48 protein-coding genes (2 of these 48 cut by a window edge) are annotated in these 57,671 nt (G+C 43.3%); 33 read left to right on the top strand and 15 right to left on the bottom strand.

All coding sequences use genetic code 11. From position 1 onward, the window contains the following. Together dnaK and dnaJ are read left to right on the top strand one after the other, a co-directional pair. Positions 1–260, top strand: the 3' end of a protein-coding gene (dnaK, locus tag PR799_RS16130) for a molecular chaperone DnaK (protein ID WP_272522758.1). The gene continues 1,654 nt to the left of window position 1, outside the view; only the last 260 of its 1,914 coding nucleotides appear in the window; its start codon lies off the left edge, out of view; its stop codon occupies positions 258–260. Between the two features lie 110 nt (positions 261–370). Continuing rightward, positions 371–1,519 (top strand): molecular chaperone DnaJ, encoded by a 1,149-nt coding sequence (gene dnaJ / locus PR799_RS16125; RefSeq protein ID WP_154628333.1) that lies wholly within the window; start codon positions 371–373, stop codon positions 1,517–1,519. Between the two features lie 61 nt (positions 1,520–1,580). On the opposite strand, the gene PR799_RS16120 is transcribed toward dnaJ, so the two are convergent. Both PR799_RS16120 and PR799_RS16115 read right to left on the bottom strand, forming a co-directional pair. Continuing rightward, a complete protein-coding gene (locus tag PR799_RS16120; protein WP_442959926.1) occupies positions 1,581–2,948 on the bottom strand; it encodes an amidohydrolase in 1,368 nt (455 codons plus the stop codon). 137 nt (positions 2,949–3,085) lie between these two features. Then, positions 3,086–3,934, bottom strand: a complete 849-nt coding sequence (locus tag PR799_RS16115; RefSeq protein WP_272522755.1) for an EamA family transporter — start codon at positions 3,932–3,934, stop codon at positions 3,086–3,088. Positions 3,935–4,327: 393 nt separating this feature from the next. Here PR799_RS16115 and nhaA point away from each other — a divergent pair, with 393 nt between their 5' ends. Together nhaA and nhaR are read left to right on the top strand one after the other, a co-directional pair. Beyond that, positions 4,328–5,515 (top strand): Na+/H+ antiporter NhaA, encoded by a 1,188-nt coding sequence (gene nhaA / locus PR799_RS16110; protein WP_154628330.1) that lies wholly within the window; start codon positions 4,328–4,330, stop codon positions 5,513–5,515. A 190-nt stretch (positions 5,516–5,705) separates the two neighbouring features. Further along, a complete protein-coding gene (gene nhaR / locus PR799_RS16105; protein ID WP_154628370.1) occupies positions 5,706–6,629 on the top strand; it encodes a transcriptional activator NhaR in 924 nt (307 codons plus the stop codon). Between the two features lie 77 nt (positions 6,630–6,706). On the opposite strand, the gene rpsT is transcribed toward nhaR, so the two are convergent. Beyond that, positions 6,707–6,967 carry a 30S ribosomal protein S20 gene (gene rpsT / locus PR799_RS16100; RefSeq protein WP_036950300.1) on the bottom strand — a complete coding sequence of 87 codons (261 nt, stop codon included), beginning with the start codon at positions 6,965–6,967 and terminating at the stop codon, positions 6,707–6,709. Positions 6,968–7,566: 599 nt separating this feature from the next. Between rpsT and ribF the strand changes: the two genes are divergently transcribed. The 9 genes from ribF (at position 7,567) to PR799_RS16055 (ending at position 20,444) form a co-directional block, all read left to right on the top strand. After that, positions 7,567–8,505: a bifunctional riboflavin kinase/FAD synthetase gene (gene ribF, locus PR799_RS16095; RefSeq protein ID WP_154602769.1), complete on the top strand. Its 939-nt coding sequence runs from the start codon at positions 7,567–7,569 to the stop codon at positions 8,503–8,505. Positions 8,506–8,533: 28 nt separating this feature from the next. Beyond that, positions 8,534–11,344 carry an isoleucine--tRNA ligase gene (ileS, locus tag PR799_RS16090; protein WP_272522753.1) on the top strand — a complete coding sequence of 937 codons (2,811 nt, stop codon included), beginning with the start codon at positions 8,534–8,536 and terminating at the stop codon, positions 11,342–11,344. After that, complete coding sequence (lspA, locus tag PR799_RS16085; RefSeq protein ID WP_036950306.1) at positions 11,344–11,847, top strand: signal peptidase II; 504 nt, start codon at positions 11,344–11,346, stop codon at positions 11,845–11,847. Before ileS ends, lspA begins: the two co-directional genes overlap by 1 nt. Positions 11,848–11,949: 102 nt before the next feature. Then, positions 11,950–12,420: an FKBP-type peptidyl-prolyl cis-trans isomerase gene (fkpB, locus tag PR799_RS16080; RefSeq protein WP_154628328.1), complete on the top strand. Its 471-nt coding sequence runs from the start codon at positions 11,950–11,952 to the stop codon at positions 12,418–12,420. Beyond that, the gene (gene ispH, locus PR799_RS16075) at positions 12,401–13,354 is read left to right on the top strand and encodes a 4-hydroxy-3-methylbut-2-enyl diphosphate reductase (RefSeq protein WP_132496157.1); all 954 of its coding nucleotides are present in this window, start codon (positions 12,401–12,403) and stop codon (positions 13,352–13,354) included. Before fkpB ends, ispH begins: the two co-directional genes overlap by 20 nt. Before the next feature lie 224 nt (positions 13,355–13,578). Next, positions 13,579–14,400, top strand: coding sequence for a 4-hydroxy-tetrahydrodipicolinate reductase (gene dapB / locus PR799_RS16070; RefSeq protein ID WP_272522750.1), 822 nt, complete (start codon positions 13,579–13,581; stop codon positions 14,398–14,400). Positions 14,401–14,848: 448 nt separating this feature from the next. Beyond that, on the top strand, positions 14,849–16,012 hold the full coding sequence (gene carA, locus PR799_RS16065; protein ID WP_272522749.1) for a glutamine-hydrolyzing carbamoyl-phosphate synthase small subunit: 1,164 nt from the start codon (positions 14,849–14,851) through the stop codon (positions 16,010–16,012). A gap of 14 nt (positions 16,013–16,026) precedes the next feature. Then, the gene (carB, locus tag PR799_RS16060; protein ID WP_272522748.1) at positions 16,027–19,248 is read left to right on the top strand and encodes a carbamoyl-phosphate synthase large subunit; all 3,222 of its coding nucleotides are present in this window, start codon (positions 16,027–16,029) and stop codon (positions 19,246–19,248) included. Between the two features lie 167 nt (positions 19,249–19,415). Next, positions 19,416–20,444, top strand: coding sequence for a MerR family transcriptional regulator (locus PR799_RS16055; RefSeq protein ID WP_272522746.1), 1,029 nt, complete (start codon positions 19,416–19,418; stop codon positions 20,442–20,444). An 83-nt stretch (positions 20,445–20,527) separates the two neighbouring features. On the opposite strand, the gene PR799_RS16050 is transcribed toward PR799_RS16055, so the two are convergent. From PR799_RS16050 to metC, 3 genes are all read right to left on the bottom strand, one after another. Beyond that, a complete protein-coding gene (locus PR799_RS16050; protein ID WP_272522744.1) occupies positions 20,528–21,427 on the bottom strand; it encodes a PhzF family phenazine biosynthesis protein in 900 nt (299 codons plus the stop codon). A gap of 138 nt (positions 21,428–21,565) precedes the next feature. Further along, positions 21,566–22,240, bottom strand: a complete 675-nt coding sequence (locus tag PR799_RS16045; RefSeq protein ID WP_036950325.1) for a DedA family protein — start codon at positions 22,238–22,240, stop codon at positions 21,566–21,568. A 138-nt stretch (positions 22,241–22,378) separates the two neighbouring features. Next, entirely contained in the window at positions 22,379–23,563 is a 1,185-nt protein-coding gene (gene metC / locus PR799_RS16040; protein ID WP_154628320.1) for a cystathionine beta-lyase, read from the bottom strand. Between the two features lie 363 nt (positions 23,564–23,926). Between metC and exbB the strand changes: the two genes are divergently transcribed. The 4 genes from exbB to yedF all read left to right on the top strand — a co-directional run bounded on the left by exbB (position 23,927) and on the right by yedF (position 28,112). Continuing rightward, positions 23,927–24,868, top strand: a complete 942-nt coding sequence (exbB, locus tag PR799_RS16035; RefSeq protein WP_272522743.1) for a tonB-system energizer ExbB — start codon at positions 23,927–23,929, stop codon at positions 24,866–24,868. Positions 24,869–24,873: 5 nt separating this feature from the next. Then, complete coding sequence (gene exbD / locus PR799_RS16030) at positions 24,874–25,305, top strand: TonB system transport protein ExbD (RefSeq protein WP_036950331.1); 432 nt, start codon at positions 24,874–24,876, stop codon at positions 25,303–25,305. 1,356 nt (positions 25,306–26,661) lie between these two features. After that, a complete protein-coding gene (gene yedE, locus PR799_RS16025; RefSeq protein ID WP_154628318.1) occupies positions 26,662–27,876 on the top strand; it encodes a selenium metabolism membrane protein YedE/FdhT in 1,215 nt (404 codons plus the stop codon). Further along, positions 27,873–28,112, top strand: a complete 240-nt coding sequence (gene yedF / locus PR799_RS16020; protein WP_006657165.1) for a sulfurtransferase-like selenium metabolism protein YedF — start codon at positions 27,873–27,875, stop codon at positions 28,110–28,112. The genes yedE and yedF overlap by 4 nt, the downstream gene beginning before the upstream one ends. Before the next feature lie 204 nt (positions 28,113–28,316). On the opposite strand, the gene PR799_RS16015 is transcribed toward yedF, so the two are convergent. Together PR799_RS16015 and rdgC are read right to left on the bottom strand one after the other, a co-directional pair. Then, positions 28,317–28,826: a GNAT family N-acetyltransferase gene (locus PR799_RS16015; RefSeq protein ID WP_272522740.1), complete on the bottom strand. Its 510-nt coding sequence runs from the start codon at positions 28,824–28,826 to the stop codon at positions 28,317–28,319. A 236-nt stretch (positions 28,827–29,062) separates the two neighbouring features. Further along, on the bottom strand, positions 29,063–29,968 hold the full coding sequence (gene rdgC / locus PR799_RS16010) for a recombination-associated protein RdgC (protein WP_132496167.1): 906 nt from the start codon (positions 29,966–29,968) through the stop codon (positions 29,063–29,065). 174 nt (positions 29,969–30,142) lie between these two features. On the opposite strand from rdgC, the gene mak reads away from it, so the two are divergent. After that, positions 30,143–31,048 (top strand): fructokinase, encoded by a 906-nt coding sequence (mak, locus tag PR799_RS16005; protein ID WP_272522739.1) that lies wholly within the window; start codon positions 30,143–30,145, stop codon positions 31,046–31,048. A 501-nt stretch (positions 31,049–31,549) separates the two neighbouring features. Further along, the gene (locus PR799_RS16000) at positions 31,550–33,499 is read left to right on the top strand and encodes a bifunctional 2',3'-cyclic-nucleotide 2'-phosphodiesterase/3'-nucleotidase (RefSeq protein WP_272522737.1); all 1,950 of its coding nucleotides are present in this window, start codon (positions 31,550–31,552) and stop codon (positions 33,497–33,499) included. Between the two features lie 262 nt (positions 33,500–33,761). Here PR799_RS16000 and PR799_RS15995 read toward each other — a convergent pair whose 3' ends face one another. The 4 genes from PR799_RS15995 to sbcD all read right to left on the bottom strand — a co-directional run bounded on the left by PR799_RS15995 (position 33,762) and on the right by sbcD (position 40,231). Continuing rightward, positions 33,762–34,061 carry a hypothetical protein gene (locus tag PR799_RS15995; RefSeq protein WP_272522735.1) on the bottom strand — a complete coding sequence of 100 codons (300 nt, stop codon included), beginning with the start codon at positions 34,059–34,061 and terminating at the stop codon, positions 33,762–33,764. A 453-nt stretch (positions 34,062–34,514) separates the two neighbouring features. Continuing rightward, positions 34,515–35,114: a nitroreductase family protein gene (locus PR799_RS15990; protein WP_036953792.1), complete on the bottom strand. Its 600-nt coding sequence runs from the start codon at positions 35,112–35,114 to the stop codon at positions 34,515–34,517. A gap of 216 nt (positions 35,115–35,330) precedes the next feature. Continuing rightward, entirely contained in the window at positions 35,331–39,014 is a 3,684-nt protein-coding gene (locus tag PR799_RS15985; RefSeq protein WP_272522733.1) for an SbcC/MukB-like Walker B domain-containing protein, read from the bottom strand. 2 nt (positions 39,015–39,016) lie between these two features. Beyond that, positions 39,017–40,231, bottom strand: coding sequence for an exonuclease subunit SbcD (gene sbcD / locus PR799_RS15980; protein WP_272522732.1), 1,215 nt, complete (start codon positions 40,229–40,231; stop codon positions 39,017–39,019). Positions 40,232–40,564: 333 nt separating this feature from the next. Between sbcD and phoB the strand changes: the two genes are divergently transcribed. The 3 genes from phoB (at position 40,565) to brnQ (ending at position 44,420) form a co-directional block, all read left to right on the top strand. Continuing rightward, a complete protein-coding gene (gene phoB, locus PR799_RS15975; RefSeq protein ID WP_036953802.1) occupies positions 40,565–41,254 on the top strand; it encodes a phosphate regulon transcriptional regulator PhoB in 690 nt (229 codons plus the stop codon). Between the two features lie 23 nt (positions 41,255–41,277). Next, positions 41,278–42,597: a phosphate regulon sensor histidine kinase PhoR gene (gene phoR, locus PR799_RS15970; protein WP_272522730.1), complete on the top strand. Its 1,320-nt coding sequence runs from the start codon at positions 41,278–41,280 to the stop codon at positions 42,595–42,597. A gap of 494 nt (positions 42,598–43,091) precedes the next feature. Continuing rightward, positions 43,092–44,420: a branched-chain amino acid transport system II carrier protein gene (brnQ, locus tag PR799_RS15965; protein ID WP_154628313.1), complete on the top strand. Its 1,329-nt coding sequence runs from the start codon at positions 43,092–43,094 to the stop codon at positions 44,418–44,420. A 74-nt stretch (positions 44,421–44,494) separates the two neighbouring features. Here brnQ and ggt read toward each other — a convergent pair whose 3' ends face one another. The 3 genes from ggt to PR799_RS15950 all read right to left on the bottom strand — a co-directional run bounded on the left by ggt (position 44,495) and on the right by PR799_RS15950 (position 47,895). Beyond that, complete coding sequence (gene ggt / locus PR799_RS15960) at positions 44,495–46,261, bottom strand: gamma-glutamyltransferase (protein ID WP_154628312.1); 1,767 nt, start codon at positions 46,259–46,261, stop codon at positions 44,495–44,497. A gap of 213 nt (positions 46,262–46,474) precedes the next feature. Then, a complete protein-coding gene (locus tag PR799_RS15955; RefSeq protein ID WP_036953813.1) occupies positions 46,475–47,077 on the bottom strand; it encodes a peroxiredoxin C in 603 nt (200 codons plus the stop codon). A gap of 206 nt (positions 47,078–47,283) precedes the next feature. Continuing rightward, complete coding sequence (locus PR799_RS15950; protein WP_154628310.1) at positions 47,284–47,895, bottom strand: acyl carrier protein phosphodiesterase; 612 nt, start codon at positions 47,893–47,895, stop codon at positions 47,284–47,286. Between the two features lie 193 nt (positions 47,896–48,088). Here PR799_RS15950 and queA point away from each other — a divergent pair, with 193 nt between their 5' ends. The 11 genes from queA to pgpA form a co-directional block, all read left to right on the top strand. After that, positions 48,089–49,171 (top strand): tRNA preQ1(34) S-adenosylmethionine ribosyltransferase-isomerase QueA, encoded by a 1,083-nt coding sequence (gene queA, locus PR799_RS15945; RefSeq protein WP_154602750.1) that lies wholly within the window; start codon positions 48,089–48,091, stop codon positions 49,169–49,171. A 75-nt stretch (positions 49,172–49,246) separates the two neighbouring features. After that, a complete protein-coding gene (gene tgt / locus PR799_RS15940; protein WP_132496177.1) occupies positions 49,247–50,374 on the top strand; it encodes a tRNA guanosine(34) transglycosylase Tgt in 1,128 nt (375 codons plus the stop codon). Between the two features lie 216 nt (positions 50,375–50,590). Next, complete coding sequence (gene yajC, locus PR799_RS15935) at positions 50,591–50,923, top strand: preprotein translocase subunit YajC (protein ID WP_006657183.1); 333 nt, start codon at positions 50,591–50,593, stop codon at positions 50,921–50,923. 27 nt (positions 50,924–50,950) lie between these two features. Further along, the gene (gene secD, locus PR799_RS15930) at positions 50,951–52,798 is read left to right on the top strand and encodes a protein translocase subunit SecD (RefSeq protein WP_071992161.1); all 1,848 of its coding nucleotides are present in this window, start codon (positions 50,951–50,953) and stop codon (positions 52,796–52,798) included. Positions 52,799–52,808: 10 nt separating this feature from the next. Then, positions 52,809–53,777, top strand: coding sequence for a protein translocase subunit SecF (gene secF / locus PR799_RS15925; protein ID WP_006662793.1), 969 nt, complete (start codon positions 52,809–52,811; stop codon positions 53,775–53,777). 115 nt (positions 53,778–53,892) lie between these two features. Further along, positions 53,893–54,342: a transcriptional regulator NrdR gene (nrdR, locus tag PR799_RS15920; protein ID WP_006662792.1), complete on the top strand. Its 450-nt coding sequence runs from the start codon at positions 53,893–53,895 to the stop codon at positions 54,340–54,342. A gap of 5 nt (positions 54,343–54,347) precedes the next feature. Next, positions 54,348–55,463 carry a bifunctional diaminohydroxyphosphoribosylaminopyrimidine deaminase/5-amino-6-(5-phosphoribosylamino)uracil reductase RibD gene (gene ribD, locus PR799_RS15915; protein ID WP_272522729.1) on the top strand — a complete coding sequence of 372 codons (1,116 nt, stop codon included), beginning with the start codon at positions 54,348–54,350 and terminating at the stop codon, positions 55,461–55,463. A gap of 102 nt (positions 55,464–55,565) precedes the next feature. Continuing rightward, positions 55,566–56,039 (top strand): 6,7-dimethyl-8-ribityllumazine synthase, encoded by a 474-nt coding sequence (gene ribH / locus PR799_RS15910; RefSeq protein ID WP_036953837.1) that lies wholly within the window; start codon positions 55,566–55,568, stop codon positions 56,037–56,039. Between the two features lie 69 nt (positions 56,040–56,108). Beyond that, the gene (nusB, locus tag PR799_RS15905) at positions 56,109–56,525 is read left to right on the top strand and encodes a transcription antitermination factor NusB (protein ID WP_036953841.1); all 417 of its coding nucleotides are present in this window, start codon (positions 56,109–56,111) and stop codon (positions 56,523–56,525) included. Between the two features lie 128 nt (positions 56,526–56,653). Continuing rightward, positions 56,654–57,625, top strand: a complete 972-nt coding sequence (gene thiL, locus PR799_RS15900; RefSeq protein WP_272522728.1) for a thiamine-phosphate kinase — start codon at positions 56,654–56,656, stop codon at positions 57,623–57,625. Between the two features lie 10 nt (positions 57,626–57,635). Then, positions 57,636–57,671: the beginning of a phosphatidylglycerophosphatase A gene (gene pgpA / locus PR799_RS15895; RefSeq protein ID WP_272522726.1), read on the top strand. Its footprint extends 474 nt past the window's final position; the window shows 36 of its 510 coding nt (coding positions 1–36); it begins with the start codon at positions 57,636–57,638; its stop codon lies off the right edge, out of view.

Raw genomic sequence — 57,671 nt, 5'->3', positions numbered from 1 at the left:
AAGCAGGCGATAAATTACCAGCTGAAGATAAAGCGAACATCGAGAAAGCAACTTCAGAATTAGAAGCGGCTTCTAAAGGTGAAGATAAAGCTGAAATTGAAGCGAAAATCCAAGCGCTGGTAACGGCATCGGCGAAACTTCTGGAAATTGCACAGCAACAAGCTCAAGCGGGCGCTGCGGGTGCAGGTGCAGAAGCGAAGAAAGATGACGATGTAGTTGACGCTGAATTCGAAGAAGTTAACGACAAAGACAAAAAATAAGGCCCTTAGCGGGCGCAGTGACTATCGCAATAATGTTAAATAGTGACTGATACCGGACACGGGCGTTGAGGGAACTCTGCGCCCGTGTCTGCATGTTAAGGGAAAAATAAATGGCGAAAAGAGATTTTTATGAGGTTCTAGGCCTCGAAAAAAATGCTTCAGATAAAGACATCAAGCGAGCGTACAAGCGCTTAGCAATGAAATACCATCCTGACCGTAATCAGGAAAACAAAGATGAATCTGAAGAGAAATTTAAAGAGATAAAAGAAGCTTACGAAATCCTGTCCGATGAGCAAAAACGTGCCGCTTACGACCAATATGGTCATGCTGCGTTTGAGCAAGGCGGTATGGGCGGCGGCGGTGGATTCGGCGGCTTTGGTGGCGGCGATTTCAACAGTGATATTTTTGGTGACATCTTCGGTGACATCTTTGGTGGCGGTCGTCGTCAACAGCGCCCAAGCCGTGGTTCTGATCTGCAATACAACATGGAACTGACTCTTGAAGAAGCAGTCCGTGGAGTGACCAAAGAGATCCGTATTCCAACGCTTGAAAGCTGTGACGTGTGCCACGGTAGCGGTGCAAAACCGGGTACTAGCGCAGATACGTGCCAAACCTGTCACGGTATGGGCCAAGTACACATGCGTCAAGGTTTCTTCTCGGTACAACAACCTTGCCCAACCTGTCATGGTCGCGGGAAAGTCATCAAAGACCCATGCAACAAATGTCATGGCCAAGGTCGCGTTGAGAAATACAAAACCTTATCCGTTAAGATCCCAGCAGGGGTTGATACGGGGGATCGCGTTCGTTTATCCGGTGAAGGTGAAGCCGGCGCGAATGGTGCACCAGCAGGGGATTTATTCGTTCAAATGCATGTTTTACCTCACGATATTTTTGAGCGTGATGGTAATAACTTACATTGCGAAGTGCCAATCAACTTTGCGGCAGCAGCGCTGGGTGGCGAAATTGAAGTCCCAACCCTGGATGGTCGTGTTAAACTGAAAATTCCTGCGGAAACCCAAACAGGCAAAACGTTCCGTATGAAAGGTAAGGGCGTGAAGTCAGTACGTGGTGGTATGCAAGGTGACTTAATGTGTCACATTGTTGTTGAAACCCCAGTCAAATTGAATGAGAAACAAAAAGAGTTACTCAGAGAGTTTGGTGAGTCGTTAGGCGGTACGGGTGGCGAGAAAAATAGCCCACGTTCAAAACGCTTCTTAGATGGCGTGAAAAAATTCTTTGATGATTTAACCAATAAATAATGGTTGATCGCTAAGTTAAGAATCATGGCTGATCCAGTGAAATACTGAATCAGCCATTTTTTTATTTCACTGTTTCACCGCTAGCAACCACGGTTTTACGAACTTGATCAGCAAATTGTAGGGCTTCTTTCACAATCGCATTCTCATCAACGGTGAGCACTTTGCGGTCTTCCATTAATAGATTTCCGTCCACAATGGTATGGCGCACATTGGAAGCATTCGCCCCATAAACCAGTGCGGCATAAGGGCTATACATCGGTACCATATTGGGTGATTTTGTATCGACAACGATGATATCCGCCAATTTCCCCGCTTCTAAAGAGCCTAACTTATCTTCCATGTGAATGGCTTTCGCGGAGCCTTTGGTCGCTAATTCAACCACGGTAATGGGCGGCATTGCAGCTCTATCTTTATTTTCGAGCTTATGAATTTTACCCACCAAATTTAGTTCGTTCATGGTCGTTAAGGTATTGCTGGACATCGGGCCATCGGTTCCTAAGCCTACACGAACTCCTTTTGCTAACATTGCAGTCACTGGAGCAACACCTTTAGCTGATTTGGTATTCGCACTGACATTATGAGCCACACCGACATCATACTGTTTGAGCAGGTCGATATCGGTTTCATCAACCATAATGGCATGAGCGGCAATCACTTTGTTATTCAGGGCGCCGATATCTGCCATATATTGAACCGGGCTTTTGCCGCCAGTACGTTTGGCAATTTCTTCCTGTTCTCGATCGGTTTCTGCTAAGTGGATCATCACTGGAACATTAAGTTCTTGAGAAAGCTTAGCGATTTTTTGTAGATGCTCAGTGGTGTTGGTATAAGGTGCGTGAGGAGCAAAAGCTGGCGTAATGCGAGGGTGGTCTTTGTATTGGTTGATAAAATTCACGGCATAAGCGATACCTTCATCTGCATTTTTAGCATCAGCAACAGGGAATTTGATCACAGATTCCCCAAGGATCGCACGCATACCAATTTTATCGACAGTTTTTGCAACCTCGTCTTCGAAATAGAACATATCCACGTAAGTCGTGACACCACCTTTGACCATCTCGACATTGGCTAAGTTAGCGCCTACTCGCACCATCTCACGGGAAACCATCTTGCTCTCTAATGGGAAGATATAGCGGTGCAAACGGTCGGGGACATCGTCAGCAAGGGAACGAAAAACGGTCATTGATGCGTGAGTATGGGTATTGATTAACCCAGGCATGACTATATCGCCATCAACATTTAGCTGTTTTTTTGCGGTATATTGCGTGGCAAGCTCAGGGCCACCGACTGCGATAATTTTATTTTTATCAATAACAACGGTTCCATTCTCAATAACTTGATTATTGGTATCCATCGTCAAAACGGTACCATCAACAATCATTAAATCCGCTGGAGTGGTGGCAAGTGCCGCGATAGGTGCTGCCATCATCGACATGGCAACGAGAGATCGGAGTAATGTCATTCTTACCTCATGACTCAATGAAAAATAGGGCTAAAAGTTATTGGTATCAAATATTATGGGTATCAAATATAAGATGTAAAACTCATATTCTAAGCACCACTATCTTAACTGGATAGTTTCGCCAGTAACACCCCAAGTAAGATGACAATACAGGCGAAGACTCGCATTCCATTAAATTTCTCTTTAAGAAATACAATGGAAAGAAACATAGCGAAAAGGACGCTAGTTTCGCGAATAGCAGCAACGAGTACGATTGGCGCTTGGCTCATTGCCCAGATTGCGATGCCGTAACTGATTAGCTGCATTAATCCACCAAGTAAACCTGAGCGCCAATATTGTCTAAATCCGTGCAGTAGCGAACGTTTGTATTTCATCACTCCGGGAATGGCGAGTACTGCGCCATTTAATAAAAACAGCCATAGGGTATAAACAACAGGATCTTGGCTGGCTCTCGCGCCATATCCATCCGAGAGGGTATAACAGGCGGTAAAGAAGGCGGTACACAGCGCAAAGATAAGGGCTTTACCTTTGATGTTCAAAGAGAATTTTCGACCTGCAAACGCGATGGCTACCACCCCTGAAATAATAAAAACAATCCCTACAAAACTCATAAATGGTAAGGATTCATTAAATAAAACAATACTTAATAACGCGGTGATTAACGGGGCTGAGCCGCGAGAAATAGGGTAAATCTGGCTGAGATCACCATGGTTGTATGCTTGGCTGAGAAAATAGATATAACCGATGTGAAATAGTACTGACAAAGCTAACCATGGGACGGCATCAGGAGACGGTAGCCCAAACCAAAAGAGGGCTGGAATAGTTAAAACCCCAGAAAAAACGGCAATCATCACCAAACCAAAGAAGCGGTCATTACCAAATTTCACCAGAGCATTCCAACTGGCATGGCAAAACGCGGCAAACAGCACAGAAAGCAGAACGTATAGGGACATAATATAGAGAGATAGTGATTGCCTAAGGGGGGTCGAGTATCACATAAAGCGCCTTTTTTATGAAGAGGCACGCAAGGAAGAGAGGGCAGGTACTTTTATTTTTGCGAAGGGCTTCGAAAATAAAAAAATAAACGATTTTTTGGACTATCGATAATGGTCATTTTTCATTAGTCTCTAAAAAAGTTGAATTTTTAAAGCGCTTTACTCAGTAAATTTATTGTTGGTTTTTAGAATAGTCACCTATAGTTAAATTAACGATTTATTATCATTCGTCGTGATCTCGATTGTTAAATACTCGGAAATTACGATCATTAATGGATAAATAAACGATTTTTTACGAATTAATGATTATCATAATATTAACATTCAAAAATATTTTTTGAGGTTATTCATATGACAGCAATTATTCGTAAATTTTTAAAGTTAGAAGCAGCAGGAGGGCTACTCCTAATTATTGCTGCCATTGTCGCTTTAATAATGGCTAATACGCCATTACAGGGAGCTTATCAGCAATTTTTAGATATTCCGGTAGCTATTAAAATCTCAACATTTGAATTAGATAAGCCTCTGATTCTATGGATTAATGATTTCTTAATGGCCGTGTTTTTCCTGGTTGTTGGTTTAGAGGTAAAGCGCGAGTTATTAGAAGGATCCCTGGCAGGACGTGATAAAGCGATATTTCCAGCAATTGCAGCTGTGGGGGGAATGATTGCACCAGCGTTAGTTTACTTAGCGTTTAATGGTGCTGATGATATTACTCGTCAAGGGTGGGCTATCCCTGCAGCAACAGATATTGCATTTGCGTTGGGTGTGATGGCGTTATTAGGTAAGCGTGTTCCTACGGAGCTCAAAGTGTTTTTATTGGCATTAGCTATCATTGATGATCTTGGTGTCATTGTGATTATTGCCTTTTTCTATACGAGCTCAGTTTCTGTCGTCGCATTGAGTTTAGCAGCACTGTGTGTGGCAATTCTCTGCCTAATGAACTGGCGACGAGTTGAAAACACCGCAGCTTACTTAGTGATTGGCTTAATCTTGTGGGTCTGTATTTTGAAATCAGGTGTTCATGCCACTCTAGCGGGAGTGATTGTTGGTTTCTTAATTCCATTAAGAGGGACTAATAATACAAAACCGTCGGAAGAGTTAGAGCATGTGCTGCACCCTTGGGTTGTTTATCTCATTTTGCCTATCTTTGCATTTGCAAATTCAGGCGTACAGCTCAATGGCGTCACTCTTGATGGCTTAATGAGCCCATTACCACTTGGCGTCGCAGCGGGTTTGATACTGGGCAAACCAGTCGGTATTTTCTTATTTAGTTGGATTTCGGTAAAAGTAGGGTTGGCTAAATTGCCAGCATCGATTAACTTGAAGCAAGTGTTTGCTGTTTCTGTGCTTTGTGGTATCGGTTTTACTATGTCTATTTTTATCACAGGCCTAGCGTTTGAAGGGCTTGATGAAGTGTATAGTACCTACTCGAGACTGGGTATTTTAATCGGTTCAACAACAGCAGCATTGTTAGGGTACTTTATGTTAAGGGTAGTGTTACCGAAACCAAAAGTTTCGCACAGCGATGCAAAATAAACATAATAGACGTAATTATTAGTAAGAATTTTCGAGTTAATCTTCTATGATATGCCCGCGGTATGAGTTGCATACTGCGGGTATTTTAACTTATAACTCCCGATTACGGGGTACGGGTAAAGCGTATGGTCAGTATGTACTGTGGTCATTAGGTACTGCGGTCATTATTGGCGATACAAAAGGAATCGATATGCGGGTTTCACATCTTAATTTTAACCACCTTTACTATTTCTGGCATGTTTGCAAAGAAGGCTCTGTTGTCGGTGCTGCTGAGGCTCTTTACCTGACTCCACAGACAATTACTGGGCAAATTAAAGCACTCGAAGAACGGTTAGGTGGAAAATTATTTAAACGCCAAGGTCGAGGGCTAGTGCCTTCTGAGCTGGGACAACTGATTTTTCGTTATGCTGACAAAATGTTTATGCTCAGCCAAGAAATGTTGGATATCGTCAACTACAGCCGAGAATCTAACCTGCTGTTTGATGTGGGTGTGGCTGACGCATTATCGAAACGTTTAGTCAGTCGTGTACTAGAAACGGCAGTTGTCGAACATGAGCAAATTCATTTACGTTGCTTTGAATCGACTCATGAGCTGTTATTAGAGCAATTGAGCCAGCACAAGCTGGATATGATTTTGTCGGATTGCCCTGTGGACTCTTCACAGCAAGAGGGCTTGTTCTCCGTTAAATTAGGCGAATGCAGCGTCAGTTTTTTCTGCCGTCATCCAGTACCGAAGAAACCATTTCCTGAATGTCTAGAAGAGCGCAGATTATTAATTCCAGGGCGTCGTTCGATGTTAGGCCGCCATTTATTAACATGGATCCGCAATAAAAACCTGCAAGTTGAAGTACTTGGTGAGTTTGATGATGCAGCATTAATGAAAGCATTCGGGATGTATCACAATGCAATTTTTGTGGCGCCATCTTTATATGCAAAAGACATTTTTGCTGATAATGAAGTGCAAGAAATTGGCCGCTTAGATAGCGTTAAAGAAGAGTATTACGTGATTTTTGCGGAAAGAATGATCCAGCACCCAGCAGTACAACGTGTCTGCAACAAAGATTTTTCTGAGTTATTTTCAGCGCCGTTCGATAATTTAGAACAGAAAGTTTAGAGCACGAAAGTGTAAGGCAAGAAATTAGCAGACAAAAAAACCGGCCTAAGCCGGTTTTTTATAATCAAGAAGCGAAATTACATTGCTTTGATTTGAGCAACTAAGTTAGCTTTATGACGTGCTGCTTTGTTTTTGTGGATCAGGCCTTTGCTAGCGTGGCGATCAACAAGAGGTTGCATGTCATTGAATGCTTTCTGAGCTGCTTCTTTATCGCCTGCAGCGATAGCAAGGTAAACTTTCTTAATAAAAGTACGTACCATAGAGCGACGGCTAGCGTTGTGCTGGCGACGTTTCTCTGATTGAACGGCACGTTTCTTAGCTGATTTGATATTAGCCAAGGTCCAACTCCCAAATGTATTCTATTGAGGACAATTTAAAGGTCAAGGAATATGCCCTTTCGCCCTTCATTTGTCAATGGATTTGTGCAAATAAACATCGTGTACTTCGATGTCAATGCGTTGTGAATGGTGCAAGATTCTATCAGCAAATATCAGAAGAATACAGATCTGCGCGTGAAAAAAAGCATAATTGATAGAAGATATTTTAAATCATTTTTCAGAAAAAATTTTTTTAGTGATATCAAACGTGCATCAAGATGAAATTGAATTATAAATAGAGTGTTTTTTATACACTTGGGTTTGTTATACAAAATGGATGATAAGAAAACTATAAAAATTAAATATTTTTAGAGATCTCCGCGCCAATTTGTTGTATTGATAATCTATTGGTTATCCAAACTTTTTTGATTTACCTATCGACAATGATCAGATTCAGCAGCGCAGTGTCGTGCAGAAAGATGCTTAGCAGTGTAAAATCATCTGATTAAATAGTGTAGTGATCAAAAAAATAGGGTTTAATGAAAGCTTTTACGAACTTAGGTTAACCTTATGCGTCGTACAAGGTATAATCCTGCAATTTCCTCGGTATTGAGCCAGTTATGGAGCTAATTCGCGGTATACAAAATATCCGGTCGTACCATCATGGTTGCGTACTGACTATTGGTAATTTTGATGGTGTTCATCGTGGGCACCAAGTATTACTTCAAAATTTGAAGCTCAAGGGTAAACAGTTAGGTTTACCAACTGTTGTGATGATCTTTGAACCACAACCCCTTGAATTTTTTACGGGTGATAAGGCTCCTGCGCGTTTGACACGCCTAAGAGATAAAGTGAAGTACCTTGCTGATAGCGGGGTCGATTATCTGTTATGTGTGGAATTTAACCAGCATTTTGCCTCATTAACACCCGATGCTTTTGTGTCTGACTTGTTAGTTGACAAACTCGGTGTGAAATATCTCGCCATCGGTGATGATTTCCGGTTCGGAAAAAATCGGATGGGTGATTTTTCTTTTTTACAGCAAGCCGGTCAAAAGTTTGGTTTTGAAGTCGCAGACACAGAAAGCTTTTGTGATTCTGGTGTGCGCGTCAGCAGCACTGCAATCCGTAAAGCGATACAAAACAATGATCTGACATTAGCTGAAAATTTATTAGGTCACACATACCGCATTAGTGGGCGTGTGGTTCACGGTAATCAGCTAGGTCGTACGATAGGTTTTCCGACAGCAAACCTACCGTTAAAACGTTTAGTCACACCCGTGACTGGCGTGTATGCTGTAGAAGTTCATGGTCTGGGCGATAAGCCTGTACCGGGCGTGGCAAACATTGGCACACGCCCAACGGTATCTGGAAAAGGTACCCAGTTAGAAGTCCATCTGATTGATGCACATATGGATTTATATGGGCGTCATATTGATGTTGTGTTACGTAAAAAATTACGTGACGAACAGCGGTTTGCTTCGTTGGACGCGCTGAAGGAGCAAATTGCTAATGATGTAGTTGCAGCCAGAGAGTATCTCGCAGCAATTGGAATCAGATAATTTAGCGGAAAATTGGAACTGAGAATCGATGAGTGACTATAAAAATACCCTGAATCTACCAGAAACAGGGTTCCCAATGCGTGGCGATCTCGCTAAACGCGAACCACAGATGTTAGAGCGCTGGTACAAAGAAGGTTTGTATCAGGCAATCCGTAAAGCAAAATCGGGCAAGAAAACCTTTATTCTGCACGATGGTCCTCCGTATGCTAACGGCAGTATTCATATTGGTCACTCAGTAAACAAAATTCTCAAAGATATTATTATTAAATCCAAAGGGCTGGCGGGCTTTGATTCCCCATACATCCCTGGTTGGGATTGCCATGGCTTACCTATTGAACACAAAGTTGAACAAATCGTAGGTAAACCAGGGGAAAAAGTTTCCGCCGCTGAATTTCGTGCAAAATGCCGTGAATATGCCAAAGAGCAAATTGAAGGGCAAAAAGCTGATTTTATCCGCTTAGGTGTGTTGGGGGAGTGGGACAAACCTTACCTGACCATGGATTTTAAAACCGAAGCGAACATCATCCGTGCGTTGGCGAAAACCGTTGCAAATGGCCATTTAGTGAAAGGGGCAAAACCCGTTCACTGGTGTACCGCATGCGGTTCTTCATTGGCTGAAGCGGAAGTCGAATATTATGACAAAACATCTCCATCTATCTACGTTCGCTTCCCTGCTGTAGATAGCAAAGCTGTTTGCGAAAAATTTGGTGTATCTAGTGATAAAACGCCATCTTTAGTGATCTGGACAACAACGCCTTGGACGTTACCAGCTAACCGTGCAATCTCTCTGAACCCAGAGTTCAAATACTCTCTGGTGGATGCGAATGGCGATTTAGTCATTCTGGCAACTGACTTAGTTGAAGAAGTCATGAAGACTGTCGGTATTGAGTCATGGACAGTATTAGGCGAGTGTGAAGGTAGCGCATTAGAGTTACTGCGTTTCGCGCATCCATTTATGGGCTTTGATGTTCCTGCAATTTTAGGCGACCACGTCACGCTAGATGCGGGTACAGGTGCGGTACATACAGCGCCAGGCCATGGTCCTGAAGACTACGTTGTTGGACAAAAATATGGTTTAGAAACGGCGAACCCAGTAGGGCCAGATGGCTGCTTTTTACCAAATACCTACCCAACATTAGACGGTTTATTTATTTTCAAAGCTAACGATGTGGTGCTGGAAATCCTGAATGAGAAAGGCTTACTGATGTATAAAAAAGCGATTTCTCACAGCTACCCATGCTGCTGGCGCCATAAAACCCCAGTTATTTTCCGTGCGACACCACAATGGTTTATCGGCATGGATAAAAACGGTCTGCGTGAACAATCTCTGAAAGAGATCGACATTGTTCAGTGGATCCCAGGTTGGGGTCGTGCACGTATCGAGTCAATGGTTGAAAACCGTCCTGACTGGTGTATTTCACGTCAACGTACTTGGGGTACTCCAATGTCGTTATTCGTGCACAAAGAGACTGAAGAACTGCATCCGCGTACTTTAGAGCTGATGGAAGAAGTCGCTAAGCGCGTTGAAGTTGATGGTATCCAAGCATGGTGGGATTTAGATCCTGCTGAATTGCTGGGCGCTGATGCTGAAACTTATCGTAAAGTACCAGACACATTAGACGTTTGGTTCGATTCAGGATCGACCCACTTTGCTGTGGTTGATGCCCGTCCTGAATTCCATGGCAACTCTGCGGATATGTATTTGGAAGGTTCTGACCAACACCGTGGTTGGTTCATGTCTTCTCTGATGCTGTCTACTGCGATGAAAGGTAAAGCACCTTACCGCCAAGTTCTGACCCACGGTTTTACCGTTGATGGTCAAGGTCGTAAGATGTCTAAATCTTTAGGTAATACAGTTAGTCCGCAAGATGTGATGAACAAACTGGGCGCTGATATCCTGCGCTTGTGGGTGGCATCAACTGACTATACGGGCGAAATCGCGGTATCTGATGAAATTTTAAAACGTGCAGCGGACTCTTATCGCCGTATTCGTAATACCGCGCGTTTCTTACTGGCAAACTTAAATGGTTTCAACCCAGAAACTGATATGGTGAAACCAGAAGATATGGTGGTGTTAGATCGCTGGGCGGTTGGTCGTGCATTAGAAGCACAGAAAGAGATTACGAAAGCGTACGATGAGTATGATTTCTTAGGTGTTATCCAACGCTTAATGCATTTCTGCTCTATCGAGATGGGCTCGTTCTATCTGGATATTATCAAAGACCGCCAGTACACCGCGAAAAGTGATAGCGTTGCTCGCCGTAGCTGCCAAACTGCACTGTTCCATATCGTGGAAGCATTGGTTCGTTGGATTGCACCGGTTCTGTCCTTCACGTCTGATGAAATTTGGAACGAATTACCTGGCAAACGCGCTCAGTTCGTTCTCACTGAAGAGTGGTATAACGGTTTGTTTGGTTTAGACGAATCAGAAGCGATGAATGATGGTTTTTGGTCTGAACTGTTAGCCGTACGTGGTGAAGTCAACAAAGTGCTGGAACAAGCGCGTACAGATAAGCACATTGGTGGTTCGTTAGAAGCCTCGGTAACGTTATATGCAGATAGCACATTAGCCGCTAAGTTAAATAGCTTAGGTGATGAACTGCGTTTTGCGCTGTTAACATCTCAAGCGAATGTGGCTGATATTGCAACGGCGCCTGCGGATGCACAAGACAGTGAACTGAAAGGCCTGAAAATTGCTTTCAGTAAAGCGGCTGGGGAAAAATGTCCTCGTTGCTGGCATTATGCAAGTGATATTGGTGCAGCGGCAGAACAACCTGAAATCTGTGGTCGCTGTGTGACTAACGTAGCCGGAAACGGTGAATTACGTAAGTTTGCTTAATGAAGACACCTATTTGTTCTACTGGTTTGCGTTGGCTGTGGCTGACGGTTGTGATTATCGTTGCAGATTTAGCAATTAAGCAATTGGTCTTAAAAGAGCTAACTCTGTACGACCCACACCCTTTAATTCCGTACTTTAACCTTATGTACGCTCAAAACTTTGGTGCGGCATTCAGTTTTCTGGCGGATAAAGGCGGCTGGCAGCGCTGGTTCTTTGCTGGAATAGCTATTGCCATCTCCATTACGTTAATGGTGATGATGTATCGTCAAAGTGTGAAAAAACGCCTGAGCAATATTGCTTATGCGTTAATTATTGGTGGTGCGATCGGTAATTTATTTGACCGTTTAGTGCATGGCTTTGTGGTTGACTACATTGATTTTTATGTTGGCAACTGGCACTGGCCGACCTTCAACTTGGCGGATATGGCCATTTGTATCGGTGCGGCGTTGGTGATTTTTGAAGGCTTTTTGCCGGATAAACCCAAACAGCAAGATGCTAAATAGAACAGATAGCGCGATAGGTTGATAAAACCCAATATTGCATATTAATCATCTCAGCCCGACGATAGTCGGGCTGAACTTTATGATAAAAAACAGGTTTAGATTATGTCTACTCAAATACAGGCGCAGAGTTCTGTTTTACTGCATTTCACTCTGAAATTAGAAGATGGCTCCACGGCGGATTCTTCTCACGCACAAGGAAAGCCTGCGTTGTTTGCTCTTGGAAATGATTCACTGTCGCCAGAATTAGAAGCCCAACTGATTGGGCTATCTGCAGGTGAAAAGAAAACATTTTCCTTAGCAGGGGATACGGTATTCGGGAAACATAATCCAGACTTAGTGCAATATTTTTCATTGCGTGATTTTATGGAAACGGGGATCCCTGAAATTGGTACCATCATGCTGTTTACGGGCATGAATGGGAGCGAAATGCCGGGCGTCGTGAAAGCTATCGAAGGGGAATCAATTACTGTTGATTTTAACCATCCTCTTGCTGAGCAACAAATCACCTTTGAAATTGAAGTTCTAGAAATAGACCCACAATTGGAGAGTCACCATGCAAATATTAATGGCTAATCCTCGTGGATTTTGTGCGGGTGTTGACCGTGCAATCAGTATTGTTGAACGTGCCTTAGAAATTTATGGCGCACCGATTTACGTTCGCCATGAAGTGGTACATAACCGCTATGTGGTTGATGATTTACGCCAGCGTGGCGCTATCTTCATTGAAGAAATCTCTGAAGTTCCTGATGGCTCTATTCTGATTTTCTCAGCGCATGGCGTTTCACAAGCCATTCGTCAAGAAGCCCGTTCCCGCGATTTAACCATGCTATTTGATGCGACCTGCCCATTAGTGACTAAAGTGCATATGGAAGTGGCTCGCGCCAGCCGTAAAGGTAAAGAAGCGATTTTAATCGGTCACGCCGGGCACCCTGAAGTGGAAGGGACAATGGGGCAATACAATAACCCTGAAGGGGGAATGTATCTTGTTGAAAGCCCAGAAGACGTTTGGAAGCTACAGGTAAAAGATGAAAACAACCTGAGTTTTATGACGCAAACGACGCTTTCGGTGGATGATACCTCTGATGTGATTGATGCGCTCACCCGTCGATTCCCAAATATTGTGGGGCCTCGTAAAGACGATATTTGCTATGCAACCACGAATCGCCAAGAAGCCGCGCGTGAGTTAGCAGAGAAAGCCGATATTGTGTTAGTCGTCGGTTCGAAAAATTCGTCCAACTCAAACCGTTTGGCGGAATTAGCGTCTCGAATGGGGAAAGCGGCATTTCTGATTGATGGTGCAGAAGATATTCAAACCGAGTGGTTAAAAGATAAGAAAATTATCGGATTGACAGCGGGGGCATCCGCGCCGGATATTTTAGTCCGCCAAGTGATTGATAGACTTAAAGAGCTGGGTGCAGACTCCGTGGTGGAGCTACAAGGACGAGAAGAGAATATCGTTTTTGAAGTGCCAAAAGAGTTGCGTGTGGACGTTAAAGAGATTAACTAATACATTGATTTTATTATTATAGTAGCGGCTGATGTAGCCGCTGCTATTTTCTGTTTTTCAGCATTCTATTCCATCCCAATACAATTTTTTCTGATAATCATCCCCCTCTCTACGGTTTTATTAATATCTCCAGATTAGTGCTGGCGTCCCGATTCAAGTTTCTTTAAGGTATAACCAAGATTTTATTTTGGTTTTCGCCTCAAAAATTTACGAAAGGATCAAAAATGGCAGATTCAACTGTACGCGTTGCGATTGTCGGTGCGGGTGGGCGCATGGGGCGCCAATTAATTCAAGCAGCACAAGAGCAAAACGGAATTCAACTTGGCGCAGCCATTGAGCGTGAAGGCTCTTCGCTTATTGGCACAGATGCGGGTGAACTGGCGGGAATTGGGCTAATTGGTGTGAAAGTCGTTAGCGATCTAAATTCCGTGGTTAATGATTTTGATGTACTGATTGATTTCACTCGCCCTGAAGGCACCTTACAGTACTTAGCATTCTGTCAATCTCACCAAAAAGGCATGGTCATCGGAACTACAGGGTTTGATGAACAAGGAAAACTGGCGATTGCAGAAGCTGCAAAATCTATCCCAATTGTCTTCGCTGCCAACTTTAGCGTTGGTGTAAATCTGGTGCTGAAATTACTGGAAAAAGCGGCGAAAGTGATGGGAGATTACACCGATATTGAAATTATTGAAGCGCATCATCGTCATAAAGTCGATGCCCCTTCTGGTACTGCACTGGCGATGGGGGAATCTATCGCGGATGCATTAGGAAAAGATTTGAAAGAGTGCGCGGTGTATGCACGTGAAGGTTATACCGGAGAGCGTGAACCGGGCACGATTGGTTTTGCTACGGTACGTGCTGGCGATATTGTTGGTGAGCACACTGCGATGTTTGCTGATATTGGCGAACGTGTAGAAATAAGTCACAAGGCTTCCAGTCGTATGACCTTTGCTAAAGGTGCGATAAGAGCCTCGTCTTGGGTTAATGGCAAGAAAGATGGCCTATACAATATGAAAGATGTCCTTAATCTTGATAATTTGTAGTTTTTTATAAAATAATTTCTTGTTTAAAATCAGATGGCTTCATTTGAAGTCTCTGGTTTATAATTGTTTGTTTGTTTAATCTAATTGTTGCTCTTGTTTTTCATTGTCTTTGTGCTGTTTTGTCTCTCTTTTACTCAAAAATTGCACTTTAGATCCTCCCTTGTCTGCGCTATTATCCATTTTGCACTTTTCTTCGCTATTAACCGTTTGCTTTTTTACCCATGAATAGTTATTTCATTAGCCTTCTATAGAAAAAACAGGTAAGAATGCAAAAAAGTAAGCTAAAAGTGAAAAAAATGCATTTTTTTCTAGACAAGACTCTATCCCATCATTAGAATGCGCGCAATTTGCCAAAAATTTGCTTAAAAACTCATTTTGGCATTGATTTAGATCGCAAAATCTGAATTAATATGCAAAAAATATGATTGATTATTCTCCGGAGGATGTTTTGATTAAGTCAGCTATATTGGTTCTGGAAGACGGAACCCAATTCCACGGGCGCGCCATTGGTGCTGAAGGGGCCGCTATTGGAGAAGTCGTTTTCAATACTTCAATGACCGGATATCAAGAAATAATTACTGACCCTTCCTATTCCCGCCAAATTGTTACTCTCACTTATCCCCATATTGGTAATGTCGGCACTAATGCTGATGACGAAGAATCTCCTAACGTACATGCTCAAGGCCTTATCATTCGCGACTTACCATTAATCTACAGTAACTTTCGTGGTCAGGAAGGCTTGTCTGAATATCTGAAACGCCACAATGTGGTGGCTATCGCGGATATCGACACGCGCAAACTAACTCGCTTGTTAAGAGAAAAAGGCGCACAAAACGGTTGTATCATCGCAGGGGATAACCCAGATGCGGCGATGGCTTTAGAAAAAGCACGCAGCTTCTCAGGTTTAAATGGTTTAGATTTAGCAAAAGAAGTTTGCACCAAAGAGATTTACAGCTGGACTCAACGCTCTTGGAACTTAGAAGAAGGGCAACCTGCTGCAAGTAAAGAAGATGAGCTGCCATTACACGTCGTTGCTTACGATTTTGGTGCAAAGCGTAATATTCTGCGTATGTTAGTTGACCGTGGTTGCCGCTTAACCGTAGTTCCAGCAACAACGCCAGCAGAAACGGTGTTAGCGATGAACCCAGATGGGATTTTCTTATCAAACGGCCCTGGCGACCCAGCCCCTTGTGACTACGCTATCAACGCTATCCAAGAATTCTTAAAAACTGAAATTCCAGTATTTGGCATCTGCTTAGGTCACCAATTGCTGGCATTAGCAAGCGGCGCGAATACCATGAAGATGAAGTTTGGTCACCACGGTGCTAACCACCCAGTTAAAGATTTAGACAAAGACGTGGTGATGATCACTGCTCAAAACCACGGTTTTGCGGTTGATGAATCCACACTACCCGACACATTGCGTGTGACACACAAATCGCTGTTTGATGGCACCTTACAAGGCATCCATCGCACAGACAAACCGGCATTCAGTTTCCAAGGTCACCCAGAAGCCAGTTCTGGTCCTCATGATGCCGCAGGTCTTTTTGACCACTTCATTGATTTAATCAACGAATACCGTCAAAACACACCACGTTCAAACGCAAAATAATCGGGAGCAAGAAAATGGCAAAACGTACAGATATTAAAAGCATTCTGATCCTCGGTGCGGGCCCGATTGTTATCGGCCAAGCGTGTGAGTTTGACTATTCAGGTGCGCAAGCGTGTAAAGCGCTGAGAGAAGAAGGCTACCGCGTTATTCTGGTGAACTCGAACCCAGCAACTATCATGACTGACCCAGAAATGGCGGATGCAACCTACATCGAGCCAATTCACTGGGAAGTGGTACGTAAAATCATTGAAAAAGAGCGCCCAGATGCAGTATTACCAACCATGGGTGGACAAACCGCGCTGAACTGCGCCCTTGAGCTTGAGCGTCAAGGTGTACTGGCTGAATTTGGCGTGACCATGATTGGTGCGACTGCGGACGCGATTGATAAAGCAGAAGACCGTCAACGCTTTGATAAAGCGATGAAAAAAATCGGTTTAGGCACAGCACGTTCAGGTATCGCACACACAATGGAAGAAGCTAACGCCGTCGCTGATGATGTTGGTTTCCCGTGTATCATTCGTCCATCGTTCACAATGGGGGGTTCCGGTGGCGGTATTGCGTATAACCGCGAAGAATTTGAAGAAATCTGTACTCGAGGCTTAGATTTATCCCCAACTAACGAATTGTTAATCGATGAGTCGTTAATTGGTTGGAAAGAGTACGAAATGGAAGTGGTACGCGATAAGAAAGATAACTGCATCATCGTCTGCTCCATTGAAAACTTCGACGCAATGGGAATTCACACTGGTGACTCCATCACCGTCGCGCCTGCGCAAACACTGACAGATAAAGAATATCAAATCATGCGTGATGCCTCGATGGCAGTACTGCGTGAAATCGGTGTTGAAACTGGGGGTTCTAACGTTCAGTTCGCGGTTAACCCGAAAGATGGTCGCTTAATTGTTATCGAGATGAACCCACGTGTTTCTCGTTCATCCGCACTCGCGTCAAAAGCAACGGGCTTCCCAATCGCTAAAATCGCTGCCAAATTAGCAGTCGGTTACACCCTTGATGAGCTGATGAATGACATCACAGGAGGTCGTACTCCTGCGTCATTTGAGCCATCTATCGACTACGTTGTAACCAAAATTCCTCGCTTTAACTTCGAGAAATTCGCAGGCAGCAATGACCGTCTGACCACCCAAATGAAATCAGTGGGTGAAGTGATGGCTATCGGTCGCACATTCCAAGAATCTATGCAAAAAGCGCTGCGTGGACTGGAAGTGGGCGCAACTGGCTTCGACCCGAAAGTGAGCCAGGACGACCCAGAATCGTTAACTCGCATTCGTCGCGAACTGAAAGATGCGGGCTCTGACCGTATTTGGTACATCGCTGATGCATTCCGCGCAGGCCTATCTATCGATGGTATCTTCAACCTGACCAATATCGACCGCTGGTTCTTAGTGCAAATTGAAGAGCTGGTGCGTTTAGAAAACGAAGTGGCAGAGTTAGGTATCAACGGTCTGACTAAAGATTTCTTACGCCAACTGAAGCGCAAAGGTTTTGCGGATGCGCGCTTAGCAAGTTTAGTGGGTGTGTCTGAAGCGGAATTACGTAAGTTACGTCAAGGCTATGATTTACATCCGGTTTATAAGCGTGTAGATACCTGTGCGGCTGAGTTTGCAACCGACACTGCATACATGTACTCCACTTATGAAGACGAATGCGAATCCAATCCGAACAATGATAAACCAAAAATCATGGTATTAGGTGGCGGTCCAAACCGTATCGGACAAGGTATCGAATTCGACTACTGCTGCGTACACGCTTCATTAGCGCTGCGTGAAGATGGTTATGAAACCATCATGGTCAACTGTAACCCAGAAACGGTTTCAACAGACTATGACACGTCTGACCGCCTCTATTTCGAACCCGTGACACTGGAAGATGTGTTAGAGATCGTTCGCATCGAACAGCCGAAAGGGGTGATTGTTCAGTACGGTGGTCAAACGCCACTGAAATTAGCTCGAGCTCTGGAAGCAGCGGGTGTGCCGGTTATTGGTACTAGCCCAGATGCGATTGACCGTGCAGAAGACCGTGAGCGTTTCCAGCAAGCGGTTAACCGCCTAAACTTGAAACAGCCACAAAATGCGACTGTTGCAACTATCGAACAAGCTGTTGAAAAAGCCGCTGGTATCGGTTACCCGCTGGTGGTTCGTCCATCTTATGTACTGGGTGGTCGTGCGATGGAAATCGTTTATGACGAAGTTGACCTGCGTCGCTACTTCCAAACCGCGGTGAGTGTGTCTAACGATGCACCAGTCCTATTAGACCGATTCCTTGATGATGCGATTGAAGTTGATGTGGATGCAATTTGCGACGGTGAAATGGTGCTGATTGGCGGAATTATGGAGCACATTGAGCAAGCGGGTGTTCACTCTGGTGACTCGGCATGTTCACTGCCAGCTTATACATTAAGCCAAGAGATTCAGGATGTGATGCGTGAACAAGTGCGCAGTCTGGCATTCGAATTACGCGTTCGCGGTCTGATGAACGTCCAGTTCGCGGTGAAGAATAATGAAGTTTACCTAATTGAAGTGAACCCGCGTGCCGCAAGAACGGTGCCATTTGTTTCTAAAGCAACAGGCGTACCACTAGCGAAAGTCGCCGCGCGTGTTATGGCGGGTCAAACACTGACTCAGCAAGGTGTGACTAAAGAAGTCATTCCACCTTACTACTCAGTCAAAGAAGTGGTTCTGCCATTCAACAAGTTCCAAGGTGTTGACCCAATCCTCGGGCCAGAAATGCGCTCAACGGGTGAGGTGATGGGGGTTGGTCGCACATTTGCTGAAGCATTTGCTAAAGCGATGTTAGGCAGCAACTCAACCATGAAGAAATCTGGTCGCGCACTGCTGTCTGTTCGTGAAGGGGATAAAACCAAAGTTGTTGATTTAGCAGCGAAACTGCTGAAACACGGTTTTGAGTTAGATGCGACTCACGGAACGGCGATTGTCCTGGGTGAAGCGGGTATCAACCCACGTTTAGTGAATAAAGTTCACGAAGGTCGTCCGCACATTCAAGACCGTATTAAGAATGGTGAATATAACTACATCGTGAATACGACTGCGGGTCGCCAAGCGATTGAAGATTCAAAACTCATTCGCGGTAGCGCACTGCGTTACAAAGTTCACTATGATACAACCCTCAACGGTGGCTTTGCGACGGCATTATCTCTGAGCGCAGACCCAACGGATAAAGTGATTTCTGTACAAGAGATGCACGCATTAATTAAATAATCACTGATTTGCTGATTATTAACCCCAGTGGTGTTATCGCCTCTGGGGTTTTTTTATGGGTAGCGAAAAAGTGGAATAAATTAATATAAATGAAAAATAGTGCACAATAGTGATTGACCCTCACGTAACGTGAGGCACTAACCTGCATTTCAGGACAGGAGGCACAGATGCTATTTCAAGTAGGTGAGATCGCAGAGAAAACAGGATTAACCATTCGTACCCTTCACCATTATGAAGAGATTGGTTTATTACTGCCGACTGCCAGAACCGATGCAGGTTATCGACTCTATAATATGCAATGTATTGAACGTTTGACGCAAATTCAGATGCTGCGTCAGGTGGGAGTCAAACTGAAGGACATCGGTGAGTTACTTAATGGTCACAGTGGCGATATCTCTCTTTTGTTGCAAGAGCGTATTAGTCTATTAACCGAGCAGATGAAGCAGATAGAAAAACTGCGTTCACGCCTCGAGCGCTTACAGCAGCAAATGCAGCAGGGAGATAACCCCACTCAGGCCGATTGGTTTTCATTATTGGAGATGATGTCGATGTTTGATAAATATTTTACCCCTCAAGAGCTTGAGCAATTGCCGCTATACACGGCGAACACATTGAAAAATCAAGAGTGGCAGCAGCGGGTCGCCACAGTAAAATCGTTAATGGGAAAAGGTGAATCACCGAAATCAGCCGAAGTACAAGCGGTAGCTGTTGAGTGGATGATGGCCTTGGAAAGAGATACGGGCGGAAACCCTGATTTCTTTGCGCGTTTAAATCAAATTCACTTAACCGACAATGAGCTAATGTTCTCGACGGGGATCACTGAAGCGATGATTGACTTTGTGGCTCGGGGCTTTAGTGAATATCAATTATCGCGTTTTAAACCCCATTTAACCGCAGAACAATTTGCTTTTGTTAGCCAGCATTACTTTGAATCTGGCAAAGTATGGCCTGAATTTATTTCAGGAATTTATACTGCATTAAAAGCGGGGGATGCACCAAATTCGCCGAATGTGCAGAAGTTGGCGGGGATGTGGTTAACAATGTTTAACCAGTTTACTGGGGGCGACCCCGTATTACAGGAAAAAATTCGCACGATTTATCGCGAAGATCCGGTGATTTCCCAAGGAACATGGATGACGCCAGAAATTGGCCAGTATCTATTTTCTGCTATTAGTTACTTATTGGCGAAGCAATAATAGTGTAAGTGAGCCAAGCATTCCTGATATCAAAGTCGCGACAGAATATGCCGCGACTTTTTTGTTTGGGGTGGGTTAGTAGACTAAAAATGGACGGTTTGGATACCGATTGTTGCTGCTTGTCCACCCACACAAACTCGGCTGATAGCCTGATCTTGATGAGAAATTTCCACTTGAATTTGCGAGGAGCATCCCATTGCCCGCCCTTGCTCTAACAGAAAATGGGTTTCTGTGGGGAAGACATGTTTCACCAGATAACAGCCAAGAGCACCGCTTGAGCTGCCAGTTGCAGACTCTTCATTAATTCCGTATAGCGGAGCAAAATTTCGGCAATGGGCAGTGAAAGGTAACGTTGAGCTCAATTCAAAAACATGGAAACCAATTGAATCAAATTCACGGCTTAGCTGTGCGATAGCATCATAATTAGGTTTTAAATTATCTAATTGATTGGGTTGCACGGGGACTAAAATATCAGGTAATCCAGTGGAGATAATTTCAATGGGCAAGCCTGTTTTCGTGATTGTCTCGGTTGGGATACCTAATGCTGCGGCGACGGCATTCACATCAGGCCCTTGGCGACTAACGGGAAGAGTTTGTTGCATAATGACCCCATCAGCACTGACCGTAACATTTAGAATACCTGCTTTGGTTTTTTGGGAGTAGGTACCAGCGCCCAACTGGTTCAGTGAAAATAGGGTAAAAAAGACAGCCAATGTCGCGTGCCCACAAAAGTCGACTTCACTTTCAGGAGTGAAAAAATCCACTTTAAAATCTGTTTCTTCACCCGCACTTTCTCCGGTATAGACAAATGCCGTTTCGGAAAATCCCACTTGGCGAGCAATCGCAATTTTTTGTGCATCACTGAGTTTCGGGGGATTGAGTACGACTCCAGCAGGGTTTCCGCCTGTGTTATTTCGAGTAAATGAATTTACAAGGTGAACGTTAAGCGTGTGTTCATCTGTAGGTATTGCTGTGTTTTGCATAGTGACTCCAAGGTAATTAAGCGCTTTTTTATTATTTATGGGGATGAAAGGGGCGCATATTGAGAGGTAGATGTGGGTTTTGTAGCGGCGACCAAACACTGAAACTTGTGTTGGTCGCGTTAGATTTAGGCGTGCAATTTAGCTTTCTTTGCTGCCTTTTAAAGCTTTACGGTGCTTCCAGTAGACGATAATGGAGCCAATCAAACCACTGACCAACAGCACAACAGGGATGATCATCAGTGCGGTGATCACGACTTGTTCATGCTCTTTAACGAAAGGAATTTGGTTAACGGCATAGCCCAAAGTCACTATAATACCGACCCACAATAACCCGCTAAGCCAGTTGAATAACTGGAAACGGCGATGGCTTAAATCGGATAATCCCGCTAACAATGGCAGTAATGTTCTTACAAATGCCAGAAAGCGTCCGATCAATAATGCATATAAACCTTGTCGGTTAAACATGTCATTAGCTTTTTTATGATATTCCTCAGGGAGTTGAGAAAGCCAGCGTTTAACAATCTTCGTTTCACTTAACCAACGCCCTTGAACAAATCCAAGCCAGCAGCCTAAACTTGCAGCCGTCGCCAGCAGCAAGATTGTGGGGACAAAGTGCAAAACACCCTTGGCAATCAGTGCACCAGAAAGCAGTAAAAGGGTATCACCCGGTAAAAATGCAGCGGGGAGCACGCCATTTTCTAATACAATCACCACAAAGAGTACGGTGTAAATTACCCAGAGAACTTCTGGGTTGGCGAGCTTCATAAAATCGTGTTGCCAAAGTGCCAGTACGATTTCGCGTATGACTTCCATAATCGTTCCTGTATCTGCATAAAGCGAATTATTGGGCTCTATATTACAGGAAAAATTTCAGCCTAGTTTGATTTGTTTGGGTAATTATCTAAAAGGCAGCGATTAACTGCCTAATAGTTAAGGACGGAATGTTGATGTTTAAATTCGCGTGAAGGCGCGTTGTAAATCATCAATGAGATCCTGCGGATGCTCTAAGCCGACATGTAGACGGAAAAATGACCCGTTATCAGGTTGATAATCATATTGACGCATACTGAGTAAATCTTCGGTTTGATAACCAAGAATCAGCGATTCAAACCCGCCCCATGAATATCCCATTTTAAAATGGCTAAAGTGATCGAGAAAATCACTGAACTGTTTAGGGGATAACCTCGAGGTTAATTGAAATGAAAACAAACCGTTACAGCCGCTAAAGTCCCGCTTAAAGAATTCATGCCCAGGGTGGCTTGGGAGCGCAGGGTGAAAAACACGTGACACCGCGGGGTGCTCCGCTAACCAATTTGCGACGGTTAAACTGTTCAGTTCATGCTGTTTGAGACGGGTTGGTAGGGTGTGAAGTCCTCTACCTGCCATGTAAACGGTATCAGGATCGGCAGTTTGCCCCAATAAATAGGAGTTTTCTCGCAAGGTTTCGATACAGCGTTGGTTGCCAACAGCGACCCCTAACATGCCATCCGAATGGCCATTGATGTATTTTGTCGCGGATTGAATAGAGATATCCACATCAAATAAAAGAGGTTTAAGTAAGACTCCCGCAGCCCATGTATTATCGATCATGATAATGATTTCTGGGGATTTTTGGCGAATGGCTTTTACGATAGCGGGCAGGTCGTGCACTTCCATGGTGATAGAACCTGGTGATTCCAAAAAGACAATTTTCGTATTTGGACGAATTAAATCGGCAATTTTTGCACCAATCAATGGGTCGAAATAATTCGTTTCAACATTCAAATTAGTGAGGATTTTGTCGCAGAAGTTTTGTGTTGGATCATAGGCAGACCCCGTGACCAGAATATGATCCCCCGCGCTAATAAACGACATAATGGCATTGGTGATTGCAGCTGCACCTGAAGGATAAAGAACACAGCCTGCTCCACATTCCAATTCGGTCATCGCTTCTTGGAAAGCAAAATGGGTTTGTGTGCCTCGGCGACCATACATTAATACGCCATTCGCACGATTGCGTACCGCGTGCTTTTTATCTTCTACCGAATCAAAAATTACGGAAGAGGTGCGCTGAATGACAGGGTTTACCCCTTTTTGAGTGAATTTAGGGTTTCTACCAAGATGCACGAGCTGGGTTTCTGGTCTTATGTTTGCCATTGAGCTATCCCTTATTTACCGATAGAAAATCAAATGATTGGCTAAGTTATCACCTGACGTTAAATGATTTTGGTCTACCAGAGCAAGAACAAAAGTGGCTAGCTGAATTTTCTTCATTATCAAGTCGTAAATCGTGTTGCCTTGCAATCACATTATGAGGGTAATGTTGATGAGCGACAAAAAATTGCGAATACTAATGATAATTACTATCAATTCGTGGTGTGTTTGATATTATCTGACATCTTGACGAAAAGAGATGAATGCGTGAATCAAATTTCGCTTTTAATGGTTAGTCGATGAATGGCACAATCATCGATATAAATTTTTTTATACAACACAAAATAAGAGAGTAAAGGCCAACTGATGCGTAAATTAACAGCTTCTATTCTATTGGCGATCGGCTTAATGGGCACGGCATCCGCAGAAACAACACCCGCTGTCACACCTACTACACCAGTAGCTAACCAAGGTTCAACAGCAGCTCCTGCAAATACACTTTCCACAACGGAAATGACTGCTACTCCAGCAACGACAACTCCAGCAACAACACCGGAATCTGTCGTGACAAATACGGTAGTGACTGAAAATGTTGAGATTGCGACTGAAGCTCACGGTGGCGGTTTTGATCAGGATTTATCGGTTTGGGGTATGTATCAAAACGCAGATGTTGTTGTAAAAACGGTGATGATTGGTCTGTTACTCGCATCCGTGATTACATGGGCGCTATTCTTATCCAAAGGAAGTGAGATTTTAATTGCACGCCGTCGTTTAAAAGATGAAGCAAAAGCAATTGCAGAAGTAAAATCTCTTGATGAAGCCGTATCTATCGCGGAAGGGTTTAAAGCGGGCAGTATTACGCGCATGTTATTAGCTGAAGCGACAACAGAAAGGGCGCTTTCGGCAAACAGCCAAGATCTTGCGGGTATTAAAGACCGTACAGGTTTCCGTTTAGAAAGAGCGGTTGCAGCAATCAGCCGTTATATGGGACGTGGAAATGGTTATTTAGCAACAATTGGTGCGATTTCTCCATTTGTCGGTCTATTCGGTACCGTGTGGGGGATCATGAATAGCTTCATAGGTATTGCTCACTCTCAAACCACAAACTTAGCGGTTGTTGCTCCAGGGATCGCAGAAGCGCTGCTGGCAACGGCAATCGGTCTTATTGCCGCGATTCCTGCGGTGGTTATCTACAATATTTTTGCTCGTATGATCAACAACTATCGTGGTCAAGTGGGTGATGTTGCTGCACAAGCAGCGTTGTTACTGGGGCGTGACCTCGATCTGGCAAACAGCAAAGCAAGGTAATTATTATGGCAATGCGTTTAGGTGACGAACAAGACGATAGCGGTGAAATGCATGAAATCAACGTAACACCGTTTATCGATGTTATGTTGGTTCTGCTGATTATCTTTATGGTTGCAGCGCCACTGGCTACCGTTGATATTAAAGTCGACTTACCTGCTTCCACTGCGAAGCCTCAGCCTCGACCAGAAAAGCCAGTATTCTTAACTGTGAAATCAGATAGTCAGCTGTTTATCGGTGAGCAAGCGGTTAGTAAAGAGCAGTTAGGTTCAACCCTTGATCAAGCCACAAACACCAATAAAGAAACCACAATTTTCTTCCAAGCGGATAAAAGTGTGGATTATGAAACGATGATGGATGTAATGAATGCATTGCGTCAATCGGGGTATCTCAAGATTGGTTTAGTCGGTATGGAAGCAACCGCGGCTAACGCTAAATAGCTAAGTTGTTTCACGTAATCATGCGTTTTATCTCTGTATCTCGGGTGATATTTTCACGTTGATGCTTTGAGATAAAACGCATTTTTTTATGCCTATCAATTTTTATACACCCTATCTTTTGCATATTCTTGCAACCTTTCTGATAAAAAATGCCCTCTCTTTATAGTTTCACAAACAAAAGGTTTAATTTTATTCGGAACTTCTTCTTATTTTATTTAAGTTAGGGTGAGTTTAAACTCTGCTCACATAAAATCAATTTCAAAAAAAATTTGATAAGGTTAATTGAAAATAAACCATCCATATTGTGCGGGATTATTCATATATGGAATAATTCCATTAGGTACTCCAAATAAGAGTATCTATTTTGGAGTATTTTGTGTGGGTTATCATGGAACTTGCTGATTATTAGAATAATCATGAGTAAATACGAAATTGTCGTTCAAAATAACAGCAGGTTTAGCCAGTTAGATGATGCTCAAATAGGAAGAGAGAATAATAAAAATTATTAATATATTTAACTCTAATTGAAATGATAAAAAAAGCGAGTAAATAAGCAGGTTAATTTTATTAATATAAGCGTTATTAATAAAATTATTTTAAATTTACTTGAATAATGAAATATAAATATGTAATTACTGTTATAAATGCAAAATTGATACTTTTATGAGTGATTTTGCGCATAACTAATTGTTATTTATTGTTATTTTTGTTTTCCACTAACAATCCTTAAATAAAATAAAAAAACACTTGCGCAACATTTCATGAGCGCTATAATGCAGCCAATAACATTTAGAAATACTTTTTAATAACTTTTCATCTCGAGTTTTTTATTTTCAATTTACTAATGCTAGGGAATAAATAAAGTACTAGTTGATGTTTGATTAGGCTTTATATTAAAAATAAATATAATCAATTATACTCGAGTGTACGATGTTTAGTTGTTAGATGTAAGTTTGAATGTTATTGCTGAAGTCAAATGGGCTGACTTTAGACGACACACAGCAAAATGATGTAATAAAAATATTTCATATTATACTCCTCTATAAATAAGATAAGACTATACTTCCATGCGCCATCATTATGATGGCGTTTTTTTTGTATATTTATTTATCTTTTAAGCATCAGCTGTGCCATCAGAATTTATGTAAAGAATAGACGATATGCTGTGTGATGAAGCATGTGGCTAAATCAATCTTTCTGAGAATATTCATAATTTATTATTTAATGATAAAAAGTATCAGAGTATGATGTGCACCTCTTCGCTGTGGGGCATTTAGCTATACATCATTTAGCAACACATCATACAACGGCGAAATTCTTTGCCAGGTGCTGGCTTGAATCATTCTGGAAGTAAAAATGACTTGGTCTGAGTTTAAATCTCACTATCTCATCGGTTTTTGGAAACCGTTACCTGCGGTGATTGCGGCAGGTATCTTATCGACTTATTATTTTGGTTTAACGGGCACTTTTTGGGCTGTAACCGGTGAGTTTACCCGCTGGGGTGGACATATCATGCAGCTATTTGGTGCACATCCAGAAGAGTGGGGATATTTCAAAGTTATTGGTTTTCAAGGATCACCATTAGATAGAATTGATGGTGTGATGATTATCGGTATGTTTGCTGGCTGTTTTGCCGCAGCACTTTGGGCAAATAATGTGAAAATTCGTATGCCGCAGCATCGGGTTCGAATTTTTCAAGCCATCCTCGGCGGGATTATAGCTGGATTTGGCGCTCGTCTCGCCATGGGATGTAACTTAGCCGCATTCTTTACGGGTATCCCTCAATTCTCATTACACGCTTGGTTCTTTGCTGTAGCGACTGCGGTCGGCTCCTACTTTGGTGCCAAATTCACCCTGCTGCCAATGTTCCGTATCGCGGTAAAATTGAAAAAAGTCTCAACAGCATCGCCATTAACTCAAAATCCGAATACAGCTAAAAAACGCTTTAAGTTAGGCATGGCTATCTTTGCTGTCGCGCTTGCGTGGGGCTTTTATACATTACTGGATGCTCCAGTCATGGGCTTTGCTATCTTATGTGGGATTGGTTTTGGTTTACTGATTGAACGCGCCCAAATTTGTTTTACTTCAGCGTTTCGTGATTTATGGATCACGGGTCGTACTCATATGGCGAAAGCGATTATCATTGGTATGGCGGTCAGTGCGATTGGTATTTTCAGTTATGTGCAATTGGGCGCGACACCTAAGATTATGTGGGCAGGCCCAAATGCTGTGATTGGTGGGTTACTGTTCGGATTTGGTATTGTCTTAGCAGGTGGCTGTGAAACTGGCTGGATGTACCGTGCCGTTGAAGGTCAAGTTCATTACTGGTGGGTCGGTTTCGGTAATATTATTGGCGCGACTATCTTAGCGTATTACTGGGATGATTTAGGTCCATGGTTAGCCACAGACTTTGACAAAGTGAATTTGCTAGAGACATTTGGTCCGCAAGGTGGCTTGCTGGTTACATACGCTTTATTAGGCATTGCATTCATTTTGATGCTGGTATGGGAAAAATATTTCTTCCGTAAACGTGCCCAAAAACTGACGAATACTTCCATGGAGGCCGCATGAGCCATAAAGAAATAGTACCGGATTATCGATTAGATATGGTGGGGGAACCTTGCCCGTACCCTGCGGTTGCGACGTTAGAAGCAATGCCATCGTTAAAACCTGGAGAGATATTAGAAGTGGTGAGTGATTGCCCACAATCTATCAATAATATCCCTTTAGATGCAAAAAATTATGGTTATAAAGTGTTGGATATTCAACAAGATGGTCCAACTATTCGTTATCTTATCCAAAAATAACAAATACGCGTCATATTTTGCACTGTCGCGGTGTTGGCTTCATGCGTTAGCCCTAGCCACATACTTGTGTATGCTCCTAGGGTCTAACGCATTTGCCGCCTTGCGACAGCACAAACTATTTAGCGTATTTCAGTGATACCCTAAAATATTAAAGCTACCTATCAGTCGTGAAATTACAACTGATAGGTATAGGTGATAGTTCGGTTACTCATCTTGCCAGTTAGCAAGATCCAGCACTAATTCACACTCGTCATCGATATAACCGCCAGTCGGAATAAAGCCAAGTTTTTGGTAAAACTCAAATGGGCTCTCTTCGCCTTCACCGCAACTATTATACAGCCGTGGGTAACCTTTCTTTTTCAAGTAACGGATCACTTGAATTAATGCTTCACGCCCAAATCCTAATTTTTGGTAGGGCTCGGCTATCATAAATCGCCATAGCATAATGCCATCATATTCAAGCTCATCATCATCTAACCCAGAATGCAGCATAATGAACCCTACAGGGACATTATCTGCATAAATGCCTCGGTACCAAGCACAGTCAGAGAATTGTGCTTCAACCATGGAATAGGCATTATCTGCCACCATGTTGCGTTGTGCTTCACTGAGTGTATGACTCAGCAAACAGATTTCCGAAAAGTTTTCAGCTGTTACCTTCTGCAAGGAGACAACGGAATTTTCATCCACTTCTGGCTCGATGAACTCTATCATAACCATTCCTTCGCTCGAATATTGACCAACGCTTCACGAGGAAGCTGCTTGAGTTGTTATTATTGAATAATCAAAATTGCTACTGATTTGTTACATGGATGTAATTTAATCAACCAGAGATCGGGTAGGCAGTCAATGACTTAATTGTGGCTATGCAAGCGGGGTCTAAAAAGAAAATGGCAACTTGCGTAAATGCCCGTTGCCATCGTGAAGTCAGGATAAAAAGCTAAATAATATTAATGTTCGGCTTCACCGCCTAAAACATCAATTAAGCGAGCGATTAAGGCGCTGAGTTCGCCAGTCATCAGAATATAGTCAGCATCAAATTTCTGAGCAAAATCCTCTTTAGGAATATCGTCATTTTGCTCTTTTAGCTTTTCACTGAATTTCAGTTTCTTCAGAGAGCCGTCATCTGACAGCATAAACTGAACGCGCTCTTCCCAATCTAACGATAATTTCGTTACTAATTTACCAGCTTCGATATGGGTGGCAATTTCATCAGAAATTAAGTCTTGTTTCTTACAACGGATGATCCCGCCTTCTTCTAAAATCGCTTTTAGCTCCGCTTCATCCATAGCAGCAAAACCTTGAGGTAATGCGCCAGAACGTACCCATTCAGTCAGCGTTAATTCAATCGGGTCTTTAAAGGTCAGGGGAACAACAGGAAGCGAGCCTAAGCTTTTGCGTAATAACGCTAAATTATCTTCAGCGCGTTTAGCACTAGCAGCATCGACTATAATCAGCTGATTAACGGTATCAATCCAAATGTAGGTTTTACTGAATTTACTGAATGCGCGCGGAAGTAAGTCATGAACCACTTCATCTTTTAGCGAGGCTTTTTCCGTTTTTTTCAGTTGGCGACCTTGGTCTGCTTCTAATTTTTCAATTTTCTCTTGTAATGCTTGCTTGATCACGGGGGATGGCAGCATCTTATCTTCTTTCTTGGCACAAATAAGAATTTGATTATTTGCAGCATGGGTAAGTGCATCTGCCCCACGCATTGGTGGAACCCAGCCAGTTTTCATCATGTCTTGGCTTCCACAAGGGGTATAAGCTAGCGGCGCAAGTTGTCTTTCCAGATCATCCGCGGAGAGTGCCAAATCCCGATTCAGGCGATAGACCAATATATTCTTGAACCACATGAAAAACCTACCTTTGTCATTAAAAACATGTTTAGCAAGGCGGACATGATAGCGAATTGTCCGTTATTAAGCGAAAAAAAATGCCCGCCATTTTGCGGGTTTTACTTTCTATAAAGGTCGCCTAATAATGTAAGCAGGCAATTAAATGAAAATCGATAATAAGCGAGTGCCATTATGAGAATAGGGATTGATTTAGGCGGTACAAAAATTGAAGTGGTCGCGCTGGATGATGGCGGCAATATTCTATTTCGTCAGCGTATACCAACGCCGAGAGGGGATTATCAAGGCACTCTTGATGCAATTAAGCATTTAGTTGATGAGGCAGAAACCGCAACAGGGCAAGTCGGGAGTGTGGGGTTAGGGATCCCCGGAACACTTTCTCCAGTGACGGGAAAAGTGAAAAATGCCAATTCCACATGGTTAAACGGACAACCATTCGATAAAGATCTCGCTGAATGTTTAGGTCGCTCTGTCAAAATGGCGAATGATGCCAATTGCCTTGCCGTTTCAGAGGCTGTCGATGGCGCAGGGGCAGGCGCTAAAGTGGTGTTTGCCGTGATCATCGGAACGGGCTGCGGTGCAGGGATCGCCATTAATGGGCAAGTTCACTCTGGCGGAAATGGTGTAGCAGGTGAGTGGGGACACAACCCTTTACCATGGCAAGATGACCAAGACCGGCTATTTCTGGCAGACGAAAAATGTTATTGCGGACTGACTGGCTGTACTGAGCAATTTGTTTCCGGTACCGGCTTTATGGCGGATTATAAGAAATTGGCCGGAGAATCTAAAACAGGCACCGAAATTATTCAATTAGCAAAAAATGGCAATAAACACGCGATAAAAGCCTTTGAACATTACCAAAATCGCCTAGCAAAAGCATTAGCACAAGCCGTCAACATGCTAGACCCAGACGTCATAGTGCTAGGAGGCGGAATGAGCAACGTCGATGCGCTCTATGAAAATCTGCCAGAAAAGATTCGCCAATGGGTGTTTGGTAGAGAGTTTGATACGCCAATTCGGAAGGCGGAACATGGGGATTCGAGTGGGGTGAGAGGTGCCGCTTGGCTATGCTCTTCCTAATTTGCCCCCTGACGTTGTTAGCTGCTCTCTCTAGCCCTAGTCACATACTTGTGTATGCTCCTAGGGTCTAGTTCGTTGGCTGCCTAGTCATGAGGTAAATTAGTTTGAGCATGTTACAGAGTTAAAAAGGCAAAAGATAAAAAGCAAAAGAAGGGCAAAAGATAAAAATGAGCTGGTGGATTTGGCTACTGATAAAGTGAGTGTCGGTGAGTTATTCGGGGAATAGCGGGTTTTATCGATAACTCAAATAATAGCGGTGATTTTTATCGGATAAATCTATTTTTGTGAGCTATATAAAAGTCGAGATTCATAAATGGACTAAAACCGTGATTTAGTCACAAAAAATGGTTACTGTTTGCAGGCATTATCATTAAAACTTGATATCCAACACACAGTGACAGGCTCAATTTCGGGTATCGTTGGGTTTTTACTCAATAACCATGAAATGAATCTGGACTTTATGAGAGGCATTCTCTCAAAAGGCAACAAAGGGGATTTAACGTGAAAAAGGCTCTAAAACTTTCATCTTTGGCACTGCTGGTGGCATTTAATGCCAACGCTGCCACAGTTGACTTGCGTGTCATGGAAACATCCGATGTACACAGCAACCTCATTGACTTCGACTACTACAAAGACAAATCTACCGAACAATTTGGACTGGTACGTACTGCGACATTAATCAAAGCTGCGAAAAATGAAGCCACCAACGCTATCCTCGTGGATAACGGTGACTTAATCCAAGGTAGTCCACTGGCTGACTATATGGCCAACAAAGGCTTGAAAGAAGGGGAATCTCACCCTGCTCATAGCTTAATGAACACCATGGGCTACACCGTCGGTAACTTCGGTAACCACGAGTTCAACTTTGGTTTAGATTACCTGAAAAAAGCTATCGCGGGTGCAAAATTCCCTTACGTCAACGCCAACATTGTTGATGCTAAAACGGGTGAAAACTACTTCAAACCGTACATCATTGTTGATACGCCGGTAAAAGACCGTGATGGTAAAACACACACCATTAAAGTCGGTTATATCGGTTTTGTGCCGCCACAAATCATGATTTGGGATAAACCAAACTTAGAAGGCAAAGTGAAGGTGAATGACATCACTGAAACGGCTAAAAAGTTTGTGCCACAAATGAAAAAAGAGGGCGCTGACCTGATTGTGGCAATTCCTCACTCAGGATTCTCACAAGAGCCATACAAAGCGATGGCAGAAAACTCTGTATACTATCTGAGCGAAGTTCCGGGCATCAACGCCATTATGTTTGGTCACTCACACGGTGTGTTCCCAAGCAAAGAATTTGCCGATATTAAAGGCGTTGATGTGGCAAAAGGCACCGTCAACGGTATTCCAGCAGTTATGCCAGGACAGTGGGGTGATCATTTAGGTGTGGTTGATTTGGTGGTTAACAATGACAGCGGCGATTGGAAAGTGGTTGAAGCTCAAGCCCATGCCCGCCCTGTTTATGATAAAGCCAACAAGAAAGCACTGGTTGAGCGCGATGAATCGCTTGTGAAAATCATCCAAGAGCAGCATCAAGGGACCCGTGATTTCGTGGGTAAACTGATTGGTAAAGCCTCTGAAAACATGTACAGCTACTTGGCATTAGTTCAAAGCGATCCAACAGTTCAGATTGTGAATGATGCTCAGATGGATTATACCCGTAACTTTATCCAAGGTGACCCAGACTTAGCTGACCTACCCGTATTAGCGGCAGCGGCACCATTCAAAGCGGGTGGACGTAAAAATGCGCCTTCTGAGTTTGTTGAAGTGGAAAAAGGAGATTTAACTTTCCGTAATGCTGCTGACTTATATCTCTATCCAAATACGTTAGTGGTTGTGAAAGCAACAGGTGCGGATGTGGTTGAATGGTTAGAGTGCTCTGCGGGCATGTTCAACCAAATCGATGCACAATCAACTAAACCACAAAGCCTGATCAACTGGGATGGTTTCAGAACCTATAACTTTGACACCATTAGCGGTGTCAATTACCAGATTGACCTGACTCAGCCAGCTAAATATGACACCGATTGCCAAGTGGTCAATAAAGATGCGAATCGTATCAAAAATGTGACTTACCAAGGCAAACCAATCGATCCTAAAGCGGCATTCTTAATCGCGACTAATAACTATCGTGGTTACGGCGGTAAATTTGCAGGTACTGGTGATGCACATATTGCGTTTGCTTCGCCAGATGAAAACCGTGCAATTTTAGCGGCGTATATCGCTAAAGTGTCTAAAGAAAAAGGCGAAGTGGTTTCGAAGGCTGATAATAACTGGTCCTTCACGCCAATTAAAACCGATAAAAAACTCGATGTACGCTTTGAAACTTCACCAAGTGAAAAAGCCGCCGAGTTTATTCAGCAACATGCTCAATATCCAATGAAAAAAGTGGGTACTGACGATATCGGTTTTGCTATTTACCAAGTTGATTTAACCGCTAAGTAATAGCAGTCATAAAATATTGATAACCGAAAGCCTGTCACTTGTGTCAGGCTTTTTTCATAGCAATGTATGTTTGATGGCATTCGTATGAAAAAATAATTGGGGAAAGAGTCATAGAGGAAAGCGGTATAGAGTCATACAAAAATAACTGGCTGGCAATGTGCCAGCAAAAGCGGATTAATACAGAAATAAAATTCGGGGAGTTTAAACTTAAGAGTAAATGGCAGCTCCCCGAAATATTATGCTTATTACATTTTCAATTAATTTATTCATAAGTCACGTTTAACATAGGTAATTTACTGTATTTGTCATATTCAACTTTGACATACTCGGATTCCACTTTTTTACCATTTTTCAATGAACCTGAAGCGGTGACTGTTTTACCATTACGATAACAATCAATATTTACGTGAGTTTTTTGTGAAATATCCACTTCACACTGAGGCTCATAGATATAACCACCAAATGAAACTGTACCTCCTGAAGATGGGTTGGTATTACTTGCAAAAGAACAACTCGAAATGAAGATTGCCACTACAGTAGTTAATAAAGATAAACGTTTCATAGTCCACCCCCTTAATAACACTGACCACCATCCAATACTGCTTCTGTGCTCTTATTTTTAGTGTAGTTCAAATACCGATAATGCAAAAATAAAAGTTTAGTCTATAAGTAAATACTATTACCCTGAGGATATAACATATTGATGTCAATCAAATTAAGGTTATTTTTCAGTTTTATATAAGTGATTAAAAATGCTGTTTTTTTATAAAATTGCGACCAATATATAAAAATGAAATATTATTTTTGAATAAGTGGTTGGCGATTTTGAATAATAATTAAGAGACTGTTTTATGCTGGGATAATTTGTGATAGGGGAGATTTTTGTATTGTTAAGAATTTAATGAAATTCAGATTTGTTATATATTTAAATATATAATGCTTTGAGTGAATAAATAAAATAAAGCCCCTGCAAACATTTGCAGAGGCTATAAAGATAATAACGTTCAGTGATGAATTATTTAAATACTTTGAAACGAACGTCGTCGTCCATAAAGTCTTTATCACCAGCAGGTTGCTCAATTGAACCAAATACCATTTGAGCGCGTAAAATCCAATTTGCTGGGATATCCCACTCTTGTTGAACTTGATTATCAATTAATGGGTTGTAGTGCTGTAATGATGCACCTACATTTTCCTGAGATAATGTTGTCCATACTGCCAGTTGAGCCATACCGCTCGCTTGTTCTGACCAGATAGGGAAGTTATCTGCATAGAGTGGGAATTGTTCTTGTAAACCAGTGACGACATTTTTATCTTCAAAGAAAAGAACGGTACCAGCACCTGCTGCAAAGCTATTAATTTTTTGTTCTGTTCCAGCAAAAGCGGCTTCAGGAACGATAGCGCGTAACGCTTCTTTGGTGATATTCCACAGTTTTTTATGTTCTGCACCAAATAACACCACAATACGCGAAGTTTGTGAGTTAAATGCTGATGGGGAGTGCTTAACTGCTTCTTTGATAAGCCCAGCCACTTTCTCTTCCGAGATTGGTAATGAATCGCCTAAGTTATAAATAGTGCGACGATTTTTAATCATTTCGATAAATGCGTTAGACATGTTTGTCCCCTTGCTTTTGTTTAGAGCACGGCAATTTATTGAACAACCTCAGAAGCCGTAACTTGTTTCGAAGTAAATTGTTTCGATGTGAATAACTATAAAGGTATCCCAACCAAATCATAGAAAAAAAATTTAACCTTAATGTTCAAATTTTTGAATGTTGTTATAAAAACATAATAAATTCATTGTGTTATTTTGATTTTTAACTCTGTTCAGTTAACTAACACGATAATGACTTGGAAGTTCACTAAAGCCGAGTCCGTTAGTTTTTTTCACCGCAATTTGTACAGGAATTCGTTCTTTCATCGCTTCCACATGGCTAATCACACCAATGGTTTTTCCTGATGCATTTAGGCTTTCTAATGCATCTAGGGCGATGTCTAAAGTTTCAGCGTCTAGCGTACCAAAACCTTCATCTAAAAAGAGTGATTCCAATTGCGTGCGATGGCTCACCATGTCAGAGAGTGCAAGGGCTAGCGCGAGACTGACTAAGAAACTTTCCCCTCCTGAAAGGGTTTTCGTATCGCGAATGCTATCCCCTTGCCAACCATCAATAACCTGCAATTCGAGGTTGGCTAAATGACTGCGTTGCAGTAAGTAGCGACCATGCAATTTATCGAGTTGTTGGTTCGCGAGCGAGACTAAACAGTCAAGGGTTAGCCCTTGAGCATAGCGACGGAATTTATCCCCTTCAGCGGATCCAATTAAGGTATTGAGATAACTCCAATCATCGTAGCTTAATTGGCTCTGTTCAATTTTATTCAATAACTCGCGCTGTTGGTGACGCTGTTGCTGATCTCGCTCAAGCTGGTTAATGATTTGACCTTGTTGCTGGTTCAATATCTTGATTTGGCTCTCTAATTGTTCGAGAGTTTGCTGAATTTGTTCCACTGAAAACTCAGCAAACTCCACTAAACGCTGTTGCTCATGATTTGCCATTGCTGACAGGCTTTCTTGGTAGCGAGTTTCGGCTTCCAGCCGCTGTTGAGTGACTCGCTGTTTAAGCCGCTCCAGCTCAATTTTCTCTTCGGTAGGTAGTAAGGCATTAAGGAATTGCTCTTGAGTCGAGAAAGGACTGCTACTGAGTGCAGCAACAAACTGAGCGTGAGCGGCTAACTGTCGTTGATTTAGTTGCTTCAATTGGTGATTAAGCTCTTGGGCACTCCCATTGAGTGCAGAAATATTTTTATCTATTGTGCTAATTTGTTCTGAAAGCGTATCAACTTGATGTGAGTATTGAGCTTGTTTTTCTTGCATTTTTTGAATGAAAACAGCAACTGTTTGGCCTTCTAACAGATTCTGGCGCTGCGTGTTCTTTTGTTCAATTTGTTGATTCAATTGCTCTAGTTGCTGTTGTTGAGCAGAAAGTTGCTGAGCTAGTTGCTGAGTATTCGCTGTTTCAGCTGTGAGCGTTGCCGTATCAACTTCAATATTTTTCGTGATTTGCAGGAAGGTTGCTTTTTGCGCTTCATAATATTGCCCGCGTTGCTCAATCTCTTGTAGCCAAGTGGTAAATTGTGCTTGGCTTGGTAGGGTAAGATTAAATGGCGCCAGCGAGTCTGTAAGCTGCTGTGTTTGTTGTGCTAAGCGTTGCTGCAAAGATTGCTGTTCAGCTTGATTTTCTTCTAATTGTTGGGAGTGATGCTTAAGTTTCTCATCAAGGAGAGATAACTCAGAGAACAGCTGTTTGGCTTGAGTTTGCTGTTCATAATATTGGTTTTTAGCCTCTTGGTACTGACGCTCTAACTGTGCAAATTCGTTGATGATGGCTTGCTGAGCGGTAAGCTCTTCTTGTAATTCAATGAGGGATTGCTCTACCGCTGACGCGGTTTTGGCTAGTTCAGGTATATGTGCTTGCTCACATGCTTTTAGCCATTGATTGTTCAGGTTATTGAACTGCTCTTGTAGTTGCTTTTGAGCTAATTCGTTATCTTGCTGGCGGCGTTTGTCTGCTTGCAATAAGGCTTGCTGCTCAGTGAGCTTTTGTTTTTCGGTCTCCATTTGAGTCATCAGCGTAGCCAGTTGTTGCTGAGTCTCATTGGGCATAACGGCTTGATATGATGCCAAAGCCGGGTGCTCCAACGAGCCACAAAGAGGGCATGGATCTCCTTCAATGAGCTGTTGGCGCTCATGTTCCAAGCTGACAATTTTTTGTTCTAGCTGAAGTTTTTGCTCTAAAATTTGTCGTTGAGGCAGGAGCTGAGTCACTCTATCTTGCGTAATGGCAACCTGTTGCTCTAATCGGTTGATAGATTCGCCGAGTTGGTTTTGTAACTGTGTTTGTGACTGTAATTGCAGCTGTTTTTCTTCATATTGAGTCAGTAAAACAGGTAATATTTTCACATGCTGCAAACGCTCTTGTCGCTGTGAAATCGCAGCCTTAATTTCTTCGATATGGTACTTTTGTTTATATTCCTGAAACTGCTTTTCGAGCAGATTAAAGCGAGAATACTGCTCTTCTAAATGGCTTTGAGCCTGTTGAGATTCTTTGGATTTTTGCTGCTGAACCTGTTGTAGGGTTTGCCATTCAAGGTTGATAACTTGCTGTTTTTTATAGCTTTGCGTTAGGCGTTCTGTAAGTTCATAAATAAATTTCCCTTGCTGTTGCCAGCTTCCGAGTTGCGTGACAATCTGGGCATCATTTTGATGTTCTTGTAGAAATAACTGGGTTGTATTCAACTCATTATTAGCATGAAGAATTTTCTGCTGGGTACTTTCTACACTCGATTTTTTCTGCAAATATTCGCCATTTAGCTGATTTATTTGCTCGGCTAATTGGTTTTTCTGCTGGTTAAGTTGTGCGAGTAAATTGTCGAGTGGTCGCACTTCGTTATCGATCATCGCCGTGGTTTTTTGTACCCACTCTTTATATTGATTTTGCTCCGACTGAGCTTGAGTGTGTTGGGCGACCAATGGCAAGCGCTGCTTTTGAGCGTCTTCTAAAAGTAATGTCGTGCGTTGCTGTTTTTGGGTCTGTTCATCGAGTTGAGTTTGCAAGCTTTGCACGGCCAACCAATCAGGGCGTAGAGCTTCTGCAGGGGCGCTTTGTGCCAGCTTATGTAAGCTGGGTTCGGCGGCTTGATATTGCTGTTGAGCTTGCTGCTGTGCAATCTGTAATCGCTGAGTATTTTGCAGCAATTGTTGATGTTGCTGATGCCATGTTAGCGCTTGTTGATGGCGGTTTTTATTCTGGCTCAGTTGCTGTTCTTGCGCTAAATATTGTTGCTGTTTTTCAACGAGTTCTTGATGCTCTGATTCAGTAAGTAAGTTAATGCTGCCCGCTTGCGCTCGAAGAATATCGAGATCGGTTTTAGCTTGTTTATGTTGGTTAAAAATATACACCGAAATCTGGCTGTAAATTTCGGTGCCAGTGATTTCTTCTAGTAAATCGGCACGCTCTTTTTCGGTAGCGTTTAAAAAGGCTGCAAAATCCCCTTGAGAGAGCAAAATGGATTTCGTGAAACGCCCAAAATCTAGCCCGGTGATTTGCACAATTTTCTCACGAACTTCACTGATTTTTTCTGCGATGATCTGCCCATCAGCGACGGTTGCCAGCTCTGCTTTTGCATCTTGCAGGTTACCATCGGGTTTATTGTTTGCCCGGCGTTGACTCCAAAATGCGCGATAAGCGATGCCTTTAACTTCAAACTCCACTTCAGCTAAACATTCGCCAGTATGGCGGGTCATTAACTCATTTTTGCTTTTTGATATTGCGCCTAACCGTGGAGTTTGGTGGTAAAGTGCAAGACAGATGGCATCCAATAAAGTGGTTTTTCCCGCGCCAGTCGCACCTGTGATGGCAAATAACCCATTACTGGCAAAAGGCTCTTCCGTGAAATCAATCTTCCATTCACCTTTTAGGGAGTTAATGTTTTTCAAGCGTAAGCTTAAGATTTTCACAGTTATTCTCCCTGCTCATTGCACAAGTTGGCGTAGGATTGCTTGAATAGCTGCAATAAACGCTGCTCTAAAGCTTTGTCTTCCAGTGACTCTTCGGTAAGTCGTCGAGTAAAAACTTCTTCGGCAGTCAGTTCATTTAATGTTTCATTCTGCGGAGTGAGGTTTTGACCTGTTTGTGCCCGTCGAGCTCGGCGTAGGCGAACAACTTCGACAGGGAGTTCTTGGGTGAGAGCCTCAATACGTTGCTGGATATCACCAAGGTAGTCTTGGGTGGCGACTTCAATATCTAACCAAATAGGGCGCTCATTTTCTTGGGCAGGTAAGTCCATTAATTGTTTTTGTAGTTCTTTCAGCGAGCCTTTTAAACTCAATAGCGGCTGGAAAACGGGAATTGGCAGCAAAGTGACATTAGCAAATTGGTGCTGGTTAAATTCCACTAAGCAGATACTTTTTTGTTGTTGTGATTCGTCAAAACTGAGTGCAATTGGAGAGCCGCTGTAGCGAACATGTGCTTGTCCACCAATCAGTTGAGGCCGGTGGATATGTCCAAGCGCAATATAATCAGCAGGTGGGAATGCACCAGAAGGAAAGGCATCCAATGTACCGATATAAATTTCACGCACGGAATCTGTCAGTTCTGCACCGACGACGGTCAAATGCCCCGTGGCAATAATCGGGATATCTAAGCCCTGCTCAGTACGTTGCTCAACGGCTTTTTGGTAACAGCTTTGGTAGTGTTCACGAATGGCATTTTGTAATGAAAGTTGTTTTTCTTCACTGCTTTGCCCCGCAATACTGACTTGGATATCTCGTGGCCGTAAAAAGGGGATTGCGCACACTAACCCATTTGGGTTCCCTTGCTTATCTTTCAATGTGATGACAGGGGATTCGCTGTTTGATGTGATGACGTGAGTATTTAAATAACGTAATAACGCGCTGGATTCATTCAAAACAGAGACAGAATCATGGTTTCCACTCAAGATAACTAATTGGCAGCCTGTTTTTTGCAAATCAACAATAAACTGGTTATAGAGTTCGCGCGCATAACTTGGCGGGGCGCCAGTATCAAAGACATCGCCAGCCACAATCAGGGCATCCACTTGGTACTGTTTGACTTGCTCTATTAACCAACGCAAAAAGTGTTGGTGTTCAGCAGATCGGTTTTTAGTGAAAAAATACTGACCTAAATGCCAGTCTGAAGTGTGGATGATACGCATGAGCTAGCGGTTCCTGTGATTATGACGCTTTTACTATATTAATATTCTGATGCTTTATACTCATATTCAAACCATTTGGTTTGCTGTGTCACAGTATACTGTATGTCGGTTCAGTGAAAGCAAAGGCATGGCAAATTAAATAGTAAAAATAAGAGAGTTGCGAAGCGCTTCGCAATGATAGCCAGATGTGGTGTTAATATTTCACTTACATGACATTAAGCTGTTAATCTAATGATAGATCTTGAATGCGCGTTAAGATATTCATAATTCTGTCACAAAACTGACGCATAATGCGGTCACATTAAAAATCTCTTCTTATTTACAGGAACAATCATGGCAAGACGCATTCTAGTCGTTGAAGATGAAGCGCCCATCCGAGAAATGGTTTGTTTTGTATTGGAACAGAATGGTTTTCAGCCGACAGAGGCTGATGATTATGATTCTGCGATAGCGCAATTGGTTGATCCCCTTCCTGATTTAGTGTTATTGGATTGGATGATACCCGGAGGTTCCGGTATCCAAGTCATTAAACATATGAAGCGTGATAGTGCTACGCGCGATGTCCCTGTCATGATGCTAACGGCAAGGGGCGAAGAAGAAGATCGCGTGAAAGGATTAGAAGTGGGAGCGGATGACTATCTCATCAAACCGTTTTCACCAAAAGAATTGATAGCCCGTGTTAAAGCTATTTTACGACGTATCTCTCCAATGGCGACAGAAGATATTATCGAGATGAACGGGTTAGTGCTTGACCCTACTTCTCATCGCGTTACCAGCAAGGAAATTCCCATTGATATGGGGCCTACCGAATATAAATTACTCCACTTCTTTATGACCCATCCAGAGCGAGTTTATAGCCGTGAGCAGTTACTCAACTATGTTTGGGGTGCCAACGTGTATGTGGAAGACAGAACGGTGGATGTCCATATTCGTCGTTTAAGAAAAGCGTTAGAGTTAGATGGACATGATAAGATGGTGCAAACGGTTCGTGGTACTGGCTACCGCTTCTCTGTTCGCTATTGAGAAACCATTAGGGAGAAACATGGGTGCTTGAACGCTTATCCTTAAAACAGCTGGTTTGGGGGCTGTTTTTATTTATTTTACCCGCATTGATACTGTCTGTTTTTATTGGGCATCTTCCGTGGCTGCTAGTGATCTCGCTACTCGCAGCACTCATTTGGCACGGATATAACCTGTTAAAACTCTCTGACTGGCTCTGGTTGGATAGAAGTATGCTACCGCCGGATGGTAAAGGGGGATGGGAGCCGATATTTTATGGTATCTATCAGATGCAGCAGCGCAACCGTAAGCGTCGCCGTGAGCTAGGGCAGCTGATTAAGCGTTTTCGCAGCGGGGCTGAATCCTTGCCTGATGCCGTAGTCATCATGACCACCGAAGGCAATATTTTCTGGTGTAACCGCCATGCTCAACAGCTTCTTGGTTTTCGCTGGCCTGAGGATAACGGACAGCATATTTTTAACTTGTTACGTTATCCTGATTTTAGCCGCTATTTCACCGTGAAAAACTATGATCAAGCGCTGACGATTGAGCTTAACAGTGGTGAAATTGTTGAGTTTCGTATCTTGCCATATGCGAGTGATCAACTCTTGATGGTGGCTAGAGATGTGACTGAAAAACGCCGTCTAGAAAAAGCGCGTAGAGACTTTTTTGCTAACGTTAGCCATGAGTTACGAACGCCATTAACCGTTATACAAGGTTATCTTGAAGTCATGGATGATCAAGAGGGCACTTCACCGATGAATAAAAAAGCGTTATCGGTGATGCAAGAGCAAACTCATCGAATGGATAACCTGGTGAAGCAATTACTGCAATTATCCCGTATTGAGGTTGCCCCTCAAATTAATCTTGATGAACAGATTAATATGCCGGTCATTCTTAAGATGATTGAACAAGAAGCGATTAGCTTAAGCCAAGGGCGGCACGAGTTTGAATTCAGTATTGATGAAAAACTTCGAGTTCATGGTAATGAAGAGCAGCTACGAAGTGCGGTTGCTAACTTAGTGTATAACGCCATAAACCATACGCCAGACGGTACGAAAATTAAGGTGAAATGGCAGCGAACCAGTAATGGCGCGCAGTTTAGTGTGAGTGATAACGGCCCGGGAATACCGGCTGAGCACCTTCCTCGCTTAACAGAGCGTTTTTACCGTGTGGATAAAGCGCGTTCTCGACAAGGTGGTGGGGGAACAGGGTTGGGCTTAGCGATTGTTAAGCATGCTGTTCAACATCATAGTAGCCAGCTCTCAGTAACTAGTCAGGTTGGCAAAGGCAGTGAGTTTTCATTCACATTACCGCCAGTGTTTATTGTGTCAGACAAGAAAGCGAATACATTAAGCACAAAATAATCGAAAAAACGAAACCTTGCTAATTAAATCATCATGTTAGCAAGGTTTTTTGTTTTGTGCTTTACCCTATATTGGTATTATTTCTAACGCTTACGCTATATTTTCAATTTTATCCTGCAATTTTCTTCATCTTATTCTGTGAATATTTCTTCGGTATGGTTAAAAAATGTTTTATTGGTGATTTTTTAGCCTGAATATATACGGGATATTGCAATTTTACTGACAGTAATCACTGGTTCTTAAATTTAGTTTGGTGCATTGTTCTTGTTTTCGGGTTTGCTCTTGCCTTTTTTCCCTATAAAAGTTTTACTTGTCGCCAGTTATTGGCGATTTTTACTGTTTTTTGATGTTTAGTATTGCAAAGCTAACCAAGACATGCATTTTATATTGTTAATGCGATGTTAATCAGAACTCTATTTCGTCATATATGTTCCAATAGGTTACAGATGAAGTGACCTGTTTTTATTTCATAATTTACTAAAAATTAACATAATATGGCTCATCGTTTATCATCCAGAGATATCCTCGCCTTAGGTTTTATGACCTTTGCGCTGTTTGTTGGGGCTGGAAATATTATTTTCCCGCCAATGGTCGGTTTACAAGCCGGTGAACAAGTTTGGACTGCGGCACTTGGCTTCTTAGTTACCGGTGTCGGCCTTCCAGTTCTTACCGTCGTTGCATTGGCGAAAGTGGGGGGCGGTATTGAAGCGCTCAGCACGCCAATTGGCAAAACCGCTGGTCTGCTATTAGCTGTCGTTGCGTATTTATCGGTGGGGCCTCTTTTTGCGACCCCAAGAACGGCAACCGTTTCTTATAAAGTGGGTATTGCGCCACTGCTTGGTGGCGAATCTGAAATATCGCTGCTGGTATATAGCGCTATCTATTTTGTACTGGTGATCGGTATTTCATTATACCCAGGTAAATTGCTAGATAGCGTTGGGCACATTTTGGCGCCAGTCAAAATGTTGGCACTGGCAATTTTAGGTGTTGCTGCGGTTATGTGGCCTGCTGGACAACCGATTCTGGCAACCCCTGAATATCAAAATATGGCATTTTCCAATGGTTTTATTAATGGCTATTTAACGATGGACACATTAGGTGCCATGGTTTTTGGTATTGTCATTGTGAATGCGGCGCGCTCCCGCGGTATTGAAAACTCCTCATTATTAACTCGCTATACTATGTGGGCAGGATTAATTGCTGGGGTGTTATTAACTCTGGTCTATTTATCGCTGTTTAAACTGGGCGAAAATAGTGGATCATTGATTCCAAATCCAGCTGATGGCGCTGATATTCTTCACGAATATGTTCAATACACGTTCGGTAACTACGGTAGCTTCTTCTTAGCGGTGTTGATTTTTGTTGCCTGTATGGTGACTGCTGTAGGGCTAACCTGCGCATGTGCTGAGTTCTTCAGTCGCTATGTACCAATCTCTTACCGTAAATTGGTATTGATTTTAGGTTTGTTCTCTATGGTGATTTCAAATCTAGGACTGAGTAAGCTGATTGCGTTCTCATTACCGGTATTGGTTTCGATTTATCCACCTTGTATCGTTTTGATTTTGATGAGCTTTACGTTGAAGTGGTGGCGTAACCCAACCATCGTGATTGCTCCGACGATGTTAACAAGCTTTGTGGTCGGTTTGATTGGTGCCGTGAAAGCATCTGATAACTTGAAGACTTATATCCCTGACTGGATGACGTCTATCCCACTATATCAGCAAGATTTAGCATGGTTATTACCATCGCTAGTTGTGTTAGTAGTTGCTGCGCTGTGTGACAGAGTTATCGCGCCATCAAGTGAGCACCATAAGCACGCATAATATATTGTAAATACTTAAAAAAATGCCAGTAGATGATAAATCCACTGGCATTTTTCATTTTAGTTATCGATTAATCAATTCACACCCACTGCGCTGCCCGCAGGGCGGCGAACATCGTTAGAGCCGTAAATAAAGCCTTCACGGACTTTGCCAGAAACAGCAGAGTCGTTGCCGGAAGATTTCGCACTCACACCCGCACCGTCAGGAATACCGATCATAATTAGCTCGGCAGCGCCCCATGGGGTCTGCTCCACCATCTTATAACCCATCTTATCGAGTAGCGCTAAACTGTCTTTAGAGACACCGCGTTGCTCATAGTAAACCTCGTCAGGTAGCCATTGATGGTGAATGCGAGGGGCATTCACTGCTTCTTGTGGTGGCATGCCGTGGTCAATAATGTTTAGTGCAGTTTGCAAGGTAATTGAAATGATCCTTGAGCCTCCTGGAGAGCCGAGTACTAAGAAGACTTTGCCGTCTTTAGTGACAATTGTCGGGCTCATTGATGATAGTGGGCGCTTACCGGGGGCGATAGAGTTTCTTTCCCCTTGCACTAACCCATACAGATTTTTCTCGCCAACTTTGGTGGTGAAATCATCCATTTCATCATTCAGGAAGAAACCTGTACCCGGCGGGATCACCACAGAGCCAAATCGACCATTAATTGTATAAGTGGTCGAAACAGCATTACCTTTGTCATCTACGACCGAATAATGGGTGGTTTCTGGTTTTTCGTGAGGTCCCATTCCTGGTTGCACTTCAGTGGATGGCGTCGCTTTATTTGGCACAATCTCTTTGCGCAGATCGGCGGCGTACTGTTTGCTGAGCAGTTTACCCGTTGGATTATCCACAAATGCAGGGTCGCCTAAGAATGTATTGCGATCCATATAGGCGTGGCGCATCGCTTCAGTGAGCGTATGAATGTATTCTGCGGAGTTGAAACCCATCTCTTTAAGATCATAACCTTCTAAAATATTGAGGGTTTCACAGATGGTCACACCACCGGAACTTGGTGGTGGTGCAGAGATAAATTTGTAACCGCGGTAGGTACAGCTAACGGGAGTAGTGTCTGAGATGGCGTAATCAGCAAAGTCTTGAGCTGTTAGGATCCCGCCATTTTTCTTCGATGCGGCTTCTACGATTTTAGGGATATCTCCTTCATAGAATGCAACAGGTCCTTTATTGGCGATTTTTTCCAGTGTGTTTGCCAAATCGGTTTGTACTAGTAAGTCTCCCGGTTGGTAAGCACTTCCATCCGGTTTTAAAAAGATCCGAGCAACTTCGGGGTCTTGTTTGAAGCGTTCGGTCGTGGTGTCGAGTACGTCGGTATCGCCACGGGTTAGGACAAAGCCTTCTCGAGCGAGTTTAATCGCGGGCGCCATCACTTGTTGGCGGCTCATGGTGCCGTATTTTTCAAGGGCATAATCTAAGCCTTTCACTGTACCCGGTACACCCGATGCGAGGTAGCCATATAAGCTGGCATCTTTGATAAGTTTGCCGTCTTTATCTAAATACATATCGGCGCTGGCAGCTTTCGGCGCTGTTTCTCGGAAGTTAATAAAGATATCTTTGCCATCCGCGAGGTGTAGCGTCATAAAACCACCGCCACCAATATTGCCACAGCAAGGGTTAACAACGGCTTGGGCATAACCGACTGCTACCGCTGCATCCACCGCATTTCCTCCGGCTTTTAAAATGTCAGCACCAATTTGTGACGCGAGGTGTTGAGAGGAGACAACCATGCCTTTTGTTGCTTCAACGGCAGGTTCGGAAGCGGCATAAAGTTGACTTGAAGTTAGCAACGAAATCAGTAGTAAAGAGGGGCGCCATGCATTTTTTATCATTGGTATCTCCCGATTTAGTGAAGGAAGTAACGCGTAGATGTAATACAAATAAATAATTTGTTAAATATTTGTATCATCAAGATATAGCATGAATGATTTGAAGGGCTGAATAACAAAAGTGAAAAAGTGTTAACGCGGTAGGAAAAATTTTAGATAGGCATAGATATAGAAATGCCGGCATTAAGCCGGCACTTAGAAACTTAACAGGTCAAATTACAGACCAGTTGCGTTCTTAGTCAGGTAAGCAGCAACGCCTTTTGGAGATGCGTTCATGCCTTCTTTACCTTTTTCCCACTGAGCTGGGCAAACATCACCGTGCTCTTCGTGGAATTGCAGCGCGTCAACCATACGCAGCATTTCGTCGATGTTACGGCCTAATGGCAGGTCGTTAACCACTTGGTGACGAACAACACCGTTTTTGTCAACTAAGAAAGAACCACGCAGAGCAACGCCTGCTTCTGGGTGCTCGATGCCGTAAGCTTTCATGATGTCGCGTTTGATATCAGCAACCATCGGATATTTAACTTCACCGATACCGCCGTTATCAACAGGAGTTTTACGCCATGCGTTATGAACGAATTCTGAGTCGAAAGAAACACCAACGATTTCTACGCCGCGTTTTTTGAATTCTTCATAGCGATGGTCGAATGCAATCAGTTCTGAAGGACATACAAAAGTGAAGTCCATTGGCCAGAAGAAGATCACAGCTGGGCGGCCGTTCAGGTGTTTCTTCAGGTTGAAGTTCTCAACGATTTCACCATTACCAAGAACAGCTGCAGCAGTAAAGTCAGGGGCTTGACGTGTAACCAGAACCATAATGTACTCCTATGAGTTTTAAGGGTTTCTATCTCCGCAATCGAAATGGGGCATGCGGATAAATATAACCTAAGGATAAGGTTTTATCCTTGGAGAATAAAGACATTAAAACCAATCAATATGATAGCTTTTGCCTATCAATGGTATCAATTTGGCAGATTAATATCAATAAGATAGTTTTATTCCATTAAAGTGCAAGTTTTAATTTATTCGGATGCACGTAATGTGAACTCTTGGGCAAAAAGTTGCTGTTTCGCCGTCTCAATCATTTGTGGATAAAACTGAAAGAAAATATGTTCAAGTTCTAGATAATTAAGCAAAAAATCATCAAATGAGCCACTAAGGGCAGCGAGTTTTGGACGGCGCCTTGCCATGCCATTAAGTGACTTACCTATGTACGCTTTTTCTGCGTACCGCGTCAACCATTGCTGAGGCCAGAGATACTCATTTAACTCCTGAAATTTTTCAGGGGTATGACACAAATCCGGTTCAATGGTTTGCCTGGCAAAAAGCACAAAATCAGAGAGTGAATGTGAGGGAACGAGACGTTCCCAATGCAGAGAAAGAAAATGATCCCAGACTAAATCTAAGGTGATAGGCGCGACTCGGCGGTATTCTTCGCGAAATAGATGGCGCGCTTGTTTCACGAGCGGATGGGTATCTGTGATTCTATCTACGGCTCTGTGCATACGGATACCTGCAACCACATCTGGCGAGTAATCTCCCGCAGGGTTACCGCGTACGTAGTCCGCCATCATGTTCCCCAATAGGGAGCTTTTGGCAAGATAGGCTAGGTGAAGATGAGCAAGATAGTTCATGGCCGTACTATAAACGAAAAATATCAGAAACGAAAAAATGAAAGAAAAAAGGGGGCCGACACATTCCGTGCTGTTTCAGAAAATATTTGCATAATATTGGTTCTTTTTTATACAAAATGGCGCTTATTTCTTGCGCCAAAGGCAGTGCAGCACTAGACTAGTTGCCTTATTTTTTTAGATTGATGTCAATACAATGCGTGTATCCGATTTTACTTTTGAATTACCAGAAGAACTTATTGCCCACTATCCTCAGGCTGAGCGTAGTTCATGTCGCTTACTTGGTCTTGATGGTGCCACGGGACAGCTCACGCATGGTGTGTTTACCGATATTCTTGAAAAATTGGAGCCGGGGGATTTGCTCGTGTTCAACAACACTCGAGTGATCCCTGCTAGATTGTTCGGTCGTAAAGCGAGTGGCGGTAAAATTGAGGTTTTGATTGAGCGTATGCTCGATGAACATCGTGTTTTGGCTCATGTTAGAGCCTCTAAAGCACCAAAAGAGGGTGCTGCGCTGCTACTGGGTGAAGATGAAAGTGTGAATGCGACGATGGTCGCTCGTCACGGTGCACTGTTTGAGCTGCGCTTTGATGATGCGCGCGATGTGTTAAGCATTCTGAACCAAATTGGGCACATGCCATTACCACCTTATATCGACCGTCCAGATGAAGAGTCTGATAAAGAGCTATATCAAACCGTGTATAGCCAGCGTCCGGGCGCAGTTGCTGCACCAACAGCGGGTTTACACTTTGATGAGCCTTTATTAGAAGCATTACGCCAAAAAGGCGTTGAGATGGCATTCGTGACATTGCATGTCGGGGCGGGAACGTTCCAACCGGTGCGTGTTGATTCCATCGAAGACCATATTATGCACTCTGAATATGCAGAGGTTCCGCAAGAGGTGGTCGATGCAGTGTTGGCGTGTAAAGCGCGTGGAAATCGTGTGATTGCCGTGGGAACAACGTCGGTTCGTTCACTGGAAAGTGCCGCGAAAGCCAGCCAAGATGCTTTAATTGCTCCATTCTTTGACGATACCCAGATATTTATTTATCCGGGTTATGAATATCAAGTGATTGATGCCCTGATCACTAACTTCCACTTACCAGAATCCACATTAATTATGTTGGTCTCTGCGTTTGCGGGATATCAAAACACCATGCAAGCCTATAAAGAAGCCGTTGAGCAAAAATACCGTTTCTTTAGTTATGGTGATGCCATGTTTATTACGCCAAATGCTAATGCTCGTTTTGAGCAAGTCGGCTCGGCAGAACAAGAATAAGTGGCGGCGTAGCTGCTCGCTTAGATTCAGTAACCAATAGCACCAGACTGTTTTTCTGATGCTAGGAGATAAAACGTGAAATATGAATTACAGACAACCGACGGTAATGCGCGTCGTGGTCGCCTGATTTTTGAACGCGGTGTGGTAGAAACTCCGGCGTTCATGCCAGTAGGAACTTACGGCACGGTTAAGGGAATGACGCCTGAAGAAGTGAAAGAAACCGGTGCTCAAATTTTACTGGGTAACACCTTCCACTTATGGCTACGTCCGGGTCAAGAAATCATGAAATTACATGGTGACCTGCACGACTTTATGCAATGGCAAGGCCCGATCTTAACGGATTCAGGCGGCTTCCAAGTCTTTAGTCTTGGTGCAATGCGTAAAATTAAAGAAGAAGGTGTTCATTTCCGTAATCCAATTAATGGTGAAAAAGTCTTCTTAAGCCCTGAAAAATCGATGGAAATTCAGTACGATCTCGGCTCCGATATCGTGATGATTTTCGACGAATGTACGCCGTACCCAGCAGATTGGGATTACGCAAAAACATCAATGGAAATGTCATTACGTTGGGCTGCACGTAGCCGTCAGCGCTTTGATGAATTGAACAATAAAAATGCGCTGTTTGGGATTATCCAAGGCAGTGTTTACGAAGATTTACGCGATATCTCCGTGAAAGGGCTGGTGGAAATTGGCTTTGATGGGTACGCTGTAGGCGGCTTAGCAGTCGGTGAACCAAAAGAAGATATGCACCGTATTTTAGAGCACGTATGTCCGCAAATTCCAGCAGAAAAACCACGTTACCTGATGGGCGTTGGTAAGCCGGAAGATTTAGTGGAAGGCGTACGTCGTGGTATCGATATGTTTGACTGTGTGATGCCGACACGAAATGCGCGTAACGGACATTTATTTGTTACTAACGGCGTGGTAAAAATCCGTAATGCGAAGTATAAGTCAGACACATCACCTCTTGATGCAGAGTGTGACTGCTATACTTGTCGTCATTACAGCCGTGCGTATTTGCATCATCTTGACCGTTGTAATGAAATTTTGGGGGCGCGACTCAATACCATCCATAATTTACGTTACTATCAACGCTTAATGGCGGGTATTCGCCAAGCAATTGAAGCGGGTAATTTTGAGCAGTTTGCTGCGGATTTCTATCAGAAGATTGGCAAAGCCCAGCCTTCATTAAATAGAGAGTGAATTTAAAGTGCGAAGTTAGCCCGAACTGTGTAGCATATCGGGCTGTACCCTTCGTTCTTGCAGCTGATTGTGGTTATTGGCATCAGCCAAAAGAATTATTTAGTGCAAATTATAGTTTTTAGTTCTAGTTACATAATGGTTTGATGTATTTTATGTAACTTGAATTAGTTAAAGTGTAAGTTTGAAATTGCTTTCAATAACAATGAGGAAAGTTGAATGAGTTTTTTTATTTCTGAAGCAGCTGCATCAGCAGGCGCACCCGCTCAAGGTAGCCCGTACTCTCTGATTATTATGCTGGTTGTTTTCGCGCTGATTTTCTATTTCATGATCCTGCGTCCACAGCAAAAACGTGCTAAAGATCACCGTAAACTGATGGAATCAATCGCTAAAGGCGATGAAGTTTTAACAACGGGTGGTTTAATCGGTCGTGTAACTAAAGTGTCTGAAACAGGTTATGTTGTTCTTGAACTGAGTGAGAACACTGAAGTAACTATCAAACGTGATTTCGTTGCTGCTGTTCTACCTAAAGGCACAATGAAAGCAATCTAATTCTGAATTTTCCCGAAGGGAACTGCCGTGCTAAACCGTTATCCTTTATGGAAGTATCTGATGTTGATCACTGCGATCCTCATCGGTTTGCTGTATGCACTTCCAAACCTATATGGTGAGGATCCGGCTGTTCAGATCACTGGCGTGCGGGGAACCGCCGCCAATGAACAAACGCTGATCCAAGTCCAAAAAGCTTTAGAAACAGACAAAATTCAGAGCAAATCTGTTGCTCTTGAAAATGGGGCAATTTTAGCCCGTTTCAACAACTCTGACGTTCAGTTACGTGCTCGTGAAGTCATCATGAATGCACTGGGTGACCAGTATGTTGTTGCATTAAACCTTGCACCTGCTACACCAAAATGGCTTGAAGCTCTCGGTGGTGAACCGATGAAGCTGGGTCTGGACTTACGTGGTGGGGTTCACTTCCTGATGGAAGTCGATATGGACACTGCATTAGGTAAATTGCAGGAACAAAACATGGATGGTTTGCGTAATGACTTGCGCCAAGCAGGTATTGCGTACTCTTCTATTCGTAAAGGCAGTGATTACAGCGTCGAAGTTCGCTTCCGTAACGCTGATGATCGCAGTCTTGCTGAGAAAACACTGGCGCGTAAATACCCAGACTTAGTGTTTTCTGACGGCAGCGATAACACCATGATTGCTGTTATGACTGATGAGCGCTTACGTGAAGCGCGTAACTATGCCGTCTCTCAAAACATCACGATTATTCGTAATCGTGTTAACCAATTAGGTGTTGCTGAACCACTAGTTCAACGTCAAGGTGCGGATCGCATTGTTGTTGAATTACCGGGTATCCAAGATACTGCGCGCGCAAAAGAAATCTTAGGTGCAACTGCAACCTTAGAATTCCGCTTAGTGAATACTGGCGTAGATAGCGCAGCGGCAGAAAGTGGACGAATTCCGGGTGACTCAGAGCTTAAATCTGATCGTAATGGCGTGCCTTATGTGCTGTATAAGCGCGTTGTTTTAACGGGCGACCACATCACCGATTCTACATCTGAAACCGATGAAAATGGTTATCCGCAAGTGAGTATTAGCCTTGATAGTGCCGGTGGCTCAATCATGTCTGACTTTACTCGTGACAACCAAGACAAGCTGATGGCAACCCTGTTTGTTGAATACAAAGACAGTGGTAAAAAAGATGCTGCAGGTCGAGCGATTTTAGTTAAAGATGAAAAAGTCATTAACGCCGCGCGTATCCAAGCTCGTTTCGGCAGCAAATTCCGTATTACGGGAATTGATAACGCGAACGAAGCGCGTCAATTATCTTTACTGCTGCGTGCAGGGGCATTGATTGCGCCAATCCAAATTGTTGAAGAGCGTACTATCGGTCCAACATTGGGTATGCAAAACATCGAGCAAGGTCTGAAAGCGTGTATCGCGGGTCTGTTAGCTTCTATCCTGTTTATGATTATTTACTATCGTAAATTTGGTCTGATTGCGAGTAGTGCTCTGATGGCTAACTTGGTCTTAATCGTGGGTGTGATGTCTCTGTTACCAGGGGCGACGCTGACCATGCCAGGTATTGCTGGTATCGTTCTAACCCTTGCGGTTGCCGTCGATGCCAACGTTCTAATAAACGAACGTATCAAAGAAGAACTTCGCAATGGACGCTCAGTGCAACAAGCGATCCACGAAGGGTATAAAGGCGCCTTCTCAAGTATTACCGACGCAAACTTAACGACCTTAATCACCGCAATTATTCTGTATGCAGTGGGGACTGGTTCGATTAAAGGCTTTGCGATCACGACAGCGATTGGTGTCGCAACCTCTATGTTTACAGCTATTGTTGGTACACGTGCAATCGTGAACCTGCTATACGGCGGTAAACGTATTAACAAGCTGTCAATTTAAGGAGCACGTTGTGGCACAGGATTATACTGTTGAACAATTGAACTATGGCCGTAAAGTCTATGACTTCATGCGCTGGGACAACGTTGCCTTTAGCATTTCTATCATTTTACTGATCGCTTCTTGTGTGATTATCGGTGTTAAAGGCTTTAACTGGGGACTTGATTTTACGGGCGGTACCGTCATTGAAATCAACCTTAGCCAGCCTGCTGATTTGGATAAAATTCGTGATAGCCTGTCTAACTCGAATCATAAAGATCCATTAATCCAAAACTTTGGTAGCAGCCGAGACATCATGATCCGTTTACCGCCAGTTGAAGGCGTAGCGGGTCAAGAAGTCGGTAAAGAGATCATTACTATCATCAATAAAAACGTTGATGAGCAAGCGACGGTTAAGCGTATTGAGTTCGTAGGACCAAGCGTAGGTGCTGAGTTAGCACAAACAGGGGCATTAGCGTTATTAACAGCGCTTATCTGTATCCTGATCTACGTTGGTTTCCGTTTTGAATGGCGTTTGGCGGCGGGTGCCGTATTGGCATTGGCTCATGACGTGGTGATCACTTTAGGTATTCTATCTCTATTTCATATTGAGATTGATATGACCATCGTGGCGTCATTGATGTCGGTTATCGGTTACTCTCTTAACGATAGTATCGTGGTATCTGACCGTATCCGTGAAAACTTCCGTAAGATCCGTCGCGGTACACCGTACGAAATCATGAACGTCTCTTTGACCCAGACATTGAGCCGTACCATCATGACATCAGCAACAACATTATTAGTGGTTCTGATGCTGTACCTGTTTGGTGGCGCGATGTTAGAAGGCTTCTCACTGGTTATGTTAATCGGTGTGACAATTGGTACGATTTCATCTATCTACGTGGCTTCTGCATTAGCACTGAAGATGGGTATGAAGCGTGAGCACTTAATTCAGGCGAAAGTCGAGAAAGAAGGCGCAGACCAAGAGTCTTTATTACCATAACGAATACAGGCATTCGTGTCTCATAAACACCCTGAGGATAAATAATCCTCAGGGTGTTTTTCATTTCAGGTCTGAGTTACACTATCTACCCTATAAAATAGAATCAGGAATTCCTATGCATTGCCCATTTTGCTCAGCTGTAGATACGAAAGTGATTGACTCGCGTCTGGTTGGTGAAGGCTCACAAGTGCGCAGGCGCCGCCAGTGTTTGGTTTGCCATGAACGCTTCACCACATTTGAAGTGGCGGAACTTGTTATGCCTCGGGTAATTAAAAGTGACGACATTCGCGAACCTTTCGATGAAGAAAAGCTCAACCGAGGCATGTTGAAAGCCTTAGAAAAACGTCCTGTCAGTTCCGATGCTATCGATCAAGCCATAATTTCTATTAAATCCCACCTACGAGCGACTGGCGAGCGTGAAGTTCCCTCTAAGTTGATTGGTAATCTGGTGATGGATGAACTCAAAAAACTCGATAAAGTGGCTTATATTCGCTTTGCCTCTGTCTATCGTAGTTTTGAAGATGTACGTGAGTTTGGCGAAGAAATTGCCAAGTTACAGGACTAATACCGATGCTTGAACAAGACCATATCTACATGGCCCGAGCCTTTGAGTTGGCAAAAAAAGGACGTTTTACGACATCACCGAACCCAAATGTGGGTTGCGTGATTGTGCGCGACGGTGAAATTGTCGGCGAAGGCTACCATCAAAAAGCGGGTGAGCCACACGCAGAAGTCCATGCACTTCGAATGGCGGGTGATAAAGCGAAAGGCGCCACAGCTTATGTGACCCTTGAGCCTTGTAGCCATCACGGTCGTACCCCACCTTGTGCAGAAGCGTTAATTAATGCGGGGATCACCCGCGTCGTCGCGGCAATGCAAGACCCTAACCCTCAAGTGGCTGGCCGCGGTTTATTTATGTTATCTCAAGCGGGAATAGAAACTGCCAGCAATATTCTGTTGGAAGAAGCCGAGGCACTAAACCGTGGCTTTTTAAAACGTATGCGTACCGCATTTCCTTACATTCAATTAAAACTCGCCGCATCATTAGATGGTAAAACCGCATTAGCGAATGGGGAAAGTAAGTGGATCACGAGCCCAGCAGCGCGTAAAGATGTTCAAGTGCTGCGCGCTCAAGCCAGTGCTATTTTGAGTACCAGTAATACCGTGCTTGCTGATGATCCTGCTTTGACGGTGCGTTGGAACGAATTACCTGCGGATGTTCAAGCACAATACCCAGAAGAAAAGCTGCGCCAACCTATTCGTATTGTGTTAGATAGACACAATCGCGTGAAGCCCGAACATAAAGTGACACAGTTAGATGGTGAATGCTGGCTAATCCGCCCAACGCCGGATACCACAGAAACATGGCAGGGCAATGTCGAACAACTTGCTATCCCTGCAGATGATAATGGCATCGATTTAGTGATTTTGATGATGCAATTAGCGAAACGTAATGTGAATAGTATTTGGGTAGAGGCGGGCGCTAAGCTTGCAGGCTCGTTATTAAAACTCGGTTTAGTCGACGAACTGATCGTCTATATCGCACCTAAATTACTTGGGGATACTGCACGTGGGTTAGTGAGTCTCCCTGAATTAAGCGCATTATCAGATGCGCCTCAATTTGAATTTACTGATGTTGAAAAAGTCGGAAATGACCTTCGCGTCAGGTTACGCCCTGTATGGTAAATGTGTTTTTTTAGCAGTTTGCTGAAATTCACTCGTACGGTTACCTAAAGAATGTGATAAAATCCGCGCCCCGCGGGTTGTAATTAATATTTGAGGAAGATTATGAACGTAATCAAAGGTGTTGTTGCTGCGCCAAAAGCGCGTGTTGCTATCGCTATCGCTCGTTTTAACAACTTTATTAATGATAGCCTGCTGGACGGTGCTGTTGACGCGTTAGAGCGTATTGGCCAAGTTGCTCAAGATAACATCACCGTTGTTTGGGTACCAGGTGCTTATGAATTACCACTGACAGTGAAAGCACTGGTTGAAACCAAAAAATATGATGCAGTTATCGCATTAGGTACTGTTATTCGTGGCGGTACTGCCCACTTTGAATTTGTTGCAGGTGAGTGCAGCTCAGGTCTGTCTCATGTTGCATTAAATAGCGAAGTTCCTGTGACTTTCGGTGTATTAACTACTGAAAATATCGAGCAAGCCATTGAGCGAGCTGGTACTAAAGCAGGTAACAAAGGTGCAGAAGCTGCACTGACCGCTCTCGAAATGATTAATGTGATTAAAGCTGTAAAAGGCAAATAATGCGCGTCATATCTCGGTTCTATGAGTTCGAGATATGCTGTGTAGTTTTTTTTATTTAAGGGGAATCTTGTGAAACCTGCTGCTCGTCGTCGCGCTCGTGAGTGTGCTGTACAGGCCATTTATTCATGGCAATTATCCGGTAATCCTATTGCCGACGTAGAATATGAGTTTATTGCTGAACAGGACATGTCTGACGTTGACGTAACCTATTTCCGTGAGCTGATTTCTGGTATTGCAAACAATGCTACGAAGCTGGATCAATTAATGTCGCCTTACTTATCTCGTCAGTTAGAAGAGTTAGGTCAAGTTGAGAAAGCAATTTTACGTGTAGCAATGTATGAACTAAGCTATAGAGAAGATGTGCCTTTCAAAGTTGCTATCAATGAAGGTATTGAATTAGCGAAAGTTTTTGGTGCTGAAGATAGCCATAAGTTTGTCAACGGTGTGTTAGATAAAGCAGCACCTGCGGTACGTCGTAAGAAATAAACATAATCAGGTTCCCTCCTGTAATACGTAAGTCATAATGGGTAGGCTGGGTTCCAGTCTACCCTAGTACTTATGTCTGGCTTTTCAGTTTATGACAAGTGAGACATAGCGAAAATGGAAAATCTACCATGTCATATGGCGAATTTGACCTCATCGCACGTTTTTTTAATCGCCAACTTGTAAACCGACGTGATGTTAATATCGGTATTGGCGATGATTGTGCGCTAATGACTATCCCTGAAAAACAGCAACTTGCTGTGAGTACCGACACCCTAGTTTCCGGTATTCATTTTCTACCCGATATCTCTCCCGCTGACCTTGCCTATAAATCCCTAGCTTCAAATTTAAGTGATCTTGCTGCGATGGGCGCTGATCCCGCTTGGGTTTCTCTCGCCATTACTTTGCCAAGTGTAAATAGTGAATGGCTGCAATCTTTTAGTGATATGTTGTTTGAACAACTGAATTACTACGGAATGCAGCTGATTGGGGGAGACACGACACGTGGACCAATGAGTTTAACCTATACCGTTCATGGTCTTGTACCGACAGGCAAAGCATTATCTCGCTCTGGTGCACGTAATGGAGATTGGATTTACGTGACAGGCTCATTGGGAGATAGCGCGGCAGGGCTTGCGATACTGCAAGATAGATTACATGCTGAAAACCCTGAGCATAAACAGTGGCTGATTGAGCGCCATTTACGCCCACAACCACGCATTTTACAGGGGCAGGCTTTACGCAATTTAGCTTCATCTGCGATTGATATCTCAGATGGGTTAGTTTCCGATCTCAATCATATATTAAAAGCGAGCGGTTGCGGAGCGCGGATCAATCTCGATGCCTTACCACAGTCTGATGCGTTGAAGCAGAATTGTTCTATTGAGCAAGCGAGGGTTTGGTCGCTAAGTGGTGGTGAAGATTATGAGCTATGCTTTACTGTGCCTGAAATGAATCGGGGAGCCTTAGAAGTTGCGCTTGCTCATACGGGGTCAGGTTTTACTTGTATTGGTCAAATTAAGCCCCAATCCGAAGGGATCCGTTATTTTTGTGATAACCAAGCTGTTGAGGTTGACCTCAAGGGCTTCGATCATTTTGTTTAGGAAGATGTTCATGGCGACCGCTCAAGAAAAAGCAGCAGCAAAGAAA

It is taken from the genome of Providencia sp. PROV202 (genome assembly GCF_028479565.1).
GTDB lineage: Bacteria > Pseudomonadota > Gammaproteobacteria > Enterobacterales > Enterobacteriaceae > Providencia > Providencia zhijiangensis.
This window is presented reverse-complemented; position numbering and strand designations above follow the sequence as displayed.

Excerpts from the sequence above, each read along its gene's own strand:
- dnaJ (WP_154628333.1), top strand. The coding sequence starts at position 371 with ATGGCGAAAAGAGATTTTTATGAGGTTCTAGGCCTCGAAAAAAATGCT.
- PR799_RS16120 (WP_442959926.1), bottom strand. The coding sequence starts at position 2,948 with ATGATGGCAGCACCTATCGCGGCACTTGCCACCACTCCAGCGGATTTA.
- PR799_RS16115 (WP_272522755.1), bottom strand. The coding sequence starts at position 3,934 with ATGTCCCTATACGTTCTGCTTTCTGTGCTGTTTGCCGCGTTTTGCCAT.
- nhaA (WP_154628330.1), top strand. The coding sequence starts at position 4,328 with ATGACAGCAATTATTCGTAAATTTTTAAAGTTAGAAGCAGCAGGAGGG.
- nhaR (WP_154628370.1), top strand. The coding sequence starts at position 5,706 with ATGCGGGTTTCACATCTTAATTTTAACCACCTTTACTATTTCTGGCAT.
- ribF (WP_154602769.1), top strand. The coding sequence starts at position 7,567 with ATGGAGCTAATTCGCGGTATACAAAATATCCGGTCGTACCATCATGGT.
- ileS (WP_272522753.1), top strand. The coding sequence starts at position 8,534 with ATGAGTGACTATAAAAATACCCTGAATCTACCAGAAACAGGGTTCCCA.
- lspA (WP_036950306.1), top strand. The coding sequence starts at position 11,344 with ATGAAGACACCTATTTGTTCTACTGGTTTGCGTTGGCTGTGGCTGACG.
- fkpB (WP_154628328.1), top strand. The coding sequence starts at position 11,950 with ATGTCTACTCAAATACAGGCGCAGAGTTCTGTTTTACTGCATTTCACT.
- ispH (WP_132496157.1), top strand. The coding sequence starts at position 12,401 with ATGCAAATATTAATGGCTAATCCTCGTGGATTTTGTGCGGGTGTTGAC.
- dapB (WP_272522750.1), top strand. The coding sequence starts at position 13,579 with ATGGCAGATTCAACTGTACGCGTTGCGATTGTCGGTGCGGGTGGGCGC.
- carB (WP_272522748.1), top strand. The coding sequence starts at position 16,027 with ATGGCAAAACGTACAGATATTAAAAGCATTCTGATCCTCGGTGCGGGC.
- PR799_RS16055 (WP_272522746.1), top strand. The coding sequence starts at position 19,416 with ATGCTATTTCAAGTAGGTGAGATCGCAGAGAAAACAGGATTAACCATT.
- PR799_RS16050 (WP_272522744.1), bottom strand. The coding sequence starts at position 21,427 with ATGCAAAACACAGCAATACCTACAGATGAACACACGCTTAACGTTCAC.
- PR799_RS16045 (WP_036950325.1), bottom strand. The coding sequence starts at position 22,240 with ATGGAAGTCATACGCGAAATCGTACTGGCACTTTGGCAACACGATTTT.
- metC (WP_154628320.1), bottom strand. The coding sequence starts at position 23,563 with ATGGCAAACATAAGACCAGAAACCCAGCTCGTGCATCTTGGTAGAAAC.
- exbB (WP_272522743.1), top strand. The coding sequence starts at position 23,927 with ATGCGTAAATTAACAGCTTCTATTCTATTGGCGATCGGCTTAATGGGC.
- exbD (WP_036950331.1), top strand. The coding sequence starts at position 24,874 with ATGGCAATGCGTTTAGGTGACGAACAAGACGATAGCGGTGAAATGCAT.
- yedE (WP_154628318.1), top strand. The coding sequence starts at position 26,662 with ATGACTTGGTCTGAGTTTAAATCTCACTATCTCATCGGTTTTTGGAAA.
- yedF (WP_006657165.1), top strand. The coding sequence starts at position 27,873 with ATGAGCCATAAAGAAATAGTACCGGATTATCGATTAGATATGGTGGGG.
- PR799_RS16015 (WP_272522740.1), bottom strand. The coding sequence starts at position 28,826 with ATGATAGAGTTCATCGAGCCAGAAGTGGATGAAAATTCCGTTGTCTCC.
- rdgC (WP_132496167.1), bottom strand. The coding sequence starts at position 29,968 with ATGTGGTTCAAGAATATATTGGTCTATCGCCTGAATCGGGATTTGGCA.
- mak (WP_272522739.1), top strand. The coding sequence starts at position 30,143 with ATGAGAATAGGGATTGATTTAGGCGGTACAAAAATTGAAGTGGTCGCG.
- PR799_RS15995 (WP_272522735.1), bottom strand. The coding sequence starts at position 34,061 with ATGAAACGTTTATCTTTATTAACTACTGTAGTGGCAATCTTCATTTCG.
- PR799_RS15990 (WP_036953792.1), bottom strand. The coding sequence starts at position 35,114 with ATGTCTAACGCATTTATCGAAATGATTAAAAATCGTCGCACTATTTAT.
- sbcD (WP_272522732.1), bottom strand. The coding sequence starts at position 40,231 with ATGCGTATCATCCACACTTCAGACTGGCATTTAGGTCAGTATTTTTTC.
- phoB (WP_036953802.1), top strand. The coding sequence starts at position 40,565 with ATGGCAAGACGCATTCTAGTCGTTGAAGATGAAGCGCCCATCCGAGAA.
- brnQ (WP_154628313.1), top strand. The coding sequence starts at position 43,092 with ATGGCTCATCGTTTATCATCCAGAGATATCCTCGCCTTAGGTTTTATG.
- ggt (WP_154628312.1), bottom strand. The coding sequence starts at position 46,261 with ATGATAAAAAATGCATGGCGCCCCTCTTTACTACTGATTTCGTTGCTA.
- PR799_RS15955 (WP_036953813.1), bottom strand. The coding sequence starts at position 47,077 with ATGGTTCTGGTTACACGTCAAGCCCCTGACTTTACTGCTGCAGCTGTT.
- PR799_RS15950 (WP_154628310.1), bottom strand. The coding sequence starts at position 47,895 with ATGAACTATCTTGCTCATCTTCACCTAGCCTATCTTGCCAAAAGCTCC.
- queA (WP_154602750.1), top strand. The coding sequence starts at position 48,089 with ATGCGTGTATCCGATTTTACTTTTGAATTACCAGAAGAACTTATTGCC.
- yajC (WP_006657183.1), top strand. The coding sequence starts at position 50,591 with ATGAGTTTTTTTATTTCTGAAGCAGCTGCATCAGCAGGCGCACCCGCT.
- nrdR (WP_006662792.1), top strand. The coding sequence starts at position 53,893 with ATGCATTGCCCATTTTGCTCAGCTGTAGATACGAAAGTGATTGACTCG.
- ribD (WP_272522729.1), top strand. The coding sequence starts at position 54,348 with ATGCTTGAACAAGACCATATCTACATGGCCCGAGCCTTTGAGTTGGCA.
- ribH (WP_036953837.1), top strand. The coding sequence starts at position 55,566 with ATGAACGTAATCAAAGGTGTTGTTGCTGCGCCAAAAGCGCGTGTTGCT.
- thiL (WP_272522728.1), top strand. The coding sequence starts at position 56,654 with ATGTCATATGGCGAATTTGACCTCATCGCACGTTTTTTTAATCGCCAA.